We start from the raw sequence: 57,671 nt of genomic DNA, 5'->3' as shown, positions 1-57,671 counted from the left end.
GCCCGGGCGCTTACGAACGGCCTCGAGACCTTCCAGGACTGTAATGTTCCCGGCGTCGTAGCCGCCGTCGATTCGCTCTGTCACGGGCGGGAGTGCTCCTCTTGTCTTTCAGGCGCACGACGGGCAGGACCCATGAAGCAGTGGACCGTGCCGGGCCCGGGTGAATTTTGCGGGCGGCGGCCCAGGTCTTGGGCGGCTCGTCGGTGCTCAGCGTCCCGGGTGGAACCCGGCGCGGTTGACCTGCTCAGTCTACCTTCTGAACGCCGAAAACTCGCGATCCTACGGCACCTGTGGATACTTCTCCACAAGCTTCCTCCACAGGCACACCCGCCCTGCTCCACCGTGCTGTCCAACGCGCGTCCACTGGAGCGTTACGCCCCGTTCACGGCGCTTTGTCGGACCCGGGTGGTTCAATGTCGATGACGGACCACCCGCCGTTCCGCGGGCGGTCTCATCCGACGAAGGCCAGTCATGAGGACGTTTGTCTCGACCCGGAAGTTCGCCCCGACCGCACTCGCCACGGCTGTCGCAGCACTCACCCTGGCGGCAGCGGGCGCGGCCCCTGCCTCGGCCACCTCGATCGTCACCCCGCTGGTTCCGGCCCAGCTCACGTCGTGCACGGCGACCGTGGCCGACGTCGTGCCGCCCGCCGACACCGACGCGATCGACTACGAGCTCACGCCCGAGGGGATCGTCGCCACCGTGCTGCCGGGGTACGCGTTCCCCGAGTCCTTGTACGACCCCGACGGCCACTGGTACAACCGGACGGGCGACACCACGGCGGTCCTGCCGCTCTTCGCCGTTCTCCGGCCCATCTGCTCGCTCGACACCATCTCCCTGAGCCCGGTCTGTGAAGCGGGGGTTCCGTACCTCGACTACGCGGTCGCCCGCCCGGAGGGCCTCACCGACGCTGCACCCCTCCTCATGGAGTGGACCGGCGACGACCACCTGTACGACGTGGTCTACGGGAGCAGCGGTGAGGGAGCACCGCTCGAGGGCCGGACGTGGTGGCGTTCGATCATCACGAACAACGACGGCACGTTCTCGCCGGCATACGACCCGTCGTGGAAGCTGTCCGACATCGACATCCACTTCACCGCGACGCAGTGGAACGCTGACCACACCTATTTCACGTCGTTCTTCGGTGTGGTCGAGGACGCTCCGCTCGGCGACCCGTGCGTGACCTCCGGCCCGACACACCCGGAGCACCCGGAGCACCCGGGCCACCCCGGTCACCCGGGCCACCCGCGCAAGGCGTGACCGCCTGACCTGTTCCGCGGAGGCGGGCATCCCCCAGGGGGATGCCCGCCTTCTTGCTGAGCGGACGAGAGTGCTGTCCGAATGGTCGCCGCCCTCTGGTGAGATGCGCGCTCCTCCGCGCAACGGTGTGCCCACGCGAACTGCCGTTTGCACCATGAGCATCGGCCACCGGCTCAAAGGGACAGTCCGCTGCAATCCCGGCCATTTCGGCCATCAGTTGATTTCTGGTCTAATACAGGCGCCACCCGACTGTGCATCTCGAAAGTTGCGCACTCTCGCACTCGCGAAGGAATCCGATGATGAAGAAGGTCCTGGCGGGCGGTGCCCTCACGGCGCTCGCTCTCGGAGGGCTGGTCGCCACGGCCACGCCAGCCTCCGCCCACACTCCCAAGGCCACGGCCGACTGCACCAGCGTCACGGTCGACCTCCGGGCCTACGCACACAGCGGCAACGAGTTCTCGATCATCGTGAACGACGACGAGGTCAAGACCGTGACGTTCGGCAACAGCTTCAAGAAGACCTACACCTGGGCGGAGCTCGACCCAGCCCCACGCCTTCCCCGACCCCGTCCCCGAGCACCACGCCGTCGGCCGCGCCCGTCTCCCCGGCCGTGCCCACCGTCGACTGCACCGTCGACTCGGTCGACGCCATCGCGAAGCCCGCGGACACCGAGTCGATCACCTACACCAAGGACGCCGCCGGCATCACGGCGACGCTGAACGACGGCTTCTCCTGGGGCGACCTCGGCGCGTACGACGAGCTCTCGACGACCACGGCGATCCTCCCGGCCGCAGACCTCGCAGCGCTCCTCCAGTCGCTGACCTGCGAGACCGAGCCGACGCCGAGCCCCAGCCCCAGCCCCACGGAGTCGGTGCCCGCCCCGGTCGCTTCCCCCTCCCCGAGCGCCTCGCCGACCCCGTCCTCGACCTCGACGCCGTCCGCATCGCCCTCGGCCCCGGCCGCCGCACAGCCGCCGACCCTGGCCCAGACCGGCGCCACCGTGGGCGGCGCCGTGCTCCTCGCGCTGCTTCTCGCGGGCGGCGGTTTCGCGCTCGTGTGGGCACGCCGTCGGATCCGGAACGTCTGACCAACCCGCCTGACGCAAGCGCCTGACTGAACACGAAGGGCTCCCCGGTTCGCCGGGGAGCCCTTCGTCGTCCACAGGATTATCCCCAGGTGTCCCGTGGTCCCGGACCGCGCACAGCGCGGGGACCGCGCCGGAACCCGGGGCCCGCCGGGCCGAGCACCGTCACCTCTTCGACCACGCCCTCGCCGATCTCCTCAGCCATCCGGCGGAGCAGCGTCGGCACGAGCAGCCGCAGCTGAGTGGCCCAGGCCGTCGAGTCGGCCCGGACGACGAGCACCTTGTCCTCGAAGGTCTCGGGCGTGCAGTGCTCTGCCACGTCGGGTCCCACGACCTCACGCCAGCGACCCACGACGCCACCGACCGACACCTCGGCCGACCAGCCCTTCTCTCGCAGCAGCCGCCCGACCACCTCGGACAAGAGCTGCGGGTCCCGCGCGTTCGGGCCCTTCCGTTCGCGGTGCGGCTCGGCCAGCGGCGATCGCCGGGCCGGAGCGCCCGGGCGCAGGCCCCTGGCCCGCGCAGCGGCCTTGGCGCGGTTCAGCGCGGCTCGCGCCACCTCTGACGGGGGAGTGAGCGGCACGGCCGCACCCTCACCCACACCGTCCTGTCCGACGCCGGAGCTCGCCTCAGGCGTCCGGCCCGCCTGCCGCTCGTCACCGCTCACGAGTCACCGTCCCTGGTTCCACGTGAAACCGTACGCCGCGGAGGGCGCCCGGGACATCGTCCGGGACGGCCGCCGTCACCAGGACCTGCCGGGCCGGTGCGACGAGCTCCGCGAGGCGTTCGCGCCTGCGCGTGTCGAGCTCGGCGAAGACGTCGTCCAGCACCAGAACGGGTTCCGCGTCGGTACCGAGGTCGGGGTTCCAGAAGGCCGGTGCCTGAACCTCGCCGCCGAGCAGCCGATACGAGGCGAGCCGCAGGGCGAGGGCGAACGACCATGACTCACCGTGGCTCGCGTAGCCCTTGGCCGGCAAACCCGCGAGAGTCAGGACGAGGTCGTCGCGGTGCGGGCCCACGAGGCTCAGCCCACGGTCCAGCTCCTGCTGGCGCACGTCTCGCATGGCGTCGAGCAGCGCGTCCCGCACCGCACCCACCGAAGGGAGCGCCGCGCCGTCGGGCACCTCGCTCGGGAGCGACCACTTGTAGGAGATCTCCGCGGCGCCCGCACCGGAGCTCACCTGTTCGTAGGATGCCGCCACGGCCGGACGCAGAGCCTCCACCAGTCCGAGGCGAAGCACCAGGATCTCCGCGCCGAGCTCGGCAAGCCGCGCGTCCCAGACGTCGAGGGTGGCGAGTTCCGAGCCCGTCTGGTCCCCTGCGGCACCTGCGCTGCTATCCGCTGAACCTGTGGACAACCCTGGGGATAGTGATGTGGATGAAGTTGTGGACAACCGCGGCCGAGAAGGCCTCCCACCTGCGCTCCGACGTACGCCCCGAGCCGACTTCAGGAGCGCCGACCGCTGCCGGAGCACGCGGTCGTAGTCGGCCAGCACGCCGGACACCCGGGGGATCATCAGGACGAGCAGCTGGTCCAGGAAGCGGCGCCGTCCGTCAGGATCACCCTTGACGAGTGCCAGGTCCTCCGGAGCAAAGAGCACGGTCCGCAGGATGCCTAGAACGTCCCGCGCGCGTACCGGCTGACCTCGGTTGATGCGCCCGCGATTGGCTTTCCCTGGCGCAATCTCGAGCTCGATCGTGCTCGCACGGTCCCCTCGGACGACCCTGGTCCGGACGACGGCCCGGGAGGCTCCGGCCCTGATCAGGGGGGCGTCCGTCGACACCCGGTGAGACCCCAGTGTCGCGACGTAGCCGATCGCCTCGACCAGGTTTGTCTTGCCCTGACCGTTGGGTCCCAGGAAGGCGTTGACCCCTGGCTCGAGCTCGACGTCGACGGCCGTGTACGACCGGAAGTCGAGCAGCGAGAGGTGCGAGACATACATCGAAAGTCCTGTGGAAGAAGGTGTGGACAACCGGCCCGTCCGGGCTGTGCGGTCAGTCCGCCTTCTTGACGGAGTGTCCGCCGAACTGCTGCCGGAGAGCGGCCACGGCCTTGAGTGCGGGCGACTTCTCCTGACGCGATGCGAAGCGCGCGAACAGCGACGCGGAGATGACCGGGAGGGGCACGGCGAGGTCGATCGCCTCGTCGACGGTCCAGCGGCCCTCGCCCGAGTCGTCCACCCAGTCGTCGAGCAGCGCGAGCTCGGGGTCCTCCTCGAGCGCCTTGACCATCAGGTCGAGGAGCCAGGATCGGACGACGGTGCCGCGCGTCCAGGCCTTCATCGTGCCGCGGACGTCGGTGATCACGTCGTCCTTGGCGGCCAGCAGCTCATAGCCCTCGGCGTAGGCCTGCATCAGGCCGTACTCGATGCCGTTGTGGACCATCTTGGCGAAGTGGCCGGCGCCGACCGTGCCGGCGTGCACGTAGCCCTCCTCGCGGGGGCCCTCGGGGCGCAGGGCATCGAACACGGGCAGGAGCGCCTCCACATGAGCCGACTCGCCACCCACCATCAGGCCGTAGCCGTTCTCCAGCCCCCATACGCCTCCGGAGACTCCCACGTCGACGTAGCCGACGCCCTTGGCCGCGAGTGCCGTCGCTCGCTCACGGTCCTCGGCGTAGTGGGAGTTGCCTCCCTCGATGATGATGTCGCCCTCGTCGAGGAGCTGGCCCAGCTCCTCGACCACGGTCCGCGTGGGCTCGCCGGCCGGAACCATGACCCACACGACCCGCCGCTCGGACGGCAGCGCGGCCGCGAGGTCAGCCAGCGTCGGTACGTCCGACACCTCAGGCCGGGGGTCGTACCCGGTGACCTCGATGCCGCCCTTGCGCAGGCGGGCACGCATGTTGTTGCCCATCTTGCCGAGCCCGACCAGGCCGATGTGGCTGACCATCGTGTGTCTCCTTCAGAGCCGGACGTCAGCCGGCGAAACGGATCGGGACCAGGAGGTAGCGGTACGAGGAATCGTCCTCACCGTCCAACGACTCCTGGCCGGTGAACTCCACAGGCTTGTTCGGGTGCGTGAAGGACAGTCGAGTGAAGTCCGTCCCCAGGGCACCGAGCCCGTCCAGCAGGAACTGGGGGTTGAACGCCACGGCGATGTCCTCGCCCACCAGCACGGCCTCGAGCGCCTCGGAAGCCTGCGCGTCGTCACCCTGGCCCGCCTCGAGCACCACCTGTCCGTCGGTGAAGGACAGGCGGATCGGCGTGTTGCGCTCGGCAACGAGGCTGACGCGCTTCGCCGCTTCGATGAGGGGGGCGGTGGCCACCACAGCATGGATGGGGGTCGCGTCCGGGAACAGGCGCCGAACGGCGGGGTAGTCGCCGTCGACCAGCTGCGACGTGGTGTGTCGGCCGCCTGCCTCGAACCCGACGAGGTCAAGGCCTGCGCCTGTGGACAGGCCCACGTTCACCAGGCCGCCGCCGGCACCCAGCGACCGCGCGACGTCGTTGAGCGTGCGAGCCCGGATCAGCGCGACCGCTGAATATCCCGGCGTGGCGGGCGTCCAGGTCAGCTCACGCAGGGCCAGCCGGTAGCGGTCGGTAGCCAGGAGGGTGATGCGCTCGCCCTCGATCTCGACGCGGACACCGGTCAGCAGCGGGAGCGTGTCGTCCTTGCTCGCGGCCACGGTGACCTGATTGACGGCGAGCGTCAGCGCGTCGCCCGAGACGGTGCCCGTGAGCTCCGGCATCGTCGGGAGCGCCGGGTAGTCCTCGACGGGCATCGTGAGGAGCGTGAACCGGCTGGCTCCGCACGTGAGCATCACCTTCGTGCCCTCGAGCGTGACGTCGACCGGCTTGTTGGGCAGCGCACGGGAGATCTCCGCGAGAAGGCGACCGGAGACCAGGACGGTACCCGGCTCCGCGACATCTGCAGGGATCTCCGACCGCGCCGACGTCTCGTAGTCGAAGCTCGCAAGATTGATGATCCCCTGGGCGTCCGCCTCGATGCGGACACCGGCGAGGACCGGCGCAGGCGGCCTCGTCGGAAGCGTGCGGGCGGTCCAGGTCACAGCGTCAGCAAGGACATCGCGCTCGACCCTGAACTTCATGCCGTTGCATCTCCCTGTATGGCTCTGACTGTCCTGCCAAACCCTACGCGAGGTCTTGGCTCTCCGGCACTCCGACGCGAGGGCGAGGTGGATGACATCCGAGCCTCTTAGTACTAGTGTTCGACACGATGCGAGCGGTCGGCCCCACCGCCCTGATGAAGGCGTGTGGATCCTCTCTACTAAGAATCAGTAGTCGTCGTAGTAGGGGTTGTGGAAGATGGGGATAAGCGCTCTCTCTGCAGGTCAGGGACGTAGTTGGCCTGTGGAGGGTCTGTGGGTGGACCTGTGTGTGAACTAGGGGTCCCTGTGGGCAGAGATTTTGTGCACACACCCCGTCCACCGATGAGGGCCCCTTCGCCCACAGATTTTGGGGGTTCGTCCACACCCGTCCACAGCTTTCTACACAGGTGTGTATCGGTGCCCGACGGCAGAACCTGTAGTTCTGCACAGAAAGCGTCCACAGCGTTGGGGACGACCGATCCGGTCTGGCGGGATCCTGCGGAAACTTCTGTGGAGGAGCCTGGGGACGTGCGGATCCGCAACGGCGCGGAGTTATCCCCAGGCTTTGTCCACAATGGGTGTGCAGAACGGCCCAGCAGGGCGTCGTCGCAGGTCAGCCGCGGTGCTGCTGCTTGATCCGGCTCGTCAGCTCGGTCACCTGGTTATAGGTGGACCGGCGCTCCGCCATCTGCCCGGCGATCTTCTTGTTGGCGTGCATCACAGTGGTGTGATCTCGCCCACCGAACTGCTGACCGATCTTCGGGAGCGAGAGATCCGTGAGCTCGCGGCACAGATACATGGCGATCTGGCGGGCGGTGACGAGGACGCGTGACCGGGAGGAGCCACAGAGGTCCTCGATCGTGAGACCGAAGTAGGCAGCGGTCTGCGCGATGACGACGGCCGGCGTGATCTCGGCCGAGTCGTCGTCGGTGATGAGGTCCTTGAGGACGATCTCCGCGAGGGCGAGGTCGACCTGCTGGCGGTTGAGGTTCGCGAAGGCGGTGACGCGGATGAGCGCGCCCTCGAGCTCCCGGATGTTCGTGGAGATGCGCGAGCCGATGTAGGAGAGCACCTCGTCAGGCACGTCCAGGTGTTCGCTGGCGGCCTTCTTGCGCATGATCGCGATGCGCGTCTCGAGGTCGGGGGGCTGGACGTCCGTGATGAGGCCCCACTCGAACCGGGAGCGCAGCCGGTCCTCGAACCCGTGCAGCTGCTTGGGCGGTACGTCGGACGTGAGGACGACCTGCTTGTTCGCGTTGTGCAGCGCGTTGAAGGTGTGGAAGAACTCCTCCATCGTCTGTTCCTTGCCCTGCAGGAACTGGATGTCGTCGATGAGGAGGACGTCCACGTCCCGGTAGCGGCGCTGGAAGGCGCCTGCCTTGCCCTCACCGATCGAGTTGATGAAGTCGTTCGTGAACTCCTCCGAGTTCACGTACCGGACGCGTACGTGCGGGTACAGGTTGTGCGCGTAGTGCCCGATCGCGTGGAGCAGGTGCGTCTTGCCCAGCCCGGAGTCGCCGTAGATGAAGAGGGGGTTGTACGCCTTGGCCGGCGCCTCGGCCACCGCCACCGCCGCGGCGTGCGCGAAGCGGTTGGAAGACCCGATGACGAACGTCTCGAAGATGTACTTCGGGTTGAGCCGGGTGGGCTCGCCGGACGGTTTCGGTGCCGGCTGCGGCACCATGGGGATCTGGGCTTCCTGCGGCTCCGGCTCGTCGGGCAGCGACATCTGCGACGGACCGGCGAGCGAGTCGTGGCTCAGCTCGGGATCGACGGTGATCCCGAAGCGGATGTCCCGGCCGAGCACCGACGAGATCGCGGACACCAGGTCGTCACGGACGGCCGTCTCCAGGTACGTGCGCGTCTGCTCGTGGGGAACCGCGATGAACACCATGTCGTCGAGGATGGCCATCGGCTTCGCGAGCCGGATGAAGGCCAGCTGCCGCGGGCTCATGTCCGGCCGGCTCTCGAGCGTGGCCAGGGTCTGTGCCCAGACATCCGTGATGTTCTCGTCCGGGTTGGCCACTGGTTTTCCTTCTGCTGGGTGCTGATCGGGTAGGCGTGTCCGGCGGTGGTCCTGGGTGCTGGATCTCCTGAAGTCTGCCATCATGAGGCATCGTCCACACAGTTGTCCACAGCCTGTGGATCTGTGGACAGGCCTGTGGACAGCCGGTTGTCCGACGACGGAACGGCACGGTCTCCCCGAATCTGCGGGCTCCGTGGTGCCCGGGTGTGTCGCTCGTGACAGGCATCCCAGTTTGACCCCCGGGCCCTCCGCGGCGTAACGTCAGACAGCCGTTCCAGGTACTTTCAGCGCGCCCAGACGTGGCTTCGGCCGCGGGCCCAGGGCCTTGGGTCGGCCCCGGCCGACTGCGTACCTCGCTCGGCCTGTAACGAACCCTGCATCGTCGAGGACTGACGGTGTGCCTCCCCGACGTTCTTGGAGTACCTCGTGAGCAAGCGGACTTTCCAGCCGAACAACCGCCGCCGTTCGAAGACCCACGGTTTCCGGCTGCGCATGCGCACCCGTGCCGGCCGCGCCATCCTGGCTGCTCGCCGTCGCAAGGGTCGCGTCGAGCTCTCTGCCTGAGCCGTGCTGCCAGCGGCGCACCGACTGCGCCGTTCCGTGGACTTCGAACGGGCGGTGCGCCGCGGCACGCGTGCAGGACGATCGACCTTGGTGGTTCACCTCGTCGTCAACGACGAAGGGGATGAACCACCACAGGTCGGTTTTGTCGTATCTAAGGCCGTCGGTAACGCCGTCCAGCGCAACCTTGTGAAGCGCCGGCTCCGGCATGCGGCCCTCACCCATGTCGACGAGCTGCCACCGGGTACTCGCGCCGTGGTGCGGGCCTTGGCGCCCGCCTCACGAGCGACCTACTCAGAGCTGTCCCGTGACCTGGCCTCGAGCCTGACCCGGGCCCTCGCCCGGGTGACGGGTGATGCTCAAGGTGCGCGACCGGCGTCGGGCGCCCCTGCCCAGCCGAGCCCTTCCGGAGCCAGGCCATGACCTCCCACTTCCGGGTGCCCACCTTCGCCCTCGGCGACCTGCCCGCGGCAGTGCTGGTGGGGATGATCCGGGTCTACCAGACGTTCATCTCTCCGATGACCGGTCCCACGTGCAAGTACTACCCGTCGTGCTCGCAGTACGCCGTGATCGCCCTGAAGCGCCACGGGGCTCTGCGCGGGCTGGGGCTCGCACTGTGGCGACTGCTTCGGTGCAACCCGTGGAGTCTGGGCGGGGTGGACGATGTACCGCCGGCGCGCGGGGCACGTGGTCACGACGACACGCACGCACCGCACACGCACGGAGCCTGACCGCTCACCCGGGACAGGGTCCCGGACCCCCGGACTTCGCGACACCGACTCAGGAGCACTTCACCGATGGACTTCTTCGCCTTCCTCTACCCGATCGAGTGGGTGGTGGCCTGGATCATGTACGGGTCACATGCCCTGTTCACGACCCTCGGGATGCAGTCCGGTCCGGGCTTCGCCTGGGTGCTGTCGATCGTGGCCCTCGTGATCGTCATCCGCGTGCTGCTGATCCCCCTCTTCTTCAAGCAGATCAAGGCGTCCCGCGGGATGCAGATGGTGCAGCCGGAGCTGCAGGCGATCCAGAAGAAGTACAAGGGGAAGACGGACCCCGCGTCCCGCGAGGCGATGACCCGCGAGACGATGGAGCTGTACCGCAAGCACGGGACCAACCCGTTCGCGTCGTGCATGCCGCTGCTGCTGCAGTCGCCGATCTTCTTCGCGCTGTTCAACGTGCTGAACAACCTGACGAGGATCGCGGAGGGCACCTACAAGCGGGACGCGATCGGCCCCATCACCCAGGACGTGGCAGGGGACATCGAGCAGTCGACCCTGTTCGGCGCGGCGCTCTCCGACGTGTTCATGTCGACGGACAACTGGACCTCGCGCACTGTGGTCATCGTGCTGATCGTGGCCATGAGCGCCACGACGTTCCTCACGCAGCGTCAGCTGACGATGAAGAACATGCCGCCGGCTGCGCTCGAGGGCCCCATGGCGCAGACGCAGAAGATGATGCTGTACATGCTGCCGCTGGTCTTCGCGATCTCCGGCGTGAACTTCCCGGTGGGTGTCCTCATCTACTGGACGGTCACCAACGTCTGGTCGATGGGGCAGCAGTTCTACACGATCAAGCGCATGCCGACGCCGGGATCCGTCGCGGAGAAGCAGCTCAAGGAGCGCCAGGCGCGGAAGGCCGCTGCCAAGGCCGCCAAGAACGGCGAGGTCGTGCCCGTCGAGGACGCACCCGTGGTGGAGGCCCCGCGGGCCGGACAGCGAGTCCAGCCGAAGCGGAAGAACCGCCAGAAGACGACGGGCGCGCAGCCGACCAAGCCGGTGACGGCCCAGTCGGCGCCGACCGACGCGGCGGGGGATGATGCCCCTGGTGGCGACGCCGGCACCAGGCCGAAGAAGAAGTAGGAGAGCGCACATGAGCCCGACGGACACGCCCGCACCCGAGGCGAAGGACCTGACGACGCGCCTTGAGGAAGAGGGCGAGATCGCCGCCGACTACCTCGAGGAGCTCCTTGACATCGCCGACCTCGACGGTGACATCGATATCGACATCACCTTCGACCGGGCGGCGGTCGAGATCATCGCCGACGACGCTGCGTCGCTGAAGCACCTCGTGGGGCGGGACGGCGAGGTGCTCGACGCGCTCCAGGAGCTGACTCGCCTTGCCGTGCAGGCCAAGACGGGCGAGCGGAGCCGGTTGATGCTCGACATCGGCGGGCATCGCGCTGCGCGGCGGGCCGAGCTGACGAAGATCGCCGAGGAGGCGATCGAGACGGTGCGCGCCACCGGTGCGGAGCTCTCCCTGGAGCCGCTCAACGCGTTCGAGCGCAAGGTGGTGCATGACGTCGTCGCTGCAGCCGGGCTGGTGAGCGACTCCCGCGGGGTCGAGCCCGGCCGGTACGTGGTGGTCCAGCCGGCAGGGTCGGCGCCCGCCGAGACGGAAGCCGTGGCCGACGTCGGTTGACAGAGCACGAGACCGGGCCGGTGCGCGTCTGAGGACGGGCGCCGGCCTTCGGTCTGCCGGGGCGGACGAGGAGACAGACAGGTGGACATGGACGAGCAGGATGCGGCAAGGAACGACCCGTCGATGGAGGTCGACGTCGACGAGGAGCGTGACTCGGAGACGCTCGGGGTGAGCCCCGTCGTGCGGGAGTACTTCGGCGACAGCTATGACGCGATCTCGCGGTTCGCCGCGATGCTCCTGGACCAGGGAGAGCTCCGTGGGCTGATCGGGCCCCGCGAGGTCCCGCGCATCTGGGAGCGGCACATCCTGAACTCCGCCGCGGTGGTCCAGTACCTCCCGAGGGAAGGTGTCGTTGCCGACGTCGGCTCGGGGGCCGGACTGCCGGGCATCGTGATCGCCGCGATGCTTCCGGACGTCGAGGTTCTTCTGATCGAACCGATGGAGCGCCGCACTGCGTGGCTCGCGGAGGTGGCGCAGGAGCTGGCCCTGCCGAACATCCAGGTGAAGCGTGGTCGGGCCGAGGAGTTCCATGGCGCCTTCGAGGCGGACGCCGTCACGTCTCGCGCGGTGGCAGGACTGTCGAAGCTCGTGCGGATGAGCATGCCGCTCGTGCGCGTGGGTGGCGAGATGGTGATCCTCAAGGGACGCAGCGTGGAGCAGGAGGTCGAGCCGGCTCGGAAGGTACTGCGGTCCTTCAAGTCGGGGGAGCCGGAGATCCTCTCCGGGGAGACGATCCCTGGCGTCGAGGCCACGACGATCCTGCGAGTGGCCCGCGGCAAGTAGCGTTCGTTTCACGTGAAACATGATTGGCTCGCCATCCTCAGGGTGGCGAGCCGATCGCGTTTCACGAGGCGTGGCTTGTCGGATGATTCATGCCGAGGGTGGCACGCCCGAGCACTGGCGCTGTTTCACGTGAAACCGTCGAAGTACGGCGTTTCGGGAGGCCATGTCGGTCCGCCGTCCGTAGCGTTACACGCGTGTTCTTCTTCAAGCGGAAGTCCAGACGAACCGAGGTCCCCGCCGTCGGGCCGGAGGCAGTGCTGCGGTCCGGGCGGCTCACCAACCAGGCGGCAGCGGAGGAACCGGCGAGCGAGGCGGCGGTGATCGGTGCTGAGGCCGACGCGGAGGTGGACGAGCCAACGGTGACGGCCGAGCCGGCCGAGCCGTCGGTGGCGACCCAGCCGGCCGAGCCGGCCGAGCCGTCGGTGGCGACCGGCCCAGCCGAAGCGGCCGACGCGACGGAGACGAGCGGCGGCGTTGTGACCGGAGTGCTGGTTGACAATGGTCCAGCCCTCGACGCTCCGTCAGAAGGGAACGTCGAGCCCGAGGTTGGCGAGTCGTCCCGCAAGTCGGACGGCGCCGATGAATCTCCGGCGAACACCGAGCGGCCTGCGGACGAAGACAGCCCCAACGCGGACGCCAACGACTACAGTGTCCGCGTGACGGAACCGATCCCTGTGCAAGGGCTCTCCGCGCCGAATCCCGCTGTTTCACGTGAAACAGCGGACGCGCGTCAGTGGCCCTCGAATCTGCCCCAGCCCACCGCGGGTGCCGCCGAGGACGGCTTCGTGAGCGAGGAGGAACGCCGCGCAGCGCTCATGGCGAGCGTCCCGGTCGTCGACGACACCACACCTCTCGCGGCGGAGCTCGCGATTGATGCCCGCCGTCGCATCGACCTCCACGGTCGCAAGTTCCCGCGACCGGCACGCACCCGCATCATCACCGTGGCCAACCAGAAGGGTGGCGTCGGCAAGACGACGACCACCGTCAACCTGGCCGCCGGTCTCGCGCAGTCGGGGCTGAACGTTCTGGTCATCGACAACGATCCGCAGGGAAACGCCTCCACGGCTCTCGGCATCGAGCATCGGGCGGGAACGCCGTCGGTCTACGAGATCCTCATCGAGGACCTGCCTCTGAAGGAGGCGGTCCAGGAATGCCCCGACGTCCCGAACCTCTGGGCCGTCCCGGCGACGATTGACCTCTCGGGATCCGAGATCGAGCTGGTCTCGCTTGTTTCACGTGAAACACGCCTTCGCAGGGCGGTCGACGCCTACCTCGAAGACCGAGTCGCCGCCGGCGAGGACCGCATCGACTACGTGCTCGTGGACTGCCCGCCCAGCCTGGGCCTGTTGACGGTCAACGCCTTCGTTACCGGCCGTGAGGTCTTCATCCCGATCCAGTGCGAGTACTACGCGTTGGAGGGCTTGAGCCAGCTGCTGAAGACGATCGACCTGATCAGGGCGCACCTCAACCCGGAGCTCCGGGTGTCGTCGATCCTCCTGACGATGTACGACGGTCGCACGAACCTGGCGCAGCAGGTTGCGTCGGAGGTGCGGACGCACTTCCCGAACGAGACGTTCAAGACGACGATCCCGCGTTCCGTGCGGATCTCCGAGGCTCCCAGCTACGGCCAGACGGTCATGACCTACGATCCGACGTCGACCGGAGCGCTCGCCTATCTCGAGGCGTCCCGGGAGCTCGCGGAGCGCGGCCAGGGATTCTCGAGCCCGCGCAGGCCCTCGCCCCTCGACACCATCGTGAGCGGAGGGGCTCAGGCATGACGCAGCGGAGCGAGTGGGACCACGGGACGAGCTGGGCAAACACGGAGGAAGCACGATGAGCCAGAAGCGGAGAGGCCTCGGCCGGGGACTTGGCGCGCTGATCCCCACGTCGGCAGAAGACGCCGACCGTCTGTCCGGAGGGGAGCCCTCGGCTTCGGCGACCGCCGTCGCCCTGGAGGAGCGCCCGGCTCCTGACGTTCTTGAGGCGGCGGCCTCCGAGCCGGTCGCCGCGGAGCCAACAGCGCTGGAGCCGGTGGCGGTCGTGGAGCCGGCCACGGCGGCGGAGGCGCCGACCTCAGCGGAGGCCTCGTCATCCGCGGCCGACGGCGGATCGAGCGCTCTGCTCGACGCCGTTCCCGGTGCGCGCCCTGACGGCGGCCCTGATGCCGGCCCCGCCGCCCCCGAGGCGTCGACCGAAGCCGTGACGGCTCCGAGCGACGACTCGACGGCACCGGTCGCCGACAACGGGAGCGACGCGGGGAGCCCGGAACGCGAGCCGTCGGCGGAGGAGGCGACCTCGTCCACGGTGACCGCAGCGGAGACCGTAGACGTGGCCGGCGCGACGATCGCAGTGGGCACGGTGTCGATCTCCGACGACACCAAGCGTCAGCCGTCGGCGTACCGCCCTGGCCCGACCTCCCGCCCGACCTGGGACGCCGCGATCGAGAGCGGTCGCCTCTCGGTGTCGAACGGCGAGGGCGTCTCTGCTGGAGACGCTGCCACGTCCGCGCTGGACACCGCCTTCTTCGGCCGCTCCTCTGGGGGCGGCGATGTTTCACGTGAAACGGGACTCGATCTCCTGCCGGTGCCCGGCGCCCGTTTTGCCGAAGTCCCGGTCACGTCGATCCGACCGAACCCTCGCCAGCCGCGATCCGTCTTCGACGAGGGCCAGCTGGACGAGCTGGTTGCCTCGATCCGCGAGATCGGCGTGCTCCAGCCCATCGTGGTGCGTCCGGACAAGGAGCTCCCGGGAACCTACGAGCTCATCATGGGCGAGCGGCGGTGGCGGGCCACTCAGGCCGCCGGCCTCGATCTCGTTCCGGCGATCATCCGGGACACGGATGACACGCACATGCTGCGGGACGCCCTTCTGGAGAACCTCCACCGCGCGGCCCTGAACCCCTTGGAAGAGGCGGCGGCGTACCGCCAGCTCCTGGACGACTTCGGGTGCACCCACGAGGAGCTGGCCACCCGCATCGCGCGGAGCCGTCCGCAGATCTCGAACACGCTGCGACTCCTGCGTCTGCCGCCGCTGGTCCAACGGCGCGTCGCTGCAGGGGTTCTCTCCGCAGGTCACGCCCGTGCCCTGCTCGGTCTGAGCGACGCGGCGGAGATCGAGCGACTTGCTCAGCGGATCGTGTCGGAAGGTCTCTCGGTGCGGGCTACCGAGGAGATCGTGATGCTCACGGAGACAGGCGGCGGCGCGACGAAGGCCCGCAAGGCGCCTCGCGCCGGGGGTCGGCTGGAGGCCGTCGACGATCTGGCGACCCGCCTGTCCGACCGCTTCGAGACGCGCGTCAAGGTCAGTGTCGGCAAGAGCAAGGGCCGCCTGACCGTCGAGTTCGCCTCGGTCGACGACCTGAACCGGATCCTTGCCGTGATGGCACCCGAGGACCCGGGCCTCCTGCGGGCGCTCTCCGGCGACCGGGCGGACGGCACCGACGGCGGCGACGCCGAGGAGTGACCGGCGGACACTGACCGAGACGGAACGGGCCGGGCGGGACCATGTGGTCCCGCCCGGCCCGTTCCGTCTCTGCCAGTGCCTACGCAGGCGCCGAGGCTGTCCGCAGTGCCGTCTCGACGATCCGCCGGTACAGGGCAGGCAGGTCCTCGCCTGCGGCAGCCGCCGCCTGGGGGAGGAGAGACGTCTCCGTCATCCCGGGCGCCACGTTCACCTCGAGAACCTGGGCGGTTCCGTCGCGGTCGAGGATCAGGTCGGTCCGGGACAGGTGGCGCAGGCCGAGGGCACGGTGTGCGCGCACAGCCACATCGGCCACCGCCGCTGCCTGGGGGTCCGTCAGCCGTGCCGGCGCGAAGAACTCCGTCTCCCCGGCCACGTAGCGGGCGGCATAGTCGTAACCGCCGTCGGCGACGATCTCCACCGCGGGGAGCGCGGCAGGACCACCCGGACCGTCGACCACGCTCACCGCCAGCTCGACGCCGTCGACCGCCCTCTCGACGAGGGCCGTCGCACCGTAGGCGAAGCACTCCACCATCGCGCGGGGCAGATCCTCCACCCGCTCGACGCGCGTCACCCCCAACGCCGAGCCACCCTGCGTCGGCTTGACCACGAGCGGCAGGCCGAGCCGGCGCACGATCGCGTTCAGCACGGGCTGTGCGCCGAGGTCGCGGAACAGCGACTGAGGCAGCGTCACGTAGTCCGGCGTCGCCAGGCCCGCGGTCAGCAGCGCAGCCTTGGCGATGGGCTTGTTCCAGGCCGTCCGGCTGGCCCGCGGTCCCGTCCCGACGTAGGGGGTCCCGGCCAGCTCGAGGACATCGCGGAGGGAGCCGTCCTCACCGACGGCGCCGTGCAGCACCGGCCAGACCAGGTCGGGCGCGGTGGTCCGCAGAAAGGCGAGGAGGTCGGCGTCGACGTCGTGCACCAGTACCTCGAGGCCCGTGGACCGGAGCGACTCTGCGACGCGGCGGCCCGAGCGCAGGGAGACATCGCGCTCGTGGGACAGCCCGCCGGCGAGGATCACGACCCGCGGTCGGCCGTGCGAGGCGCCGGACATGTCCGGCAGATCGGGGCGGTCGGTCGGAACGGTGCTGGTCATCTGAGGTCTCATTCGCTGTCGGAGCGGCACGGGCGGAGGGCGTCAGGCCAGGTCGGGTGCGGGTCCTTCGACGTCCTCCGCGTCCGGGTCCGGCTGGGCCGACGTGCCGAACAGCTCCACCAGCTCGGCCTCGGCGTTGACCACGGTCGCGAGCCGGCGCACCCCCTCGCGGATGCGATCGGGCGTGGGGAAGCAGAACGACAGGCGCATGTGGTCCGAGCCGGACCCGTCGTAGTAGAAGGCAGTGCCCGGCACGTAGGCCACCCGGGCGGTGACCGCGCGGGGGAGCATCGAGCGGGCGTCGAGGCCCTCGGGTAGCCGGACCCACACGAAGAAGCCGCCGGCGGGCACGTTCCAGGACGTGGTGGGCAGGTGCTCCGCGAGCGCGCCGACGAGCGCGTCGCGACGTTCGCGGTACAGCTCCTGGTAGTCCTTGATCTGCGCCTTCCAGTCGCAGGTCTCCAGGTAGGTCGCGACCGCGAGCTGCGACGCGTTCGACGGCGAGAGGATCGATGCCTCCGACGCGAGCACGAGCTTCTCCCGTACGGCGTGCGGCGCGATCACGAAGCCGACGCGGTACCCCGGGGCGAACGTCTTGGAGAACGACCCGAGGTACAGGACGCCCTCCTCGTCGTACGACCGCAGTGCCGGCAGCGGTTCGCCCTCGTACCGGAGGAGGCCGTAGGGGTTGTCCTCCACGACGAGGACCCCGTGGCGCCGGCAGACCTCCAGGACCTGGGGGCGGCGCTCGAGAGAGAGCGTCACTCCGGCGGGGTTCTGGAAGTTGGGGACGGTGTACAGGAGCTTGACCCGGCGCCCCTCGGCCTTCAGCCGCACCAGCGTGGTGTCCAGCTCCCCGGGGACGAGGCCATCGGCATCCATGGGCACGTGCACCACGTCGGCCTGGTAGGACCGGAACACCCCGAGGGCGCCCACGTACGAGGGAGCCTCGGCGAGGACCACGTCACCCGGGTCCACGAAGATGCGGGTGACCAGGTCGAGGGCCTGCTGGGAACCGGTGGTGACCACCACGTCGTCGGCGTGAGCCTCGACGCCTTCGAGCGCCACCACCCGGGTGATGTGCTCCCGGAGCACCTCCTCGCCCTGGCCGGAGCCGTACTGCAGGGCGGTGGTCCCCTTGGTGGTGATCAGCCGCTGCATGGTCTCGGCGATCACGTCGAGGGGAAGGCCCTCGAGGAACGGCATGCCACCCGCCAGCGAGACGACCTCCGGGCGGTTCGCCACGGCGAACAGCGCCCGGATCTCCGACGCCCGCATCCCGTGCGCACGCGCTGCGTAGGCGCCGAACCACGGGTCGAGGCGGGAGCCGGCAGTCTCGAGCGGGGAGGGGGCGGTCACGCATCCCAGTCTGGCACGGGGCTCACGCAGGATTCGTGAGCACTTCCGGGACGAGACGGCGGGAAACAAAGGTGCCCGACGGCGGAGCTCACCTCGCGTACGCAAGGTGAGCTCCGCCGTCGGGCACCGGGGATGCTCGAGGCGGCCGGCTACTCAGCCGGGCTGAGGACCTGCTCGATCTCCTCGACGAGCGCCCGCTTGGGGCGGGCGCCGACGATCGACTTCACGACCTCGCCGTTCTGGTACACGTTCAGGGTCGGGATGGAGAAGATCCCGTACGCCATGGCCGTGGCCTGGTTCTCGTCGGTGTCGAGCTTGACGATCTTGATCTTGCCCTCGTACTCGTCGGACAGCTCCTCGAGGATCGGGGCGACCATGCGGCACGGGCCGCACCAGGTTGCCCAGAAGTCGACGAGGACGGGAACGTCGGAGTCGAGGACCTCGGCCTTGAAGGTGTCGTCGGTGACCTTGACGGTGCTCATACGGGTGTCTCCTCTGTCTCGGTCGGTCGGTGCGGTCTCAGTGGGCGATCTCGTCGAGGTACGCCTGGGCGTCCAGGGCGGCGGCGCAGCCGGAGCCGGCGGCGGTGATCGCCTGACGGTAGGTGTGGTCCACGGCGTCGCCGCAGGCGAAGACGCCGGGAAGGTTCGTCCGCGTGGTGCGGCCCTCGACGAGGACGTAGCCGTTCGGGTCCAGGTCGATCTGACCCTTGACCAGGTCGGTGCGGGGCTCGTGGCCGATCGCGACGAAGACACCGGTGACCGGCAGCTCGCGCGTCTCGCCCGTGGCGGTGTCGCGGAGCGTCACGGCCTCGACCTTGTTCTCGCCGCTCACTCCCGCGACCTCGCTGTTCCAGGCGAACTCGATCTTCGGGTCGTTGGTGGCGCGGTCGGCCATGATCTTGGAGGCGCGGAGCGTGTCGCGGCGGTGGACGATCGTCACCTTCGACGCGAAGCGCGTCAGGAAGGTGGCCTCCTCCATCGCGGAGTCGCCGCCGCCGACGACGGCGATGTGCTGGTCGCGGAAGAAGAAGCCGTCGCAGGTGGCGCACCAGGAGATGCCCCGGCCGGACAGCCGCTTCTCCTCGGGGAGGCCCAGCTCGCGGTACGCGGAACCGGTCGCGAGGATCACCGAGCGGGCGTGGAACGTCTCGCCGCCGCCCGTGACGACCGTCTTGACGTCGCCGCCGAGGTCGACCTGCTCGGCGTCGTCCCAGACGACGCGGGCGCCGAACTTCTCGGCCTGCTCCCGCATGGCGTCCATGAGGTCAGGGCCCTGGATGCCCGCGGGAAAGCCCGGGAAGTTCTCCACCTCGGTGGTGTTCATCAGGGCGCCGCCGGCGGTCACCGAACCGGCGACCACGACAGGCTCGAGGCCCGCGCGAGCCGCGTAGATCGCCGCCGTGTAGCCGGCTGGGCCGGAGCCCACGATCACCACGTCGTGAACGGTCGTGGCGGTCTGCTGTTCGGTCAACGTCGTCTCCTCGTCCTGCGTCTGCCACCCCTGGCGCGAGGCAGCACCCGCGTCAACACCCGGGCGGTTCCCAGTGTTCCAGGCGGCAGCCCGTGATGGCCTGCCGTCCACGTGACGGTAGGCACAGCCCGACCCTAACACTCTATATAGAAGGACGTCGATACAGTGGTCACAGGCTGATCCGACGCGGCAGGACGCCGCGCTCCGCGTAGCATGGCGAGGCGGAACCCGCCCCGACACCTCTGGTACTGTCCCGATCCGAGCGAGGAGGTCCCTGTGAGCACCGTCGAGCCCGGCGCAGTGCTGGTCGAGCGCTACAGGCTGATCCGGCCCGCCCCCACCGACCTTGCCGCAGCGGCGGTCTGGGAGGCCGAGGACCAGGTCCTCGGCCGAGCGGTACGCATCACCTTCGTCAGCGGGCCCTATGCCGCAGACGCCCTCGACTCCGCCCGCCGGGCGGCGCTCGTCTCCGACCCGCGGCTGGCCCGCGTGCTGGACGTCAGCACGATGGACGCGGCACGTCCCTACGTCATCACCGAACCCTTCAGCGGGCTGTCCCTCACGGAGATCGTCGGGGGAGGGCTCGTCGACGCGCAGCAGGCCCGTGCGCTGGTCGGAGAGGCCGCCACGGCTCTGGCGGCCGCTCACCAGCGCGGGGTGCACCACCTGGCGCTGCGGCCCGAGAGCGTGCGGGTGGACGGGCACCGTGTGATCGTGACGGGTCTGGGGCTCGACGGCGGTCTGGCGAGCGGCGACACGCTCAACGCCTACCCCGACGCGCACGGGCTCGTCGCACTCCTCTACTACGCTATGACAGCCCGCTGGCCGGGCATCGACCTCGAAGCCTCGTGGCTCACCCGCACCACCGCACCACCGCTGCCCGCGCAGCGAGACGAGCACGGCGCCGTCGTGCCGCTGTCCTCGCTCGTGCCACATGCTGACACCGCGCTCGACGCGCTGGTGGCCCGCACGTTCGATGCGTCGGGCGGCGCGTCCGGACCCAAGACACCCGACGACGTGATCACGGCCCTCGCGCCGTGGGGGGAGGTATCCGTAGTGGCCTCGCTGCCTGGATTCGTGCAGCCCAACCCGGAGGAGCCGCAGCGACATTCCATCGCCGGGGCCTTCGGAGCAGAGGGCACCCCGCCGGTGCGGCGTCCCTCCACGGGGCGCATCGCTCGTAACACCGGGACAGGTGCGGTTCCCGCCGCCGGATGGGCCGCTCAGGCGCCCCAGGCCCAGGGTTATCCACAGGACGACTACCAGTACCAGCCGGAGCAGAACACCGGTGCCGGTTACGGGGGTCACACGCCCGTGCCGCCCCCGCCGGGCCCGCAGTATGCGGCCCCCGGCTACGACCAGCAGTATGCCCAGCAGGGCTACGGCCAGCAGGGTTACGCTCCGCCGACCCCTGAGCAGCAGGGTTATCCACAGCAATATCCCCAGGGCTACGACCCCGCTGCCTACGCGGCGGCAGGCCAGGCCGGGTACGGCGGGTACCAGGACCCGAACGGGGGGTTCGAGACGCAGCCGGCGCCCCGGCGCGGCGGCGTCAACCCCACGCCGATCGTCCTGAGCATCGTGGGCGTCGGCGTGGTCGCCGGTCTCATCTGGGCGATCAGCAACGCCATGGACGACACCACGCCGCCCATCACGGAGGCTCAGCCGACCGTCTCGTCGAGCGCTGCCCCCGGCGAGTCCGGGGCGTCTGCCCCGGCCGGCGGTGGTGACGCCCCGGTCGCGGACGCGCGCCCGGTCATCGAGAGCAGCGAGGCCGTCGACCCGCTCGGCGGCGAGGGCACCGGTGGGGTGTACCCGGAGAAGGCCGAGCTGGCTACCGACAGCGACCCCTCGACCTTCTGGCACACCACGTCGTACAAGCGACCCGAGTTCGGTGGCTTCAAGGCCGGCGTCGGCTATGTGGTGCACCTTCAGGAACCCGCTCCGATGAGCAAGGTCCAGCTGCTCACGAACAGCAACGGTGGCGCCTTCGAGGTGCGTAACACCACGGCCGACGACCCGGCCGGCGGGACCGTCCTGGCCTCGGGCACCTTCTCGCCCGACACGCAGGTCGCGTTCTCCGGCGAGGTCGTCACCGACACGATCGTCATCTGGATCACTCAGCTGCCCGAGTCGCCGTCCCAGGACGACCTGAAGTTCCGGCTCGAGCTCAACGAGGTCGTCCTGAGCTGACGTCCGCTCTCCAGCGAAGCGCGGCACACAGAAGCGCCGAGGTCGTCAACGACCTCGGCGCTTCGTGCTGAGACGGATCAGCGACCGAGCTTGCGCAGCAGCGGGCGGGCGAGGGTGTCGAGCTCGCGCACCCGGAACAGCTTGAGCAGCGCCAGGTAGAGAAGCAGCATGACGCCGCCGCAGAGCGCCGTCACCCACAGCGCGTTGAGCACGGTGAGGATCCTGGGGCCGTCCCATGCCAGGACGTCGTTCCCGCCGACGAGCCGGTACACGCCCCAGGCCGCCGCGCCGGAGATCGCCGCGGCGACGCCGGCCCGCACGTGGAGGGTGAGGATGCGGACGGAGTCCAGGCCGCCGAGCTTCTTGCGCAGCCCGCTGGTCCGGAGCAGCACCGTCACCCAGTTGGACAGCGCGTACGACCCACCGGCCGCGATGACCCAGGTCGACGGCGGGAGCCACTGCACCGCGGCGAAGAGGCCGACCACGAGCGCGACCGTCGACGGCACGGTGATGAGGAAGACGGACCGGCCGTCCTCGTACGCGAAGTAGACCCACTTCATCAGGACCATCGCGCCCAGCGGCACCAGGCCGAGCGACAACGCGATGAGCACCGGCGCGATCGCGGCGACGCCCAGCTCACCGGTCGAGGGCACGAGGAGCGCGGTCACCGGCGTGGCGAGCACGGTCAGCGCCACGGTGGCGAAGACCGTGAAGACGCCGACGGTCCGCACGCCGAGCGAGAGGTCCCCCCGCACCCGCTCCGTCTCGCCGGCCGCGGCTGCCCTGCTGAGCCCGGTGAACAGGGCCGTGGCGATGGAGACGGTCACCAGGGAGTGGGGCAGCAGGTAGATCATCAGGGCCTGCGTGTAGGCGGCGGGACCGGCCACCGTGAGGTCTTCCGCGAGCTTCGGCGCGCTCGAGGCGACCTGGGTGAGGTAGAGGATGCCCACCTGCTCGAGCAGGACTGCAGCGAAGGTCCACGCCGCCACGGTGCCTGCCGAGCGCAGGCCGATGCCGCGGACGCCCAGGCGGAAGTGCCACCGGAAGCCGGACCGCCAGAGCGGGATGATCAGCACGAGGGCCTGGGCGGCGATCCCGAGGGTCGCGGTCCCCGCCAGGAGCAGCGTCCGAGGCATGTCCCAGCCCTGGAGACCGAGGCCCTGGGTCGGGGCGGAGCCGAACGCGACCAGGAAGATGCCGAACCCGATGATCGACACGATGTTGTTCATCACGGGCGCCCACATGTACGGGCCGAACTGCCCGCGCGCGTTGAGGACCTGGCCCAGCAGGGCGTAGAGCCCGTAGAAGAACAGCTGGGGGATGCACCAGAAGGCGAAGAGCGTGCCGAGGGCGAGCTGGTCGGCGGTCCAGTCCTTCGTGTAGAGGAGGATCACCAGAGAAGACCCGGCGGTGAGCAGCGTGGTGAGGGCGAGGATCCCGACCCCGGCCACGGTCAGCAGCTTGTCGAGCCGCTCCTGGGTGTTGTGCTCCCGGTACGCCTTGACGATCTGCGGCACGAGCACGGCGTTGAGCGCGCCGCCGGCGAGGATCGCGAACATCACGTTGGGGATCTTGTTCGCGACGTCGAAGGAGTCGGCGACCACACCGATCGAGCCCACCGCCGCGACGAGCATGACGTTCCGGACCAGGCCGGCCACCCGCGACGCGGCGGTCCCGGCCGCCATGATGATCGAGCTTCGCCCGAGCCCCGACCCTCCGGCGCCGCCCGGGGCACCTTGGCCCCCGCCCCCCGAAGAGCCTCCGGGGTCGCCGGATGCTCCGGCGTTCGTGGCGGTCTGGTGAGACATGGTCCTCCCGTCCCCGGGGCGGTGCCCCGGGACTACCTCGGCTGACGTGCGTGCGCGGGCTGCGCGTGCTCGGCGTCGTGCATCCCGGTGCTCCCGGCTGCCGCCGCGGCCGCCCGCGCGATCTCGCCGGTCGCAGCCTCCACGTCCTCACGGGTGGCACGGTTCGGCGAGCGTCCGCGCCGTACGGTACGCCAGATCCCGGCGACGAACAGCACACCGATCCCCGCGGCCGCGATCCACGTCCCGATCTCTTCCCACTCGGCCTGGACGCGGACCTCGAAGCTCGTGTCGGGGCCGATCTGGGTCTGGGCGGGAGACAGGAGCTGTACCGCGACGTCGACGGCGCCGGAGCCGGCGGCCGCGCTCACCGGGACGGGCACGTCTGCTGTGCTCTTGGCAGGGATGGTCTGCGAGGGCCGGTCGATGACCTGCAGACCGAGGGAGTCCGGGCGCAGCACCACGATGACCGTGACGGGTATGGAGAGGTCGTTGCGCACCCGGACCGGGATGCTGGCGTCCTCGGTGAGCAGGTTGATGCCCGACCGCGGCGGGACCACGGCGACGGAGCCGGTCGTGGCCTCGACGAAGGCGAGCCCGCTCTGGACCATCGCGTCCCGGTTCTGACCGAGGGAGCTGTAGGAGACGGCCAGGGGCGCGGTGAGGTGCGGCATGGCTGACGACGCGAGGGCCGGCCCGGAGTCACCTGCGACCGTTGCGAACGAGGCGATCGAGGAGCGCGCGCGCTCCAGCGCGGCCACGGTGGACGGGTCGAGCTCCGTCTCTTGCGGCTCGTGGTCGGCGAGCGGCTCGCGGTCCACCGCTGGGGCGGGCTGGGCGAGGAGGTCGGCGAGCGGTGCCATGCGGACCATCCCGGAGGCGGTCAGCCCCTCGGTGATGGCCTGGAAGGACGCGAGGTCGGGCGCCCACGTGCGCGGGAGGGCGACCACGACGTGGGGCGCTGCCGTGGGTCGCGACGCGATGATCGCGGCGACCTCGGCCAGCAGCCACTGCCGTCCCTGTGCGGTCGGGACCCGGGGCGCGGCCGGGACGGGGGCTGCCGCGGCGGCCTCCGCACCCGCCGCGGACGTCCAGGCGGTGTCCGTCGCGCTGACGAACGCCTCGGTCAGGGCGGCATCGCTCACGACGACGGAGGCGGTACCGGCGTCGACCGGGACGTCGGCCAGCCCTGAGGGGGTGATCCTGCTCGACGTGGGTGCGAGGGTGCCCCCGCCGACGACCACGCGGTCGCGGCCGGTGGCGACGGCCGTGCGGAGGGTGGCCAGGTCCGTCGTCGTGCCGCCGGCGGGCCAGGTCAGGTTCTGCGCCCACTCGGCGGGGACCTGCCAGTCCCCGGGCAGAGGCGCGGACTGGAACGAGCGCACCGGCTCGGCGCCGATCCCGGAGTGGGCCAGGGCGGCGGGATCGGGGTCGTAGGCGGGGAGCGTGAACGTGGTGGTCGCGGCAGCGGCGGTGACGAGGCCTTCGGCCCAGGCGGAGAGCGCGGGGTCGCCCGAAGCGGTGGCCGCGGCCACCACCTGGGGATCGACCGCCAGCGAGACGCTCCCGGTGCGAGCCACCTCGAGGAGGCTGTCGAGCCGGTTCCCCTTGGCGGCGAGCCGCGCCAGCTCCACGTCCTGCCCCTCGGGGTCGCCCGGGTTGACGGCCGGACCTGTGACGGGGAGCGCGACGCTGAGGCTGACGGGGGAGACGGATTCCGGGCTGTCCGCGTCCTGCGCGTCGTACACGAGGAAGGACCGGAGGACACCGAGCGACACGGATCCCTCGGTGACGCTGACGGCGAGGCGCCGGGCTCCCCAGCCCTCGAAGTTGCCTGCCGGGGTGTAGGTGAAGGTCACGTCCGCTGCCTGGCCGGGGGCCAGCTCCGGGACCGGGAGCGGGCCCGTGGCGCGCTGGAGGCTCCGGTCGCTCGGGTTGAGGAGCGGCGCGTGGACCCACTCGTCCAGGACCTCGCGGTCGGTGAGCGCGGCCCAGTGCACGCGGAGCGTGGCACGGGCCCCGGACAGCGTCTCCTCGGTGTTGTTCGTGACCCGTGCGGTGATCGTGACGGTCTCGCCCGCCTTGGCGGTCGCCGGGCTCATCTCGGCGAGCTCCACCGTGACGGGGTCCTTCGCCAGCGGAGCGGTCTCCGAGACCGTGCCCCCCTGGGTGGTGAGGGCCTGGGTGGTGAGGGTCGCGCCTGCCCCGCTCTCCGGCGTCGGGCCGACCGCCGTGGCCGGGGCCGCGAACGGGCCCAGGACGACGAGGGCCGCGGCGAGCGCGGCGAGCCTGGGGAGGAGGCGGACCGGGCGGCGGAGGCCTGTGGCCCCGACGCGGGACGGGTCGGAAGGCTGCTGCGTCATGGCAGGTCTGTGGGCTCCGTGGGGGGCTCGCCGGTCCGCATGGCCTCTCGGAGGCCCGGGTCGCTGTCCAGCAGCTCCCGTGCGGCGGCCGCGAGCCGCTGCTCGTTGGGGTACGACAGGCGGTCGGGGAGCTCGTCCATAGCGACCCAGAGGGCGTCCTCGGCCTCGCCGTCAGGATCGTCCTCCACGGTCAGGCGACCGCTCTCCGCACGCAGGAGGAAGTGGTGCACCACCTTGTGCACCCGCCGGTCCTCGCCGGTGAACCAGTAGTCGATCACGCCGAGGTCCGCCTGGATGCGGCCTCTGATCCCCGTCTCCTCGTGGATCTCGCGGACCGCGGCCTCCTCGGGGGTCTCCACCCCTTCGAGGTGCCCCTTGGGCAGGCACCACTCGAGCCGGCCCGTGCGGTTGCGGCGCAGGAGGACGGCGGCCTCGTAGGTGCCGGACGCGGCACGGAGGACCAGGCCGCCGGCCGACGTCTCGTCGACGACGGGCAGGTGCGGCGGCGGGGGGACCGGCGGCACCGTCCGGAGCGTGCTCGGATCCACCCGGAGAGGAGCGCCGCCCGGCGGCGCAGGCACGTCGGGGCGACCGTCGGGACGGTCGCTCGCCGGCGCTGGGGTGGACATGCCCCAACCCTACCGAGTATGCACAGGCGTCCTGGTCAGCCCTCGCCCGCCCACCGCGAAGCAGTGCGCCCGTCCGGGACGCGCGACAGGAGTCGCCACGGCCCCGGACGGGCGCACTACTTCGCGGAGCGGGACGAGCGGCGCGCTCACGGGAACGTCTGGGAGAATCGGTTGCCGTGCCTACCCCTGAGCAGGATCTCCTGCGCCGAGCCCTCGCCGTGCTGACCCGGATGGCGCCCGCCGCTCTCGAGCTGGGCGAGCTCTTCCGCGCCGAGGGCCACGAGCTCGCGCTCGTCGGCGGCCCGGTCCGGGACGCGTTCCTGGGTCGTGCGAGCAACGACCTCGACTTCGCCACGTCCGCCACCCCGGACGAGACCGAGGCGATCCTCGCCCGCTGGGGCGACGCGCACTGGGACATCGGCAAGGAGTTCGGCACGATCGGGGCGCGCCGGTTCGCGCGGGACGGTGCCGACGACGTCGTCGTGGAGGTCACCACCTACCGCACCGACGAGTACGACCCGGCGTCGCGCAAGCCGCTCGTGGCGTTCGGGGACACGCTGGAGGGCGACCTCTCCCGCAGGGACCTCACGGTCAACGCGATGGCGGTCCGCCTGCCGGAGCTCACCTTCGTGGACCCGTTCGAGGGCCTCGGGGACCTGGCTCGCCAGGTGCTGCGGACCCCGATCGCGCCGGAGCGGTCGTTCGACGACGACCCCCTGCGCATGATGCGGGTGGCTCGCTTCGCCGGCCAGCTCTCGTTTCACGTGGAACCAGGCACCCTCGCGGCGGTGGTCGCGATGGCCTCGCGCATCGAGATCGTGTCAGCCGAGCGGGTCCAGGCGGAGCTGTCGAAGCTCCTCCTCTCGGCCAACCCGCGCGCGGGCCTCGAGGTGCTCGTGGACACGGGCCTCGCGGACCACGTGCTGCCGGAGCTGCCCGCCCTCCAGCTCGAGATCGACGAGCACCACCGCCACAAGGACGTCTACCAGCACTCGCTGACCGTGCTGGAGCAGGCCATCGCGCAGGAGACGAGCCCGGACGGCCCGGTGCCCGCGCCCGACCTGGTGCTCCGGCTCGCCTCCCTCCTCCACGACGTGGGCAAGCCGGCCACCCGCCGCTTCGAGCCGGGCGGTGGTGTGAGCTTCCACCACCACGAGGTGGTGGGCGCCAAGCTCGTCGCGAAGCGCCTGCGGGAGCTGAAGTACGAGAAGCAGGTGGTCAAGGACGTGGCCCGCCTGGTCGAGCTCCACCTACGGTTCCACGGGTACGGCGAGGGCACGTGGACCGACTCCGCGGTCCGTCGCTACGTGACCGACGCCGGCCCGCTGCTCGAGCGCCTGCACCGGCTCACCCGGGCCGACTCGACCACCCGCAACAAGCGCAAGGCGCAGCGGCTCTCCGACGCCTACACCGACCTGGAGAAGAGGATCGACGCCCTGCGCGAGAGGGAGGAGATCGACTCCATCCGTCCCGACCTCGACGGCACCCAGATCATGGCGATCCTCGGGATCCCGCCGAGCCGCGAGGTGGGCGAGGCGTACAAGCACCTGCTGAACCTGCGCATGGAGCGCGGTCCGCTCGGCGAGGACACGGCGCGCGAGGAGCTTCTCTCGTGGTGGGCGGCGCGCCAGGCCTGAGGCGGGCGCGCCAGGCCTGAGGCGCGCCAGGCCTGAGGCTGCCGCCCGACGGAGGAACCCCGGGCCGGGTGCACCGCGCCGGCTACTCCTCCCGGAGCCCCAGGAGACGGGACAGCAGGCCGCGCCGGGGCGGCCGCCGGAGCTCGGTCACGGAGACCGGCTCGCGGCCGAACCTCGCGAGGATCAGGTTGGCCGCCTCGACCGACTCGTCGAGCTCGGCGGCGTGCAGGCCGAACCCCGCCGCGCGGAGCGTGTCCGGCACAGCGCCCGTCGCCAGCAGCGCGCGCCAGTCGGCGGGGGAGAGGGCGAGGAACTCGAGCGCGGGGAACGACGCCACCTGCGTCCGGTCGGCGAGCGAACCGGTGGTGGCTGCGTCCAGGACCCGGACCCGCGGGTGGCCGAGCACCGGCTCGAGGTCGACGGGGGCGTCCACCGCACCCACGACGATCACCTCGGTACCGGCGTCCACGCGGGCGGCGACGTCGGTCCCGTCCCGCGGGTTCAGCCGTGCCACCCGGGTCTCGCTCGCGAGCGGTGGGGAGGCCGTGGTTCCCTCGACGAGGAGCTGCGCCAGGGAGTCCGCGACGAGGCGTGCCCCGGCGGTCTGCTCGTGGTCGAGGTACACGACCTGGCCCACGTAGCCGCGCGGGCCCGGCGCCAGGTCGACGGCGTACACGTTGCCGCCCCAGTCGTGGCCCACCGGGAGCCAGAGCGGCGAGCCGATCGCCGCCTGGACCCGGTCGTCAGGGTCGACCGGCGGCAGCGCGTCGGCGTCGAGCGTCCAGCCCATGAACCGGCGGTCGGGCAGGTACGCCGCTCTCGTCTCGCAGTCGGCCAGGGGGATGAGCCCGAAGCCGTAGAACCCGCCCTCGTCCCCCAGCACGAGGTCACCCTCCGCCGCCGCGCGGTACAGGGCGCGCACCTCCTCCGGCAGGGCCACCCCCAGCAGCGCCTCCGCCGCGGCGAGCTGGTCGTCGTCGGCCCCCGAGGCGTCGGGAAGGCGTTCGCGCACGACCCGCTCCACGCCCGCCGGGTCGGCCGAGGGTGCCACTGTGGTCCCCGGGGCCGCGGAGATGGTCGCGGTGTGCGGCGCCGGGAGGGCACCCTCCACGAGGACGACCTCCTCCACGGCGCCCGACAGCCCTCGCCGCACGTACGGCGGCAGCGTGAGCAGGCGGACCAGGTCCTCGTCGCGGTCGGCGCAGGCGTGCACCACCACGGAGATGCCCTCGGGCGGCACGGCCGCCCGGACCGTCTCGAACGCCGCATCGAGCCCGGCGCGAGGACCGGGCACCGGGCGCCCCGCGCGGGCCGCGGCGGCGGCCTCGCGGGCGCGCTCCCGTTCGAGGGCACGACGACGGTCGTGGTCGCCGTCGTCGCTGAAGCCGCCTCCCCACGCCTGCGGCGAGACCGCCCCCTCGAACACGCTCCTGCGGGTGCCCGGGGGAGCGGACGCGCGCAGCGCGTCGACCAAGGGCTCCCAGATCTGCCAGTCGTGGAGGGAAGTCACCGAGACATCATGGCGGCTCAGCGCTGACGTCTCGCGCTGGGGAACCGATGTGCCCGGATCGTGACCAGAGTCGATGCCCCGGTCACAAATCACCCATATACCGAGCGGTTCATCCTGTACCCCCGATCTCGCGTCACTGCACGATCGCCCAGGACCCGCCATGGGGCGGGTCCGGAAGGGATCACCGACCATGCGTTCTTCCCCGCGCGCCCTCGTGGCGGGCGCGGTAGTCACCGCGCTCACCACGGGCCTGCTGACGGGCACCGCCGCCCCAGCAGCGGCCGACGCCCGCTCGTTCCAGCTCGACCAGTACCTCTACGGCGCCAACTCGAACGTCTACATCGCGTTCGGCTCGCTCAGCCGCGACTGCGACTTCATCGAGACCGCTTCCGACGTCTACGTCGTGCCGACCGGCTCGGTGGGCCCCGGCTCCTCGCTCTCGGACGTGTCCGGCCAGCCCAACACCATCCAGAGCTGGTCCCTCGGCTCCGCCATCATCGACGAGCTGGTGGCCGTCACGGCGCCGGGCGGCACCACCCCCGCGGGGACCTATGACCTCGTCGAGGACACCTGCCAGAACGGCGTCTTCGACGGCTCGGACACGATCCTGACGAACGCCTTCCGCGTCGAGATCCCGAACGGCGTGCCCCCGCTGCCGAACGGCGCGATCCAGCAGATGAAGGCCGGCGCCACGGCGCAGGCCGAGCACTGGAACGACGCAGCGCTCTCGTACGCCGTCCTTTTCACCGCCTACAGCACCTACGAGCTGGTCAGCGCGGCGATGGTCAAGGACATGAAGAGCTTCATGCAGTTCTATCTGACGTACATCTGCAGCACCCCGCTGCTGCCGTCCGACCCCAACGGTGGTCCCGTCACCCCGTGGTGCCCCACGGTGAGCATCCAGGACTCGCTGCGCCTCCAGCTGGAGGTGGTCCGGTCCATCGTCAACAAGGCCAACCACTACGAGGGCATCGCGGCCGACCCGCCCGACCCCGCCTACACGGAACCCATGGCCGCCGGCCCGGTCGCGAGCTTCGGGAGCGGTTCCGCCGCCCCGGTCCAGGCAGCGCTCGACGACTGGTCCGACACCGTCGGCCAGGGCGAGGCGCTGACCGGCGCCTTCCTCGGCTCCCTCGAGAAGTACCAGGGCGCCGCCGAGGCCGGCGACGTGGCCGCCGCGCTCATGCACGCGCGGGACGTCCAGGCGCGCAGCCTCGAGCTCAACGCCGTCCTCCACGACCAGAGCATCGCCGTGAACGAGGTCGCGGGCGCCCTGAACGCCGCCGGCGTCGATCTCGACACCGCGGCGGCCGACCTCCGCGCCTTCCAGGCCCGCGTCGCCGCCGACGGACTCACCGCCGCGGAGGAGCAGGCCCTGCGCAACGCCGGGCTCAGCACCGAGGCCATCGAGGTGCTCACCCAGACCTTCACCGACGAGGTCAGCCTGGAGCACCCGGCCGCGTCGTTCTACGACGTGTTCTCGGACCAGGTGGACGTCAACAACCAGATGGCGTCGGCGTTCGTCGGCATCGCCAACGCGATGAACCCCGTCGTCGCGGACCTGGAGACGGCGCTCGCGGTCTCCGGTGCCACGCCCTACCCCGTCGTCGACGCGGCGGGCCCGTACCCGGCGGCGGTCGGCGCCGCGGCGACCGTGACGTCGTCGTGCACCGGCTGCGTGCAGACCACCTGGGACCTTGACGCCGACGGCGTGTTCGACGACGCCACCGGCGCGAGCACCCCTGTCACCTTCGACGTGGCGGGCCACCGGACCGTCGGCGTGCGGGTGACGGACGCGGCCGGCCGGGCCGGCGTCGACTACGCGACCGTGGTCGTCACCGCGCCCGGCTCGGGCCCGGACCTGACCGCCGACCCCGTCACCACAGAGCCTGCCGAGGTGGTCGCCGGGGCCACCCGGACCTTCACGGCGACCGCGTCCGACGCCGACGGCGACCCCGTCACCGTCAGCTGGACGCTCGACGGTGCCCCGGCGGGGACCGGTCCGACGTACACGTTCACGGCGTCGGCCGCCGGCGGCCTGGTGCACGAGCTCCGGGCGACGGCCACCGACGGCACGACCTCCCGCAGCGCGGTGTGGCTCGTCTCGGTCGTGACGCCGGACGCCGACGGTGACGGGTGGCGCACCGTCGCAGACTGCGACGACACCGCCTCCACCGTGCACCCGCACGCCACCGAGGTGCCGGGCAACGGCGCCGACGACGACTGCGACCCCGCCACCCGCGACTCCGGACCGCCGGACGCGTCCTTCACGAGCGACCCCGACCCGGGCATCGTGGGGGAGCCCGTCACGTTGACGGACACGTCGACCGACCCTGACGGGTCCGTCACGGCACGGGCGTGGGACCTCGACGGTGACGGCTCCGCCGACGCCACGAGCGCGTCCGTCACGTTCACCTGGCAGGCGGCCGGCACCTACCCGGTCACGCTGACGGTGACGGACGACGACGGCGAGCACTCCGTCCTGACGGAGGACGTCACGGTCACGGACCGCCCCGTCGCGGCGTTCACGCACGACCCGGCGGCACCCGAGATCGGCAACGCCGTCACGTTCACCGACGCCTCCACGGACGCCGACGGCGTCACCGCGTGGGAGTGGGACTTCGCCTACGACGGCTCGTTCACGGTGGACAGCACGGAGCAGCACCCGCAGCGCGTCTTCGGCGCGGACGCCGTCGTGGCGCTCCGCGTGACCGACGCCCTCGGCGCCGTCTCGGCGGTCACCACCGCGACGCTCGACGTGTCGGGCCCGCCGGTCGCGGCGTTCGTGCCGCGGCCGGCCGGCGGCGGCACCGACGTGGCGCTGGTCAACCACGGCTCGACGGTGCTCTCGTCGACCAGCCAGAACTCGGCAACGTACCCGGCGCGCGAGATGGTCGACGTCGACTACCCGGCGGGCTCCACGCCGTGGCTGACCGGCAACGGCATGGTCACCGCGCAGAGCGCGACGCTCGGCCTCGCCGACACGTACCTCGTCACCGAGGTGCGGCTGCGCGGCTACGGGTCCACGCAGAAGCCGAAGGACTTCTCCATCGGCGTCTCCACCGCGGGCAGCGCCGACGGCGACTTCACCACCGTGCTGTCGGCCGAGCTGGCGAACAACGCGAACCTCCAGTCGTTCCCGCTGGCGCAGCCCGTGCCGGCGAAGTTCGCCCGGTACACCGCGCACAACAACCGCGGCTCCGCCTCGTACATCGGCACGGAGGAGCTGAAGCTCATCACCGGCCAGGTGGGTGGCGCCACCGTCACCTTCCAGGACCGCTCGCAGGACCCGGACGCCGACCTCGTGTCGTACGCCTGGGACTTCGGCGACGGTGGCACGTCCACGGAGGCGTCGCCGACCCACACCTACGCCGGGCCGGGCACCTACCCGGTCACGCTGACCGTGACGGACGCGGTGGGCCGCACCGCCACGACGACCCTCACCCAGAAGGTCGTCGGCCCGGTGAGCCCCGCGTTCGCCGCGCCGGCCACGCTCGGCGAGGGCAGCAACGGCACGTTCTCCGACACCACCTCGACGCCTGACCGGGCGATCGTGTCCCGCACGATCAACTGGGGCGACGGGACGTCGTCGACCAGCGGCGCCACGGCGCAGAGCCACGCGTACCCCGACCAGGGCACCTACGAGGTTCGCCTCACCCTGGTGGACTCGCTCGGTCAGACGGCGACCGCCACCCGCCAGGTGACCGTCACCAACGGCGCCCCCACGGTCAGTGCGGGCCCCGACGCTCAGCTCCTCGTCGACGGGACGTGGAGCCCGGGCGTCACCGTGAACGACCCCGGCACCGCAGACAGGGCATCGCTCGTGTGCCAGTGGGACTTCGGCGACGGCACCGTCGTCGACGTGACCGCCTGCACCAGCTCGCGGGCGCGCGTGCCGCACACCTACACGGTCGACGGCACGTACACGGCCCGGATCACCGTCACCGACAAGGACGGTGCCAGCGCCGGCGACACGGCGACCGTCACGGTGCGCAAGAGCCGCACCTACCTGTCCGTGTACGCGATCCCCGGCACGGCCGGCGGCGGCGACGTCGACGTGCAGGCCAAGGTCTGGGACCGCGAGGCCTGGGCGCTCCTGCCCGGCGTCCCCGTGACCCTGGACCTCGACGGGCACGCCGTCACCCTGACGACCGACGCGCTCGGCACCGTCTCCGCGACCCTGCCGCTCGCGGCAGCGACCGGGACGCTGACCGCCACGCACGCCGGTGACCGCCTCCGCGCCGCGGCGACGGACACCGACCAGGTGACCACGCTGCTGCGCCCGCCGGGCGACGTGATGTTCCTCGTCGACGAGTCCGGCTCCATGGGCTCGTACCAGACGGCCGTGCGGAACAACATCAACTCGATGTCCGCCCAGCTTGCCGCGAGCATCGACCACCAGATCGGGCTCATCGGGTTCGGCGCGGGTAGCAACCACGACCTGCCCGGCGACCCGGGCTGGATGCCGCACCTGCACATGCCCGTCACCGACAACCTGGCGGACGTGAGTGCGGCCGCGTCCGAGCTCACGCTGACAGGCGGGACCGAGCCCGGACTCAACGCGATCGTCGAGGCGCTCGCCGACAACACGGGCCTGCGTCCCGGCGCCGGCACCTGCGTCGTCCTCGTGGCCGACGAGCCGGTGCAGTCGGCGAACGGGGTGACCCAGGCGCACGTCGCGGCGGCGCTCGCCGCCCGCGGCGCGGTGCTGTACTCGATCATCACGCCGGGCAGCGCGTCCCAGGGCTATCAGGACCTGGCGACGGGCAGCGGCGGCCAGTGGTTCGACATCCGGACCTTCGGCGCCAACCCCGGACCGGTGCTGCAGGCGCTGCTGGAGGGCTGCGTCGCGCAGATCACCCAGCGCCCCGACCTGGTCACGACCGTCGACGACGGTGTGACCGAGGTGGGCGCCGGCACCGAGACCACGTACACCGTGACCACAGACAATTCGGGCGAGGCGGACGCCACCGGCGTCGTCGTGACCGCCGACCTCCCGGCCGGGGCGACGTTCGTCTCCGCCTCGGACGGCGGCGTGCTCGACGGCGCTCGGGTCACGTGGCCGACGTCGGACCTTGTGGCGGGTGGGTCGCTGACCCGCACGGTCAGGGTCAGGGTCGATGCCGGGCACGGCTCCGAGCTCACCGTCACGGCCACCTCGGCCGACGACGGCACGCACGGCGCCGACCTCACCCCCGCCAACAACACCGACTCGGACACCGACACGGTCGTGGCGCCGCCGCGGCTCGTCGTGGTGACCGAGGTGGTGAACGACGCCGGCGGGTCGGCCTCTGCCGATGACGTGGCGGTCCGCGTCAGTGACGCGGGCGGCGTGGTCGCCGGAGGATCGGGCACGACGACGGGCACCACGTTCGTGCTGACTCCCGGCACGTACGGCGTCGGGTCCACGGGCCCGGCGGGCTACACGGCCACGGTGGGCGGCGCGTGCGCGCCGTCGGGCGAGGTCACGCTGACCTGGGGCGACCAGGTCACCTGCCTGATCACGTACGACGACGTCGCGCCCACCCTGACCGTCCAGGTCACGGTGGACAACGCCGAGGGCGGCACGGCCACGGCCGCAGACGTCCTGCTCACGCTCGACGGCGCCGCGGTGCCGGCGGGCGAGGCGGTCACCACCACAGCGGGGTCGCACGCGGTGGCGGCGACCGCCCCGGTCGACTACGTGCTGACGATCGGCGGCGACTGCGCGACGTCGGGCGCGGTGGCGCTCACGCTCGCTCAGGTTGCGGGCTGCACGGTGGTCGCCACGTACGTGGACCCGGACACCGACGGCGACGGCGTGGACGACGGCGAGGACAACTGCCCCGCCGTCGGCAACCCTGGTCAGGGCGACCACGACGGCGACGGCGACGGCGACGCCTGCGAGGAGTGGTCGTACCCGGTGGGCGGCCTGTTCACCGTGGGCGCCGCCGCACCGCACGGCGTGGGCGACACGGTCTACTACTGGGGCTCGCAGTGGGCCCAGTGGGCCGGCTACAACCGCGCGACAGTGAACGGGTTCAAGGGCTACGTGTCGACGTCGCCCACGGCCGCGGCGCCGACGTGCGGTGAGACCTGGACGTCGGGCCCGGGCAACAGCACGGAGCCGCCGGCCGAGGTCCCCGAGTACATGGCCGTGGTGGTCACGTCACCGCTGGCGCACGACAGCAACACCTACTCGGGCGTGGTGGAGAAGATCGTGATCGTCCGGACTGACGGTGCCTACGGCGACTCGCCGGGGCACCCGGGCCGGGGCGAGGTGGTCGCGACGATCTGCGGCTGACCCCCTCCGCCGAGATAGTCACCTCGTCCGACGAGGTGACTATCTCGGCGAGGTCTTCTCGCCGAGATAGTTGCTCCGTCCGACGGAGTGACTATCTCGGCAGCCCGCCGCGCGTCCTGGCCGGGCGCGCCGCCGCTAGGACCCGTAGAATCCGGGCATGGCGGAGGTCCGCGTCTTTGCTGGAACCGGCGGTCAGCGATTCGCACAGGAGATGTGTGCGGATCTCGGCGTGCCCCTGAGCCCCATCAAGATCCAACGCTTCGCGAACGACTGTCTCCAGGTCCAGCTCCTGGAGAACTGCCGGGAGCGGGACGTCTATCTGGTGCAGCCCATCGTGACGCCTACGCAGGAGAACCTCATGGAGCTCCTGCTGATGATCGACGCGGCCAAGGGCGCGTCGGCCGCTCGGATCACGGCTGTCATGCCGCACTTCGCCTACGCGAGGTCCGACAAGAAGGACGCCGCGCGCATCTCCGTGGGCGGGCGCCTGGTCGCCGACCTGCTCGAGACGGCGGGTGTGAACCGCGTGCTCACCATGACCCTGCACGCGCCGCAGGTGCACGCGTTCTTCCGCGTCCCGACGGACCAGCTCAACGCGCTCCGCGAGATCGCGAACTACTTCGCTCCGAGCGACCTGTCGAAGACCACCGTGGTGAGCCCGGATCTCGGTAATGCCAAGAGCGCGAGCGCGTTCGCGAAGATGCTCGGTGTGCCGGTCGCGGCGGCGGCCAAGGAGCGCTTCGACGGGAACCGCGTGGAGATCACGTCCCTGATCGGCGACGTGGGCGGCCGCGACATCATCGTGCTCGACGACGAGATCGCGAACGGCTCCACGATCATCGCCATCCTGGACCTGCTCCGGGAGCACGGCGCCCGCTCGATCCGCATCGCCTGCACGCACGGCATCTTCGCGAACGAGGCGGTGCGCCGCATCGCCGCCGACCCCGACGTGGTCGAGATCGTCACGACGAACACCGTGCCGTCGACGCAGCTCATGGCCCACGACAAGCTCGTGGTCCTGAGCGTTGCGCCCGCGTTCGCCGAGGCGGTGCGCCGTATCCACAGCGGCGAGTCGGTCAGCGCGCTGTTCGACCCGGCGCACGTCTGACCCGTAAACGCCGAACGCCGAGGTAGTGAGTCCGGACGGACTCAGCCACCTCGGCGTTCGTGTCTGCGCTCAGTGACCGGCGCCCGCCGGACGCTCGCCGGCGACGGCCACGGGCCGCCTCAGCTGGAACGCGAGGTACACCGCGCCGATCATGACGACGGCGCCGACGGCGAACGCCAGCCGGGTGCCGCCGGTCATGGCCACGGCGTGCGACGCCCCACCGTCGGTCAGGGACGCCGACCGGAGGGTCATCAGTGCGACGAAGAGCGCCGTGCCCGCCGCGCCGAAGACCTGCTGGGCGGTGGTGATCGTCGCGGACCCGTGCGAGTACAGGTGCGGCTCGAGGGAGTCGAGCGACGTGGTGAACAGCGGCGTGAACACCGCCGACAGGCCGAGGCTGAGCAGCACGTGCGCGCCCAGCACGAAGAACGGCGACGTGCCCGGACCCACCAGGGCGAGCAGGCCGACCGCCACGCCGACCGCCGCGACCCCCGGGACCACGAGCGGCCGGGGACCGACGCGGTCGTAGAGCCGGCCGACGACCGGGCCGAGGAGACCCATCGCCAGACCGCCCGGCAGCAGGATCAGGCCGGACCAGAGCGGGTCGAGACCGAGCGCGTCCTGCAGCAGCAGCGGCAGCAGGATCAACGTGCCGAACATCGCGATCATCGAGACGGACATGATGGACACGCCCGTGCGGAACCCGTGGGCGCGGAACACCCGCAGGTCGAGCAGCGCGTCGTCGGTGCGCTGGAGCACCAGCTGACGCCACACGAACAGGCCGAGGAACGCCACGCCGAGCACGAGCGGGATCACCGGGTGCACCGGCTGCTCGCCGTTCGCCGCCTCGCCCAGACCGGAGAGGCCCCAGACGAGCCCGCCGAACGCGATGAGCGCAAGGAACGGCGACACGGGGTCGAGGCGGTGGTTCTCGCGGTCCACGACGTCGCGCACCCACAGGGCGCCGGCGCCCAGGGCGAGCAGGGAGATGGGCAGCACCACGGCGAAGACGCCTCGCCAGCCCAGCGGGCCGACGACGGCGCCCGACAGCGTGGGACCGAGCGCGGGCGCCGCGGCGATCACGAGGGTGATGTTGCCCATCACCCGGCCGCGCATGTGCTGCGGCACGATCGTCATGATCGTGGTCATGAGCAGCGGCATCATGATCGCGGTGCCGGTGGCCTGGACCACGCGGCCGGTCACGAGGACGGCGAAGCCGGGCGCGAGGAAGGCGAGCGCCGTGCCCGCGCTGAAGAGCGTCATCGCGATCAGGTAGGCGTTGCGTGTGCCGACGCGGTTGATGAGCCAGCCCGTCGCCGGGATGATCACGGCCATCGTCAGCATGAACGCGGTGGTGAGCCACTGGCCTGTGGGCGCCGTAATACCGAGGTCGGCCATGATCGGCGGGAGCGCGACGCCCATGGTGGTCTCGTTGAGGATCACCACGAAGGCGGACGCGAGCAGGAGCGCGATGACCTTGAAGTGCTCCCGCGGGAGGCGGTCGGGGACGGGGGCCTCGGCCGCAGGCGGATGTGTGGCCTCGATCTGTACGGTCATGGTGGTACTCGGTCCCCTCAGCTCTGACGATGGTGCGACGCGAGCGACACTGCACACGACCTACGTCAACAAGACGCAGAACCAGCGTGCGTTATTCCAGGGTGCCGTCGCGACCTGATTTCGTAGACGTCTGCCGACGGCAGAAATCATCGGTCAGGGCCCCGCGGCCTCCGCGGGCTCGGGCGTCCCGTCCACCGGCTCGGTCGCCGCCACGGCGCTCCCGAGCGAGACCCCCTGCTGGAGCATGAAGGGCTCGGGGTCCATCGCGGCGCCGTTCATCCGCACCTCGTAGTGCAGGTGGCAGCCCGACGACGTTCCCGCGCCCGCCGGGTCGATGCGCCGGTCGCCGCCCATGGACGCGATCTGCTGGCCCGCCCGGACGATCTCACCGGTCCGGACGGTCAGCGTGCCGGTCAGCAGGTGACCGTACGTGGTGTCGAGGCCGAGACCGTGCTCGATCCGGATCGTGTTGCCCGTGCCCCACCCGGTGCCCCCCGAGAGCACCACGCGCCCGGCCGCCGCGGCGTAGACCGGGGTGCCGCAGCTCGCAGCGATGTCCTGCCCCAGGTGGTACGTCGAGGCGCCGGCGATCCCCGTGTGCCGGGGACCGTAGCCGCTCGCCTTCCGCCCCACGGCAGGATTGGCCCAGCCGCCCGCGCTGATGGCGGCGTTGCCGACGGAACCGGTGAGGCACGGGGCGGCCGCGGAGGCGGCCAGCGCCTGGAGCTCCTCGGCCGGCGCACCGCTCAGCGTCGACACGAGCGTGACGGCCTGGTCCCAGTACTTGGCGTAGTGGTACGGGTCCGCGTTCCGCTGGGCCTTGTGCGCCGCGACCGTGGGCTCGAGGGCCTGCCACCCGGCCACCGCCAGCAGCCGGTCGTAGAACCGGCCGGACGACTGCACCGGGTCGAGCCGCGACTCGACGGACCCGAACCACTTCTGCTCCTGGAACATGCCGATCGAGCTGGTCAGCGAACCGTCCGGGTTCCGCACCCCGTGGACGTCGTCGCCGTAGGTGAGGTTGCGCAGCCCCGACTCGCCGATCGCCGTCATCACCGCGATGGCTTGCGCCCGGGCAGGGACGCCGCGCTCCTGACCCACCCGGAGGATCACGGCCGCGTTCTGCAGCTGCTCACCCGAGAACCCCGCAGCCGACTCCGGCAGGTTGCCGGCCGGCACCACCGACGTGCCGCCCTGGCACATCGCACCGCCGCTGCTCTGGCTCGACACCACGGCGCCGCCCACCAGCACCACCACACCCACGATCATGGCCGGGATGCCGATCAGCACCGCGCCGATCAGCGCCAGGAGGATCGTCAGCCCGCGCCGCGACGGCTTCTCCGGCGGGCGGGCGGGCCTCACGGACCCTCCGCGCCTGCGCTCGCCGCGCCCGCTGCCCCTGACTCCGGCGGCCGGATCTGCTCGGCCAGCCAGGGCGAGGCGCCGTCGGCGCGCGCGAGGAGCACCGTGTACTCGCCCACGTCGGTGGGCACCGTCACCTCGGTGAGGAGCGTCGACGACTCGTCCACCACCGTGGGCTCGCCGGTCACGGCTCGCACCGGCACGAGGCGCGGGTCCACGTCCTGGTAGACGGGCCGGGCCTGCGGGGTGAGCAGAGGTGACAGGCCCGCCCACCACTCCTCGGGCGGCTGCTCCGCGTCCGCGAAAGCGGCCACCGCGGACCGGGCCGACTCCCGGGCGGCGGCGCGGACGGCGTCGTCCCACCCGGCAGGGGCGGCCGCGGCCGGCGCCGTCGCGTCGAAGTCCGGCTCGGACGTGACGGTCGGTGCGGGGTCGCCCGCGCCGATCCCGGCATCCCCGTCCGGGTCGACGTCGTCGTCGGTCGGCTCGCCGACCTGCGGCTGGACGAGCGGACCGCCGACGCTCGCCTGACCGGTCGGCTCCACCGCGGCAGGGGCGGCGTCCCGTGGCCAGCCGATCCAGGCGAAGACAGCGAGCGCGACGACGCCGAGCGTCACCAGGACCGCCCGCCTCACCGCCGGTACTCCCGTGCCTGCTGGCGCCGGAGCTGACGCTCCGCGTCGGCGCCGTGGACCACGGCGCCGCCCTCGCGCAGCGCGGCGTCGAGCTCGGCCCGCACCCTCGAGCCTGTGCGGGTCTGGCGGTCCATGCCGGCGATGCGGCCGGCGTCACGCACGGTCTTCGCTGCGCGCGCCACCCGGCGCGTGTTCGCCAGCGCCCGCGAGCCCGTCACCGCGGCCGACGTGCCACCGGTGGCGGTGCCGGCGGCCACGTCGATCGCGACGTTGCCCGCGGTGCGCGCCGCGCGGCCCAGCCGCTGCGAGATGCGGTCGCTCGCACGGGGCGACGGTGGCGCTGCGATGGTGGGACCGGACGCGAACGCTGCACCGGCCGTGAGAGACGCCGGCGTGCCGTCGAGGGCGCCGACCCGGGGCAGCTCCGCCGTCGGCCCGGCTGAGCCGAGCGCTCCTGAGCCGGACCCGGCTGAGCCGGACCCAACCCCGCGAGCGGCCGCACCCACCGCCCGGCCCGCGGCGTCCTGCATGGTCCGGGGCGCGGCGTCGATCGCCTCCATGGCGTTGGAGGCTGCGGCGCCACCGGCGGCGGACGTGGCCGCCTCCGCGACCGGCTTGGGGCCGAGGCCGACGCCCAGGTAGCCCTTCACCTTGTCGTAGTTCTTGCCCCACTTCTCCGGGGCCTCCCAGTTGATCTTCGCGGGCGGCGGGACCTTGGACGGGTTGGGTCCCATGGCGGCGAGGCGCTCGGCGATGGTCTTCAGACCCTTGCGGACGCTCGCGCCTGCCACGACGTAGCCCACGGCCCCGGCGATGACCACCGTGTTGAAGAGGTAGAGGCGCACCAGGAACGGGAGGCCGTTGGTGGCTCCGTAGAAGCCGAGCAGCATCTTCATCCACGCGACGAGGAACACCGTCGCGATCGCGACGAGGAAGCAGCCGAGGCCCACGCTCGCGAAGGTCTTGAACAGCGACCCACGGGTGTCGCTGGAGACCACGCCGACGGGGAGCTGCCACAGCAGCTTGATGGCGGACCAGCCGAGCAGCAGCACCGCGAAGATGGTGCCGCCCACGATCACGACGGAGAGCAGCAGGAACACGAAGGCGCTGCTGAGCAGGCTGATCGAGGCGATGACTGTGCCCTCGGTGATCGCCGACGCGGCCTCCGCGTACTGCGGGTTGCACCCGCCGATCGTCTCGGCGGCGTTGTCCTTGCCCACGTTCTGCGTGTAGACGCCCTCGCAGGAGGTGCCGTCGATGACCGCGCCGTAGTTGAGGATCTGGTGCGGTGTGCGCACCAGCGTGTCGACGAGCTGCCCCTTGAGGCCGGAGCGGATCGCGTCGGCGTTCTCCCGGAACGACGCGCCATCCGTCGCGAAGCCCGTCGCGATGTCCATGCCCGCGTCGCGGGACTGCATGATCACGCCGTTGGGACCGGCGATGGTCGCCATGGGGTTGGCGAGGAAGCCCGTCGCGAGAGCGGCGATGACGCAGCCGATCAGGAGCTCCATGAAGCCCCCGGCGTACCTGCCTTTCAGCAGCCAGTAGCCCACCACGAACGCCAGGATGATCAGCGTGAGGCTGAGGATGCCGATCTGGGCCACCATCGACTGGACGATCATCGAGATGCCGGCGAGCGGCGCCAGGATGAAGTTGAGCCAGTCCATGCCGAGCACCCAGTCGAGCACCCACACCTGGACCGAGACGATGTTCTGGTACCAGCCCCAGAAGAGCCGGGTGAGGGTGCCGTAGATCTCGGCGGTCACGTCGGGCAGGGCGAAGAACCCGCTGCCCGTGTCGAACTGGAGGGTGAAGTCCCAGACGGACACCCCGTGGGTGTCGGTGAGATCGATGCCCGAGGTGCCCGCGTCCTCGAGGCGCACGCCGCCCTGGTTCATGATGCGATCACCGTCCCTGCCGAGTTGGTCGGGGTGGTCTTCACGGTGTCGGCGCGCGTCAGTACGAGCGGCGCCATGATCTTGGCCCGGCCGTAGCGGGCCTGGAAGTCGCGGAGCAGGCACTCGCCGCGACGCTCGTCCGGCACGCCGACGATCGAGTCGATGACGGGGGCCGTGTTGTCCGTGATGAGCTTGACGAGGCTCTCGTCCACCGGGGCGTCCGGGGGCAGGCCGTGCAGCCAGCGCAGGCCACGGCGCGCCAGGTTGGCGTCGCGGTGGCGGAGGAGGACTCGGAAGGGGATGAGCCCGCGCACCACCTCGTTGCCGAAGTCCTCCTCGGCGTCGTGGCTACCCATGAGGATCGCCGCCTTGTGCTTGCGGCCGTCCCGGATGAAGGTCGCGATCTCCTCCGCCGCCTCGGGTGACGACATCGACTTCGAGGCCTCGTCGGAGGCGAAGATGTCGAGCCTGGTCCGGTCGGCGAAGCAGCGGTAGCGAGCGATCGAGGCGATGAGCGCGAACATGGCTCGGCCGAACACCTTCTCGGCCTTGAGCTCCGCGAACAGGTGCCCATGCTCCATGTCGGCCTTGGACGGAAGCTGGACCCGGTGGGTGTGCAGCACGATCGCTGGCGCATCGAGGTCGAGCGGAGGCAGGGAGTCGTCGAAGATGGCGCGCCCGAAGTCAAGCTCGGAGAAGATCCGCATCTCGTCGACGAGCTGCTGGGCGCCCGGGAACTCGCAGTCGGTGCTCAGGTGTCGGCCCAGCGCACCGAAACTCGTGATGTCGTGCCGCCACATGTACTCCGGGTGGAGCACCTTGGACAGCAGCACGTTCTGCTCGGACTTGGTGGGGATGGACAACAGCACGGAGAGGAACGAGCGCGCCACACGTGGGGCTTGGGCGAGCGGCAGGATCCGCAGCGGGTCCATCGAGACCGTGGCCTCCTCGGAGATCTCCACCACCTGCGACCCGGGGATCTCGGACACGGCGATGCCCCACTCGCCCATCTCGGTGTGGTCCACCGCGATGAGGGTGGCGCCTCGGTCCACGTTGTCCATGGCGACGGTCTTCATCGAGACCGATTTGCCCGATCCGAGTTCCCCGACAAATCCCATCGCCAGCGCGACGTCCAGCTTGTCCGAGGCCCCCGCAAGGTCCACGAACACGGGGTTGGGACGCGAGGCACCGTTGGAGATCTCCAGCGCGAACAGGGAGCCGGTCCGGTCGCCCAGCTCGGTGGTCGCGAACGGCACGGCGGCGGCGAAGGACCGCGCGGTGGTGATCTGCGAGTACTCGCGCACGACCCGCGGTGTGGGGGTGCCCGGCATCGTGGCCTCGAACAGGGTGGCCTGGATGGTGGGATCGGTGCGGAGCGCGAACTGCATGGACGCGAAGTACTTGGTGAGCGAGCGCGCGTCGTCCACGACGGACTCCGGCGTCGGCCCGGCCACCACGAACATGGTGGTGGCGTCGACCTCGACCTCGAGCTCGTCGGCGTCCATGACCGCCTGGTACTCGCCGAGCGCGCGTGCCGTCGCGTCGAGCGACGAGCCGGCCCGCTCCTCCTCCTCGCGCTGGTCGAACTGGTCGTTCAGGGTGCGCACGGCCCGCCGGTTGCGGCTGGTGACCTCCTCGCGGGAGCGCACGGTCATGCGGATGGCCCAGTCGCAGACCACGCCGCTCTCGTCGAGCCGCCCGATCCACTCGCAGTCGGGGAAGGTGATCCCGCCCGAGGGGGTGTCGGCCAGCACGAGCGTGGTCTGGTACGAGGGTCGTTCCGGGTCCGTCGGGTCCAGCACCTTGACGAACGGGCGCTTGAGGATGGCGACGGGCCCCATCTTGCGCTCGGAGTCGGTCTGGCCTGCCGGGTCCACCAAGGCGGACGGCAGCAGCGACGGCCCGGACAGGTGCAGCTCGGCGTCCAGCGACCCGTCGACAGGCACGGCGGTGTCGAGGCCGAGGCCCCGCTTCATCGAGTGCCCGAAGACCCAGGCCATCTCGGCGACTGACGCCGGCCGCGGATCGAACGCCGACGGCATCTCCTTGCGGAGCGCCTCCGCCTGCGCCGCCCGCACGCCGATGGCGTGCTTCGAGGGAGTGGCCCGCGGCATCATCAGGGCGTCCTTGAGCGTGGCCCAGCTCGCCTGCAGCGGCTCCATGACCGCCGACGCGCCCGGGTTGGCGAGCGGCACGGCGATCCAGTTCACCCGCCGCCCGATCTCGATCTGCTCCAGGAAGTCGAGGGTGGCCTCGCACTCCTCGGCCCACGCTTGGTGCTGCTCCAGGTCGACGCCCGCGATCATCGCCTCCACCACCGACGCCGGGTCGGTGGCAGCGGTGAGCCCCAGGTGCAAGGACTCCCCGCGCAGCGCGCGGTAGAGCGCCGTGTGGTGGCGTCGCGCCGCGTGCTTCTTGTCCTCCGGCTGGAAGGCGTACGGGACGGGGGACACACGCCAGACGGCCCACACGGTCCCGGACCGGGTCCACATGAGGCCGTCCGTCAGGGACGAGATCTGGCTAAGCATCAGGTTCCTCCCGAGGTGCGGCCGGGGCCGCGTCGGTCGTCCGGCGTTGCAGGGCACCGGCGAGCAGCTGCCCGACGCCGGTCAGCTCGGCGGTCTTCCGCCTCGCCTCGGCCTCGGCCGCCTCGAGCGAGACGTCCGGCGGGCTGTCGAGCGACTTCCACGGCGACTCCGCCACCGGCTCCGCCACGAGCCGCGGCAGCATGTCCGCCGGGGTGACCACGGCTACTGGTGACGGGACGGCACGGGCCGGCCGAACGGCGCCCCCACCCCACGAAGCTCCTTGCTGCGCTGCGGACCTTCGCGAGGACCCCGGGGCGTCGGGCACACCCGGCCTGGGGACCGGGGTGACCCGCGCCGCGAAGGCGACACGGTGCGTGAGGAGACGAGCCTTGGGCAGGGTGACCTGCCGGCCGGCGAGCCGGCCCGGGTTGGCCGTGAGGTTGAAAGCGTCCATGACCCAGCCCAGCGGGTTGCGGCCGGTGCTCGGCAGCTTGCCCGCGGCCCAGATGACGCCCACGACGATGCCCACGGCGACGACGACGTTCATGAAGCCGCCCAGGTGCGCCCACAGGGACGTGGTCTTCCAGAGGACGAACGCGGTCAGCGCGCCCGCCCCCACCTGGGTGAAGGTGTACGGCCCGCCCCAGATGCGCGCGCCGCTCGGCATCTTCCCCACCAGCAGGGGGATCCGCCGTGCCTTCGTGTAGAACTTCGCCGTCTCCACCCGGCTACCTCCTCAAGTCAGGTGCGTCGGCGTCAGACGATCGACTGCGAGGTCACGACCGGCGGCGCGGAGCTGCCGAACTCGTCGTCCGTGAGGTCCTTCGTCACGTTGATGCCGCCGTTGACGAGCCACAGCACCACGCCGCCCACGATCGCGGACATGATGATGGCGGCGATCGACATCTTCGACTTCACGGCCGTGATCACGACCATGAGGATCACGACGACGAAGGTCACGGACTCGATCGCGCCCTTGACCTCCTCCGACTTGACGGTGATGAGGTCGAGGAACCCGTCGGCGCGGACAGGGCCCGCCGCGAGCGCCACATCGGCCGCAGAGGCCAGCAGGTCAACCATCATGAGCTCTCTCCTTCGGTCTCCTGGCCGGCGGTGCCGGTCCCGGGGTTCTCCTTGATACGCACGGCGCTGTCGACGCCGGCAACCTCCCAGCGACCGTCACGCGCGACGAGCGTGAGGGTGTACTGCGAGGTGGTCTTCTGCCCGTCGGGGCGGGTCAGCTCGGCGGTCGCGAGCACGTAGGTGCCGTCACCCTCGCCGGGCTCGTCGGGCGCCTCGTGCGACCCGGACAGGTTCCGCACGGTCACCGCGCTGTAGGGGGCGGGCTGCACCGCCGAGATCGCGGCACCCGGCCGGGTGTAGCGGGTGATGTCCCCGTCGGCGGCGAGCATGGCCGCGAGGAAGCTCGCGACCGACTGGCCGGCCTCGCCCGTGGGCGAGATCGTCTCCGGGTAGTCCAGCTCGGGGGCGGTCGCCGCGGCGGGTCCGGGCACGGGCGCGGGCAGCGCGAGCGCGTCCACGGCCACGGACTCGTCCGTGACGGCCACGTGCACCGGCACCTGGAAGTAGCGGCGCACCCACACGAGCGACGGCTCGGCCGGGGGGGTGGCCCCCGCCGCGACCGGCGCCGGCTCCGCGACGTCCACGCCCACGGTCACCGACCAGGTGCCGCCGCCCTGCGGCGCCACCTGCGCCACGGACGAGTCGCGGATCGTCAGGCCAGTCTCGGGCAGCGTCGCCACCGTGACGGCCACGAGCGACTCCACGAGCTGCTGGTCGTCGCGGTCGGCCCGCAGCCACGTCTCCACCAGCTCCACGGCGCGCTCGCCCGCGGCGGAGCTCGCCGCGTACTGCGTGCCGCCGCTCGCCACGGACGTGGCAGCGGGCGCAGGGCGCAGCGCCACCCAGGCGAGCGCGAGCGGCCCGCAGGCGATCGCCACGCCCAGCGCGACCGCCCACGCCTTGGTGACCATCGCCGGGCCCTGGGTCCATTCGACGACCTGGGGCAGCTCGCCGTCCACGCCGTCCTGGTCGTCGCCCGACGGCGGGTCGCCCGCCCCGGGCGCACGGCTCGCCTCCTGCCCGGCGCTCGCGGGCAGGGTGGCCGGCGCTCCGCGCCGGTCGCGCCGTCGGACCAGGAGGGAGGTCATCGTGCGCGCACCTTCTTCTCCAGGTCGGCGTCGATCCGGTCGCGGGCGGCGCGGGCAGCCCGGGCGCGCGCGCTGTCCAGCACGGCGCTGAGACGGGTGGTGGTGTCGTCCTCGCCGAGCGGGTCGACGTCGAGGGCGGCGACGAGGGCGCGCACGACCGGCGCCACCTCGTCTCGCGCGGTGTGCACCTCGGCGGTGTCGCGCAGCAGGCCCCATGTGCGGTCGAACGCCTCGTCCTCGAGCTCGTCGGTGGCCGTCTCGAGGGCCGGGTCGAACTTGTCCTCGCTCATCTCGCCTCTCCTCGCTCCCTCTCCTGAAGCACGTCGTCTACACCCGCTGACAAATGGCGTGGGAGCCGCTCGTGTGACCGCACACGCCGACGACACGCAGGCGTTGTGACCCAGATCACAGACCAAATCTTGGCCAGCGGGTGAACGGGCAACAGTCGCGGGCAACACCTCCCCGAAAAGGTCGGGAGGACACGAGAGGAGATCGCCATGCCCACACGCATGCCTTCGCCCCGCACCACCAGCCGGGTCACCACCCGGACCGGAGCCTCTGCCGGCACCCTGATGGCCGAGCTCGACCACGACTGGGCCGACCTGTGCGGCACGCGGTCGTTCGCCGTCGAGCTCGACCGTCTCGTCGCGCGGTACCCCCAGCTGGCGTCGCTCCGCGACGGCCGGTCGGTAAGGCTCGCTGCCGGTGAGGCGGACGAGATCCTCTACGCGCTCATCACCGAGCACGCGGGCGGCAGCTTCGCCGCCGGCCGCGCGGTGCTCCAGTGCATGCTCCCCGCGGTGCGCACCATCGTGCGGCGCTCGCGGCGCCACTACCCCGACGTGCAGGACCTCGAGCAGGAGACGGCCGCGGCGATGTGGGACGCGATCACCTCCTACGACCTCGCACGGGAGGACCGCGTCGCGATGCGGCTGCAGGGCCACACGCTGACCCGCGTGGTGGGCGACCGTGCGCCGTGGGCCCAGGGCTCGCGCGCAAGCCGCGGCCCCCAGGTCGAGGAGATCCCCACAGACACCGAGGTGCTGACCTACCTCGAGCGCCCCGCGCTGGGTGACGACGTGCCGGCCGCCGTCTACTCGCTCGCGAGCGCGTCGCTCGGCCCCACGGGCGAGGTGCTCGACGTCATCGCCTGGGGCCTGGACCACGACGTCCTGTCCCGCGACGAGGCGGCCCTCCTGGCGCGGCTCTACGCGCCGGACCCCGATCTGCCGGAGTACGCCGAGCTGGCGACCGGGCGGGGCAACTATCAGAAGCGGGTGGCTGAGGAGCTCGGGATCTCGCACGCGGCGCTGCGCCAGCGGGCGAGCCGGGCGGTTCGCCGCCTCGCTGAGGCTGTTCAGTCGGGCGGTTCGTCTGGGGGGTCGCCCGGCTGACAGGCGGGCAACGAACGCCGGCGGGCGACCCCGCCGGAACGTCCCGCAGTGAAGGGGTCCCCTGGGGAAGGGGGGACCCCTTCGCTCTGCGCGAGGAAGGACACGCCACCGCCCACCAATCTCCACACTCTTTGACCCGCTCTTGACCTGTTGGGCACCGCCCGCAGTGACTACCGTTCAACCTGCCGGGTTCGCCCGCGTGCGTGAAGATTGCCTGCGGTGGGTGATGATGCCCATTCACCGGGGCAGTACGACCTGCGCCGCGGACGGCACACGGGTACAGGGGACGAACAGTGACAGAGATCGAGGGGGACGCAGTGACAAGCGTGGGCGAGAGACATGGCCGGCAACCGGCCTCCGGGCAGTGGCCGGCGGTGAGCGGTCCTCAGCGGACCGTCTCCGCCGCCGCCCGGCCGGCGCCGCCCGCGCCCGCCAAGCCCACGCGAGCCCGCCGCCGGCCCGCGCTCGTCGCACTGGGTCTCGCTCTCGTCGCGGTCAGCGTGCTCGCGAGCGTCTTCCTCACGGAGAGCCTGGGGCAGACCCGCAAGGTGCTGGCGGTCAACGCGCCCGTCGCCCGCGGCGAGGTGATCACCGAGGGTGACCTGGTCATCGTGGACCTGCCGCTCGGGCCCACCACGTTGCTGCCGATCTCCGAGGGCCAGGAACCCGACGTCGTGGGCCAGGTGGCGACGACCGACCTCCTCAAGGGCCAGCTCCTGACCGAGGGCGCCTTCGACACGAAGGTGGGCGCGTCGAGCGGGATGTCCGTCGTCGGCGTCGCGCTGGCACCCCACCAGATGCCCACCACAGAGCTGCGCCCCGGCGACCTGGTCCGCATCGTCGAGACGCCCGTGACCGGAGGCGAGCCGCCCATCGAGACGCCGCTCGCGATCTGCGCCACGGTGGTCGGCACCAAGCCCGTCGGTCTTGTGGAGCAGACGGTCGTGGACGTCGAGGTGGCGGAGGCGGACGCGCCACCGCTCGCCGCCCGGGCCGCCACCGGGCGGGTCGCCCTCCTGCTCGACGCGGCGGGCAGCGATGCCTGCACCACTGTCGGGACCAGGTGACCCGTGGCCCTCATCGCACTCGCGAACGCGAAGGGCTCACCCGGCACCACCACGACAGCCCTTCTGCTGGCCCTCCAGTGGCCGCGGCCGGTGCTGCTGGTGGAGGCCGACGTGGCAGGCTCCTCGGTGCTCGCCGGGTACTTCCGCGGTCAGCTCGCCCACGACCGCGGAGTGGGACCGCTCGCGATCGCGCACAGCCACGGTGACCTCGAGCCGTCGCTCTGGGCGCAGACCATCCCCCTGATCGGTGGTTCTGCAGACAAGAAGCTCCTCCCGGGGCTCGTCGGCCCGCACCTCGCCCCGGCCGTCTCCAACCTCTGGGGCGCGCTCGCGAACCAGCTGGTGGCGCTCGAGCGGGGCGGCATGGACGTTCTCGTGGACCTCGGTCGAATCGGTGCGGGACGCGACGACCGGGAGCCCTTGCTGCGTCTCGCCGACCAGCTGATCGTCACCACAGGCTCCCGGCTTCCCGACATCGCGATCACCCGCGAGCTCGTCCGCGCCCGCACCTCCGTGGTCGACGCCGCGGCGAAGGAGCTCACCAACCTGTCGGTCCTCACCATCGGCCCGGGCCGGCCGTACGACGCCGGCGAGATCCGCTCCACCCTGGGCCTCGCCGACGCCGGGACCATCGCCTGGGACCCGGTCAACGCCGAGGTGCTCGCCGTGGGCGCCCCACCCGGGCGCCGCTGGTCAGCCTCCGCCCTGGTCAAGTCCGCGGGCCCTGTCATCAGCCGCATCACGGAGCGCGTCGAGCAGCGCCGGGCCCGCTTCTCCACGGGAACCCTCGGAGAGGAGCAGCGATGAGCAAGCAGCCACCCGACGGCAACGGCACGCCCGAGCTGTCCGGCCTCCCGCTCTTCCAGGAGCCCACCAACGGCCACACCACGATGCCCGACGGCGCCGCGGCCGGGTCGGCCTCGCCGACCGACCTTCCCGCAGGGATCGGCGGGCGCGACCTCACGCCGGGCGGCGGGAACCCGCTGCCCTGGCCGCCCGCAGGAGGAACCCGACCAGACCCGTCGCCCTGGGTGGGTGCCCAGACCAGGGTGAGCTCCGGCGTCGGGCAGAGCAGGGGGACCCGCGACCGCGAGTTCTGGGCCCAGGTCACCTCCCTGCGCGGCGAGGTGTCGCAGCGGCTCACCACGGCGCTCGCCGCCCGCGAGCTGGACGAGGACGCGCGCGAGGCGCTCGGACAGGAGCTCATCCAGCAGGTGGTGCGCGACCACAACGACGCGCTCCTCAACGCGGGGCAGCGCCCGTGGACGCCCGAGTTCCAGGTCGAGATCACGCGCGCGCTGTTCGACGCGCTGTTCCGGCTGGGCCGCCTGCAGCCGCTCATCGACACGCCCGACGTGGAGAACATCGAGATCACGGGCACCCAGCCCGTGCTGCTCCTCATGGGCGACGGGTCGCGCCGCTACGCCGACCCGATCGCGGACTCGGACGCCGAGCTCATCGACTTCCTGCAGTTTCTCGCGTCGCGCGACCCGGCGAACGAGCGGTCGTTCACGCGGGCCAACCCCTTCCTCAACCTGGACCTGCCCGGCCGCGTGCGCCTCGCCGCCGTCGGCTGGGTGGTGCCGTGGCCGCGCGTCACGATCCGGCTCCAGCGGCTGCAGGCCGTGGACCTCGGGGTGCTGCGGACCACCGGCACCGTGGACACGGTGCTCGAGGAGTTCCTCGGGGCGGCGGTCCGGGCGCGGAAGTCGATCGTGGTGTCGGGACAGGGCCAGGGATCAGGAAAAACGACCCTTTTGCGCGCTTTGTGCGCTGCACTGGATCCCTGGGAGTCTGTCGCCACCATCGAGACCGACTACGAGCTCTACCTGCACCTCGAGCCTGAGAAGCACCGGCGCGTGGTCGCGCTCCGGACTCGTGAGGGGTCGGGCGAGATGTCCGTGACCGGGCGGCGCGTGGGCGAGATCGACACCAACATCAACGTGTACGAGTCGCTGCGCCACAACATCTCCCGCGTCATCGTGGGAGAGGTGCGCGGGCCCGAGATCGTCTCCATGTTCCAGGCGATGCAGATGGGTAACGGGTCCCTCTCGACGGTGCACGCCGACGGCGCGCGCGACGTGGTGGAGCGTCTGGTCGGTATGGCCGTCCAGGACTCGACGCTGTCGGAGACGTACGCATACCGGCAGGTGGCGCAGTCCGTGGACCTGATCGTGTTCCTGCGGGTCGAGATCGACCCGACCACCGGCCGCCGCGTGCGCTACGTGTCCGAGGTGATCGAGGTGAACCGCGGCGAGCAGGGCAACCCCGTCTCGGTGACGGACGTGTTCGCGCCCGGGGAGGACGGCCGGGCAGTGCCGGGCCACACCCCGACGTTCGTCGGCGACCTCGAGCGTGTGGGCTTCGACGCCACGCTGCTCAACTATCGCGCGGGGCTGTGGGGGGCTGCGCTGTGACGACCTTGATGGCGGTCCTCGCGGGGCTCGGGGTGGGCCTCGGCATCTGGTTCGTGCTGGTCGGGGTCCAGAAGCGGGAGGAGGTGCCCAGGCCCAAGCGGAGCGGGCCGCCGTTCGCCGGGCTGATCCGGCTGGTCGGCCTCGACAAGGACGGTCCCCTCTACCCGCAGCGCCGGCTGCTCCTGATCGGCGCGGGCGGTGGCCTGGTCGTGGCACTGGTGACCGGCTGGTGGTCCCTGGTGATCATCGTCCCCGTGCTGCTCGTGGGGTTGCCCTCGCTGTTCCGGACCACGACGTCGTCGGCCGACGTGGAGAAGATGACCGACCTGACTGCCTGGGTGCGCTCCCTGATCGGGGTGCTGTCCGGCGGCGCGGTGGGGCTCGAGCAGGGCATCGCCGCCACGCTCGCGTCGGCCTCGCCGTCGATCCGCCCGGCGCTCGCGCGGCTGGTAGCGCGGCTCGAGGCCCGCCAGCCGATCAAGCCGGCGCTGCACCGCTGGGCCGACGAGATGGACGACTACTCCGCAGACCTCATCGCCTCCGCCCTCATCCTGGAGTCGGACAACCGGACGGGGGCTGTGGCGCCCGCGCTGCGGCAGCTCGCGGAGTCGCTCTCCGCGCACGCGCGGGCGCGCCGCGAGATCGAGACGGAGCGGGCCTCGGGCCGCGCGACGGTGCGGTGGGTGACGATCGTGACGCTCCTCGTGCTGGCGGGCACCTCCACCACGGGGTACCTCGACGGCTACGACACCCCGATCGGCCAGGTGATCGCGGTGGTCCTGTTCGCGCTGTACTGCGGCTGCCTGATGTGGATGCGCCAGATCTCCCTCGGGCGGCCGATCCCGCGGTTCCTGCCGGCGTCGGAACAGGGGGCCTGAGATGTGGATGATCGCTGTGGCGGCCGGGGTCGTCGGCGGGCTGGGCCTGCTGCTCGTCATCCGCGAGCTCACCCCGAGCCTGCCGCGCCTCCAGTCGGCGCTGGACCGCCTGAGCGGGGCCGACCAGGTGGCCCCCATCACGATGTCCGACGACGGCGACGCCACCCGGGTGCAGCACCTCACCCAGGTCTTCGGAGCCTGGGCGCAGCGGAAGCTGCCGTACTCGGTGCTGGGGCGCCTGGGGCCCACCGCGTCCGACCTGGACCTCATCGGCAAGACCGCGACCGACCACTACGGCGAGAAGGCGCTCGGCGCGACGATCACGCTGGTCGCCGTGCCGTTCTTCGGTCTGTGTGCCGGGCTGCTCAACCTGGGGCTGCCGATCTCCGTGCCGTTCGGCGCGTCGCTCGTGCTCTCGCTCGCGGCCTGGTTCCTGCCGGACTTCGACGCGCGGTCCAAGGCGCGTCGCGCGCGGCAGGAGTTCACGCGGGCCGTCTCCACGTACCTGGAGCTCATCGCCATCGAGCGGATCTCGGGTGCCGGCGCCACGCAGTCCACGTTCGCCGCTGCCGAGGTGGCCCGGAGCTGGCCGTTCCGCCGGATCGCCGCCGCGCTGGAGCGCGGCAGGTGGGAGGGGCAGCCGCCCTGGACCTCGCTGCGCGAGCTGGGGGCCGAGACCGGGGTGGACGCACTCGGCGAGGTCGCGTCGATCGTGGAGCTGGCCGGCACGCAGGGCTCGGCGATCCACGACCAGCTCCAGTCGAAGGCGTCGGCCATGCGGGACGCGCAGCTCGACGTGGAGCAGCAGCTCGCCCACGACGCCACGGTACGAATGACCGTTCCAGGGACCTTGACCGTTTTCGTGTACTTCTTGATGCTGATCTTCCCTATCGGCGTGACGATGTTTGACCAAGCCCCTTGACCAGACCGGTCTCATCGGTTCTGGTACTCGTGTCACACGAACGTGTGACTGTCCATTTGTAGAACCTGACAGCACAACGGGGAGTCGCGATGTCTCGAACCACCTTGCACCCTGCCTCCCGGGCCGCGGCCCGGGCACACCTGCGCGCCGCGGGAGCCGGCTCGGCCGTGGCCGAGCGGATCGCCGCTCGCAGCGCCGAGCTGCGCCGGCGACTGGCCGCGCGCCGCGCAGGCACGCGAGAGGACGAAGGGCTCGAGTCGATCGAGGTCGTCGTGCTGTCGGTGGTGGGGCTGGGGATCGTGACAGCCCTGGGCATCGCCATCAAGGCGCTGGTCGACCGTTACATGGCGCAGCTCTGACGCGGCGCCGCGCCACCCCGAGCACGTGAGCGAGTCCCGACGATCGAGAAGCCACCCCAGCAGCAGGAGGTCACAGGATGAACGAGCGCGTTCGCCCTGGGACGACCCCTGCGCGGGGTGCGGATAGCGAGGCAGGGGCGGCCTCCCTGCAGACCGTCATCACCTACCCCATCGTGCTGCTGCTGGTCTTCGGGATGGTGCAGGGAGTCATCTACTACCACGCGCAGAACACGGCCCAGTCGGTCGCGAACGGCGCGGTGCAGGCCGCGCGGGTCGAGGGCGGGAGCGCCGAGGCCGGCCACCGGGAGGCGGCCGCGCGGATCGCTCGCGCCGGGGACGGCGTGTTCGCGAGCGTCCAGGTCGCGGTGGACCGGGGCGCAACCCAGGCGACGGCGACCGTCTCGGGCCTGGCGCCGTCGATCGTCCCCGGGCTCCGGGGCCTGCGGATCGTGCAGACCGCGACCGGCCCGGTGGAGCGGTTCACCTCGGCGGGTGCGCCGTGAGCGTGCGGGCGGTGAGCGTGCGGGCGGGGCGCCGCGACGAGACCGGGAACGTCGCGGTGAACACGGCGGTGATCTTCCCCGTGCTGCTCCTCGTGGGGCTGATGCTGATCATGGCCGGGCGGCTGATCCTGGCCGAGGGAGTGGTGCAGTCGGCGGCGAACGAGGCCGCGCGGTCGGCGTCGATCAGCCGGACGGCGGCCGTGGCCGCCGCGCAGGCGCAGACCACCGCCACCACCACGCTGGCGAACTCGAACGTCCGCTGCGCCCGGACGACGGTGCAGCCCAACACGCAAGCGTTCCAGCTCCCGCTGGGAGAGACGGGAACGGTCCAGGTCACGGTGGCGTGCGTGGTGCCGCTCGCAGACCTGGGCCTGCCCGGGGTGCCGGGCAGCCGGACCATCACGGCGACAGGTACGTCGGTGCTCGACGCATACAGGGGGCGGTCATGAAGCGGTGGTCGAGCGAGTTCCGAAGGCCCGGCGTCCGGAAGCCCGATCCGGGAAGTCCCCGGGACGAGCGTGGCGAGGTCTCGATCCTCGCTGCCGGCCTGATCCCCGCGCTGATCATCGCGATCGGCCTCGTCGTGGACGGTGGCGGCAAGCTGCACGCCAACGACGAGGCGCAGTACGCGGCGGAGCAGGCGGCCCGCGCCGCCGCGCAGCAGATCGGCATCGCCGCCGCGATGAACGGTGACGCCCCGAGGATCGATCCCGCGGCGGCCATCAACGCCGCCAACGCAAACCTCGCGGCCGCGGGCGTGCAGGGCAACGTCGTCACGGTGGACGGCGCCACGGTCACAGTGCGTGCCCAGGTCACCTACCAGACCAGGTTCCTGCCGATGATCGGCATCAACCAGCTGACCGCCGAGGCGACCGCCGAGGCCCGAGCAGTCCGCGGTATCGGGGAGGAGGCCCCATGATGAGCACCTCGACCCACAACACCACGCCTCAGGTCCCGCCCTCCCTGGGCGCGCGACTGGCGCGCGGCCTCGCCGCAGCACTGGTCCTGCTCGTGCTCGTGGCCGGGATCCCGGCTGCGTTGTGGTTCTTCGGCGGCCCCATCCTGACCGGACCGGTCACGTGGGACAGCGTCGTCGCCACCCTGAGCACGCCCGACGTGACCGGCGCCGTGCTGCTCGGCCTCGTCAAGGTGGTGGGCTGGCTCGCGTGGCTGACCTTCACGGTCGCCGTCCTGATCGAGGTCGTCGCCGCGGCGCGCGGCGTGCGCTCGCCCCGCCTCGCGGGCCTGGGGATGCAGCAGCGTGCTGCCGCCGTCCTCGTCGGTGCCGTGGTGCTCATGCTCGTCTCCGCACCCGGAGCGGGTCCGGCCTTCGCCGCTCCGGCCGCCACAGGCGGCCCGACGGCAGAGCTCACCTCAGTTTCTTCCCTCGCCGAGGCGGGGGGAGACATGACCGCCGAGGTAGGGAGAGCGACCGCGACGACGGGGGGCGACGTCGCGAGCCGGGGGGCAGTTGCCGCCCCTACCTCGGCACCTGCCACGTACACCGTGAAGCCGGGCGACTCGCTGTGGCGCATCGCCGCGCAGACCCTGGGCGACGGGACGCGCTTCAAGGAGATCGCGAACCTCAACTACGGGGTGGCGCAGGCCGACGGCGCGTCGCTCGACGGGTCCCACTGGATCGAGCCGGGCTGGGTGCTGACGCTTCCCACGGACGCCGTCGGCGCTGCTCCGGCCGCTGAGGTCGTTCCCGCGTCCGGCGCCGTGTCGGAGGGGGGCACCCACACCGTCGAGTCCGGCGACACCCTCTGGGAGATCGCGGAGGAGGAGCTCGGCGACGGTGCCAAGTACCCCGAGCTCTACGAGGCGTCGCGTGGCACCGTCCAGCCGGACGGCTCGCAGCTGACCGATCCCGACCTGATCCGGCCGGGCTGGAACATCACCGTGCCGGGTGCTGCGGCGACCGCTGCGGTTGCGGAGGGGGCGTCGGTGGTGACGCCGGCGCCTGAGTCTGCTCCCGCCGACGTGGCACCTGCTCCTGCGGACGGTGCACCGGAGGCGGAAGCCGCTCCGGAGGCGGCACCTGAAGCCGCTCCGGAGGCGGCGCCCGAGGCCGCGGGCGAGGCCGCGGGCACCGCCGCGGGCACCGGCGCCCCGGCAGCGGAGGCGCCGGGGGGTGCCACCGAGGAGCCCGTCGCAGAGGCGGACCTGTCCGCGCCGGAGATCCAGGAGTCCGCGCCGGCGGAGGCCGCGCCCGCCCAGGATCCTGCCGCCGAGCAGGTGCCGCCTGCTGAGCAGGTTGCCCCGGGGGCCGTCGTCGCGCCCGAGATCGCCGAAGCGCCCCAGCAGGCGCCGGCGGAGGCCGCGCCCGAGACGCCCAGCGTCTTCCCGACGGCCCCCTACCCGGAGGCGTCGGTGTTCGGCGCGAACGAGGCGCTCGACGTGCCCGGTCCCGTCGCGGCACAGCCGGCGCAGGAACCGCAGTACCCGGCGGTGACGCCCGAGGACCTCGCGAGCGAGCCGACCCTCCAGCCTGTGGACCCCTGGTCCGACCTTGCCCCCGAGGACACCGCAGTCCCCGAGAGCGCGACCGAGGGCGCGACCGAGACCACCACCGAGTCCGCGCCGACGGCAGAGACCACGTCCGCCGCGGGTCCCGAGGTGTCTGCCGAGGCCGAGGCCGGTGGTATCACCGAGGAGGCCCCGGTCGAGGCCGCGCCCGCTGCACCCCCGGTCGAGGAGGGTGGTGCACCTGGAGCGGGGGACGTCGTCGGGCAGCAGGAGCTGGCCGGGGTGCCCGAGGTGGCTGTGGAGTCCGCACCGCCCGTGGCGGCGCAGGACCAGACCACGCGCGGGGCTGGTGAGGCCGCGGGCGAGGCCGCCGCGGAGCCCGAGCCCACCGACCCTGCGATCGCTGCGGC

48 protein-coding genes (2 of these 48 running past the window's edge) are annotated in these 57,671 nt (G+C 71.5%); 25 read left to right on the top strand and 23 right to left on the bottom strand.

Annotation, left to right across the window (positions count from 1 at the left end; translation table 11 throughout):
• Window positions 1-84, bottom strand: the 5' portion of a protein-coding gene (gyrB, locus tag D1350_RS08980) for a DNA topoisomerase (ATP-hydrolyzing) subunit B (RefSeq protein ID WP_125775647.1). The gene continues 1,998 nt to the left of window position 1, outside the view; 84 of the gene's 2,082 nt are visible here — the first part of the coding sequence; it begins with the start codon at window positions 82-84; its stop codon lies beyond the left edge, outside the window.
• A 387-nt stretch (window positions 85-471) separates the two neighbouring features.
• Between gyrB and D1350_RS08975 the strand changes: the two genes are divergently transcribed.
• The gene (locus D1350_RS08975) at window positions 472-1,260 is read left to right on the top strand and encodes a hypothetical protein (RefSeq protein WP_125775646.1); all 789 of its coding nucleotides are present in this window, start codon (window positions 472-474) and stop codon (window positions 1,258-1,260) included.
• A 610-nt stretch (window positions 1,261-1,870) separates the two neighbouring features.
• Window positions 1,871-2,347 (top strand): hypothetical protein, encoded by a 477-nt coding sequence (locus D1350_RS08970; RefSeq protein ID WP_125775645.1) that lies wholly within the window; start codon window positions 1,871-1,873, stop codon window positions 2,345-2,347.
• 79 nt (window positions 2,348-2,426) lie between these two features.
• Here D1350_RS08970 and D1350_RS08965 read toward each other — a convergent pair whose 3' ends face one another.
• The 5 genes from D1350_RS08965 to dnaA all read right to left on the bottom strand — a co-directional run bounded on the left by D1350_RS08965 (window position 2,427) and on the right by dnaA (window position 8,421).
• The gene (locus tag D1350_RS08965; protein WP_125775644.1) at window positions 2,427-2,927 is read right to left on the bottom strand and encodes a DciA family protein; all 501 of its coding nucleotides are present in this window, start codon (window positions 2,925-2,927) and stop codon (window positions 2,427-2,429) included.
• A gap of 73 nt (window positions 2,928-3,000) precedes the next feature.
• Window positions 3,001-4,287, bottom strand: a complete 1,287-nt coding sequence (locus D1350_RS08960) for a DNA replication/repair protein RecF (protein ID WP_125775643.1) — start codon at window positions 4,285-4,287, stop codon at window positions 3,001-3,003.
• A 52-nt stretch (window positions 4,288-4,339) separates the two neighbouring features.
• The gene (gene gnd / locus D1350_RS08955; RefSeq protein ID WP_125775642.1) at window positions 4,340-5,236 is read right to left on the bottom strand and encodes a phosphogluconate dehydrogenase (NAD(+)-dependent, decarboxylating); all 897 of its coding nucleotides are present in this window, start codon (window positions 5,234-5,236) and stop codon (window positions 4,340-4,342) included.
• A gap of 25 nt (window positions 5,237-5,261) precedes the next feature.
• On the bottom strand, window positions 5,262-6,395 hold the full coding sequence (gene dnaN / locus D1350_RS08950; protein WP_125775641.1) for a DNA polymerase III subunit beta: 1,134 nt from the start codon (window positions 6,393-6,395) through the stop codon (window positions 5,262-5,264).
• A gap of 613 nt (window positions 6,396-7,008) precedes the next feature.
• Window positions 7,009-8,421 (bottom strand): chromosomal replication initiator protein DnaA, encoded by a 1,413-nt coding sequence (gene dnaA / locus D1350_RS08945; protein WP_125775640.1) that lies wholly within the window; start codon window positions 8,419-8,421, stop codon window positions 7,009-7,011.
• Window positions 8,422-8,847: 426 nt separating this feature from the next.
• Between dnaA and rpmH the strand changes: the two genes are divergently transcribed.
• The 8 genes from rpmH (at window position 8,848) to D1350_RS08900 (ending at window position 15,648) form a co-directional block, all read left to right on the top strand.
• Window positions 8,848-8,985 (top strand): 50S ribosomal protein L34, encoded by a 138-nt coding sequence (gene rpmH / locus D1350_RS08940; protein WP_125775639.1) that lies wholly within the window; start codon window positions 8,848-8,850, stop codon window positions 8,983-8,985.
• Window positions 8,986-8,988: 3 nt separating this feature from the next.
• The gene (rnpA, locus tag D1350_RS08935; protein ID WP_125775638.1) at window positions 8,989-9,405 is read left to right on the top strand and encodes a ribonuclease P protein component; all 417 of its coding nucleotides are present in this window, start codon (window positions 8,989-8,991) and stop codon (window positions 9,403-9,405) included.
• Window positions 9,402-9,713 (top strand): membrane protein insertion efficiency factor YidD, encoded by a 312-nt coding sequence (gene yidD / locus D1350_RS08930; protein ID WP_125775637.1) that lies wholly within the window; start codon window positions 9,402-9,404, stop codon window positions 9,711-9,713. Before rnpA ends, yidD begins: the two co-directional genes overlap by 4 nt.
• A 66-nt stretch (window positions 9,714-9,779) precedes the next feature.
• On the top strand, window positions 9,780-10,844 hold the full coding sequence (gene yidC, locus D1350_RS08925; protein WP_125775636.1) for a membrane protein insertase YidC: 1,065 nt from the start codon (window positions 9,780-9,782) through the stop codon (window positions 10,842-10,844).
• 10 nt (window positions 10,845-10,854) lie between these two features.
• Window positions 10,855-11,403, top strand: a complete 549-nt coding sequence (locus tag D1350_RS08920) for a Jag family protein (RefSeq protein WP_125775635.1) — start codon at window positions 10,855-10,857, stop codon at window positions 11,401-11,403.
• A gap of 87 nt (window positions 11,404-11,490) precedes the next feature.
• Window positions 11,491-12,186: a 16S rRNA (guanine(527)-N(7))-methyltransferase RsmG gene (rsmG, locus tag D1350_RS08915; protein WP_338068152.1), complete on the top strand. Its 696-nt coding sequence runs from the start codon at window positions 11,491-11,493 to the stop codon at window positions 12,184-12,186.
• A 656-nt stretch (window positions 12,187-12,842) separates the two neighbouring features.
• Window positions 12,843-13,964 (top strand): ParA family protein, encoded by a 1,122-nt coding sequence (locus D1350_RS08905; protein ID WP_420807807.1) that lies wholly within the window; start codon window positions 12,843-12,845, stop codon window positions 13,962-13,964.
• 565 nt (window positions 13,965-14,529) lie between these two features.
• Complete coding sequence (locus D1350_RS08900) at window positions 14,530-15,648, top strand: ParB/RepB/Spo0J family partition protein (RefSeq protein WP_420807806.1); 1,119 nt, start codon at window positions 14,530-14,532, stop codon at window positions 15,646-15,648.
• 79 nt (window positions 15,649-15,727) lie between these two features.
• Here the strand turns inward: D1350_RS08900 and D1350_RS08895 are convergent, their stop codons facing one another.
• From D1350_RS08895 to trxB, 4 genes are all read right to left on the bottom strand, one after another.
• Entirely contained in the window at window positions 15,728-16,699 is a 972-nt protein-coding gene (locus D1350_RS08895) for a D-alanine--D-alanine ligase family protein (RefSeq protein ID WP_240644006.1), read from the bottom strand.
• A gap of 84 nt (window positions 16,700-16,783) precedes the next feature.
• Complete coding sequence (locus D1350_RS08890) at window positions 16,784-18,100, bottom strand: aminotransferase-like domain-containing protein (protein ID WP_240643974.1); 1,317 nt, start codon at window positions 18,098-18,100, stop codon at window positions 16,784-16,786.
• Window positions 18,101-18,249: 149 nt separating this feature from the next.
• The gene (gene trxA / locus D1350_RS08885) at window positions 18,250-18,582 is read right to left on the bottom strand and encodes a thioredoxin (protein ID WP_125775632.1); all 333 of its coding nucleotides are present in this window, start codon (window positions 18,580-18,582) and stop codon (window positions 18,250-18,252) included.
• Window positions 18,583-18,619: 37 nt separating this feature from the next.
• The gene (trxB, locus tag D1350_RS08880; RefSeq protein WP_125775631.1) at window positions 18,620-19,573 is read right to left on the bottom strand and encodes a thioredoxin-disulfide reductase; all 954 of its coding nucleotides are present in this window, start codon (window positions 19,571-19,573) and stop codon (window positions 18,620-18,622) included.
• 276 nt (window positions 19,574-19,849) lie between these two features.
• On the opposite strand from trxB, the gene D1350_RS08875 reads away from it, so the two are divergent.
• Complete coding sequence (locus tag D1350_RS08875) at window positions 19,850-21,766, top strand: protein kinase family protein (RefSeq protein WP_125775630.1); 1,917 nt, start codon at window positions 19,850-19,852, stop codon at window positions 21,764-21,766.
• Window positions 21,767-21,843: 77 nt separating this feature from the next.
• Here D1350_RS08875 and murJ read toward each other — a convergent pair whose 3' ends face one another.
• The 3 genes from murJ to D1350_RS08860 all read right to left on the bottom strand — a co-directional run bounded on the left by murJ (window position 21,844) and on the right by D1350_RS08860 (window position 26,563).
• On the bottom strand, window positions 21,844-23,451 hold the full coding sequence (gene murJ / locus D1350_RS08870; protein ID WP_240643973.1) for a murein biosynthesis integral membrane protein MurJ: 1,608 nt from the start codon (window positions 23,449-23,451) through the stop codon (window positions 21,844-21,846).
• 155 nt (window positions 23,452-23,606) lie between these two features.
• Window positions 23,607-25,934 (bottom strand): DUF6049 family protein, encoded by a 2,328-nt coding sequence (locus D1350_RS08865; protein ID WP_125775628.1) that lies wholly within the window; start codon window positions 25,932-25,934, stop codon window positions 23,607-23,609.
• Entirely contained in the window at window positions 25,931-26,563 is a 633-nt protein-coding gene (locus tag D1350_RS08860) for an NUDIX hydrolase (RefSeq protein ID WP_125775627.1), read from the bottom strand. The genes D1350_RS08865 and D1350_RS08860 overlap by 4 nt, the downstream gene beginning before the upstream one ends.
• Before the next feature lie 176 nt (window positions 26,564-26,739).
• On the opposite strand from D1350_RS08860, the gene D1350_RS08855 reads away from it, so the two are divergent.
• A complete protein-coding gene (locus D1350_RS08855) occupies window positions 26,740-28,200 on the top strand; it encodes a CCA tRNA nucleotidyltransferase (protein ID WP_125775626.1) in 1,461 nt (486 codons plus the stop codon).
• Window positions 28,201-28,282: 82 nt separating this feature from the next.
• Here the strand turns inward: D1350_RS08855 and D1350_RS08850 are convergent, their stop codons facing one another.
• A complete protein-coding gene (locus D1350_RS08850; protein WP_164545088.1) occupies window positions 28,283-29,710 on the bottom strand; it encodes an SMI1/KNR4 family protein in 1,428 nt (475 codons plus the stop codon).
• 190 nt (window positions 29,711-29,900) lie between these two features.
• On the opposite strand from D1350_RS08850, the gene D1350_RS08845 reads away from it, so the two are divergent.
• Window positions 29,901-35,993, top strand: a complete 6,093-nt coding sequence (locus D1350_RS08845; RefSeq protein ID WP_125775624.1) for a PKD domain-containing protein — start codon at window positions 29,901-29,903, stop codon at window positions 35,991-35,993.
• Between the two features lie 157 nt (window positions 35,994-36,150).
• Window positions 36,151-37,101 carry a ribose-phosphate diphosphokinase gene (locus tag D1350_RS08840; RefSeq protein ID WP_125775623.1) on the top strand — a complete coding sequence of 317 codons (951 nt, stop codon included), beginning with the start codon at window positions 36,151-36,153 and terminating at the stop codon, window positions 37,099-37,101.
• A 69-nt stretch (window positions 37,102-37,170) separates the two neighbouring features.
• Here the strand turns inward: D1350_RS08840 and D1350_RS08835 are convergent, their stop codons facing one another.
• From D1350_RS08835 to D1350_RS23645, 9 genes are all read right to left on the bottom strand, one after another.
• Window positions 37,171-38,658 carry a DHA2 family efflux MFS transporter permease subunit gene (locus D1350_RS08835; RefSeq protein ID WP_125775622.1) on the bottom strand — a complete coding sequence of 496 codons (1,488 nt, stop codon included), beginning with the start codon at window positions 38,656-38,658 and terminating at the stop codon, window positions 37,171-37,173.
• Between the two features lie 153 nt (window positions 38,659-38,811).
• Complete coding sequence (locus tag D1350_RS08830) at window positions 38,812-40,020, bottom strand: M23 family metallopeptidase (RefSeq protein WP_125775621.1); 1,209 nt, start codon at window positions 40,018-40,020, stop codon at window positions 38,812-38,814.
• Window positions 40,017-40,655, bottom strand: a complete 639-nt coding sequence (locus D1350_RS08825; RefSeq protein WP_125775620.1) for a hypothetical protein — start codon at window positions 40,653-40,655, stop codon at window positions 40,017-40,019. The genes D1350_RS08830 and D1350_RS08825 overlap by 4 nt, the downstream gene beginning before the upstream one ends.
• Entirely contained in the window at window positions 40,652-42,553 is a 1,902-nt protein-coding gene (locus D1350_RS08820; RefSeq protein ID WP_125775619.1) for a DUF1700 domain-containing protein, read from the bottom strand. The genes D1350_RS08825 and D1350_RS08820 overlap by 4 nt, the downstream gene beginning before the upstream one ends.
• Window positions 42,550-45,081, bottom strand: coding sequence for an ATP-binding protein (locus D1350_RS08815; RefSeq protein WP_125775618.1), 2,532 nt, complete (start codon window positions 45,079-45,081; stop codon window positions 42,550-42,552). The genes D1350_RS08820 and D1350_RS08815 overlap by 4 nt, the downstream gene beginning before the upstream one ends.
• Window positions 45,074-45,805: a hypothetical protein gene (locus D1350_RS08810; protein ID WP_125775617.1), complete on the bottom strand. Its 732-nt coding sequence runs from the start codon at window positions 45,803-45,805 to the stop codon at window positions 45,074-45,076. The genes D1350_RS08815 and D1350_RS08810 overlap by 8 nt, the downstream gene beginning before the upstream one ends.
• Window positions 45,806-45,837: 32 nt before the next feature.
• Window positions 45,838-46,164, bottom strand: a complete 327-nt coding sequence (locus D1350_RS08805; protein ID WP_125775616.1) for a hypothetical protein — start codon at window positions 46,162-46,164, stop codon at window positions 45,838-45,840.
• Entirely contained in the window at window positions 46,161-47,252 is a 1,092-nt protein-coding gene (locus tag D1350_RS08800) for a conjugal transfer protein (protein WP_164545087.1), read from the bottom strand. The genes D1350_RS08805 and D1350_RS08800 overlap by 4 nt, the downstream gene beginning before the upstream one ends.
• A complete protein-coding gene (locus tag D1350_RS23645; RefSeq protein WP_164545086.1) occupies window positions 47,249-47,542 on the bottom strand; it encodes a hypothetical protein in 294 nt (97 codons plus the stop codon). Before D1350_RS23645 ends, D1350_RS08800 begins: the two co-directional genes overlap by 4 nt.
• Window positions 47,543-47,749: 207 nt before the next feature.
• Between D1350_RS23645 and D1350_RS08795 the strand changes: the two genes are divergently transcribed.
• From D1350_RS08795 to D1350_RS08745, 11 genes are all read left to right on the top strand, one after another.
• Window positions 47,750-48,646: a sigma-70 family RNA polymerase sigma factor gene (locus D1350_RS08795; protein ID WP_125775614.1), complete on the top strand. Its 897-nt coding sequence runs from the start codon at window positions 47,750-47,752 to the stop codon at window positions 48,644-48,646.
• Between the two features lie 374 nt (window positions 48,647-49,020).
• Window positions 49,021-49,713: an SAF domain-containing protein gene (locus tag D1350_RS08790; protein WP_164545085.1), complete on the top strand. Its 693-nt coding sequence runs from the start codon at window positions 49,021-49,023 to the stop codon at window positions 49,711-49,713.
• A 3-nt stretch (window positions 49,714-49,716) separates the two neighbouring features.
• Window positions 49,717-50,520, top strand: a complete 804-nt coding sequence (locus tag D1350_RS08785) for a hypothetical protein (RefSeq protein WP_125775612.1) — start codon at window positions 49,717-49,719, stop codon at window positions 50,518-50,520.
• Window positions 50,517-52,130: a TadA family conjugal transfer-associated ATPase gene (locus D1350_RS08780; protein ID WP_125775611.1), complete on the top strand. Its 1,614-nt coding sequence runs from the start codon at window positions 50,517-50,519 to the stop codon at window positions 52,128-52,130. Before D1350_RS08785 ends, D1350_RS08780 begins: the two co-directional genes overlap by 4 nt.
• Window positions 52,127-53,008 (top strand): type II secretion system F family protein, encoded by an 882-nt coding sequence (locus D1350_RS08775; RefSeq protein WP_125775610.1) that lies wholly within the window; start codon window positions 52,127-52,129, stop codon window positions 53,006-53,008. Before D1350_RS08780 ends, D1350_RS08775 begins: the two co-directional genes overlap by 4 nt.
• A 1-nt stretch (window position 53,009) precedes the next feature.
• On the top strand, window positions 53,010-53,930 hold the full coding sequence (locus D1350_RS08770) for a hypothetical protein (protein WP_125775609.1): 921 nt from the start codon (window positions 53,010-53,012) through the stop codon (window positions 53,928-53,930).
• Window positions 53,931-54,019: 89 nt separating this feature from the next.
• Window positions 54,020-54,289: a hypothetical protein gene (locus tag D1350_RS08765; protein WP_125775608.1), complete on the top strand. Its 270-nt coding sequence runs from the start codon at window positions 54,020-54,022 to the stop codon at window positions 54,287-54,289.
• A gap of 77 nt (window positions 54,290-54,366) precedes the next feature.
• Window positions 54,367-54,792 carry a TadE/TadG family type IV pilus assembly protein gene (locus D1350_RS08760; RefSeq protein WP_125775607.1) on the top strand — a complete coding sequence of 142 codons (426 nt, stop codon included), beginning with the start codon at window positions 54,367-54,369 and terminating at the stop codon, window positions 54,790-54,792.
• Window positions 54,789-55,241, top strand: coding sequence for a TadE/TadG family type IV pilus assembly protein (locus D1350_RS08755; RefSeq protein ID WP_240643972.1), 453 nt, complete (start codon window positions 54,789-54,791; stop codon window positions 55,239-55,241). Before D1350_RS08760 ends, D1350_RS08755 begins: the two co-directional genes overlap by 4 nt.
• On the top strand, window positions 55,238-55,711 hold the full coding sequence (locus D1350_RS08750) for a pilus assembly protein TadG-related protein (protein ID WP_125775606.1): 474 nt from the start codon (window positions 55,238-55,240) through the stop codon (window positions 55,709-55,711). The genes D1350_RS08755 and D1350_RS08750 overlap by 4 nt, the downstream gene beginning before the upstream one ends.
• Window positions 55,708-57,671 carry the beginning of a LysM peptidoglycan-binding domain-containing protein gene (locus D1350_RS08745; protein WP_125775605.1) on the top strand. The gene runs 2,161 nt beyond the window's last position, so the window shows 1,964 of its 4,125 coding nt (coding positions 1-1,964); it begins with the start codon at window positions 55,708-55,710; its stop codon lies off the right edge, out of view. Before D1350_RS08750 ends, D1350_RS08745 begins: the two co-directional genes overlap by 4 nt.

It is taken from the genome of Antribacter gilvus (assembly GCF_003946865.1).
Lineage (GTDB): Bacteria > Actinomycetota > Actinomycetes > Actinomycetales > Cellulomonadaceae > Antribacter > Antribacter gilvus.
Note: the sequence above shows the minus strand (reverse complement) of the source record. Positions and strands in the feature narration are given on the sequence as shown.

Coding starts and splice junctions, on each gene's coding strand:
- D1350_RS08975 (WP_125775646.1), top strand. CDS start 472: ATGAGGACGTTTGTCTCGACCCGGAAGTTCGCCCCGACCGCACTCGCC.
- D1350_RS08960 (WP_125775643.1), bottom strand. CDS start 4,287: ATGTATGTCTCGCACCTCTCGCTGCTCGACTTCCGGTCGTACACGGCC.
- gnd (WP_125775642.1), bottom strand. CDS start 5,236: ATGGTCAGCCACATCGGCCTGGTCGGGCTCGGCAAGATGGGCAACAAC.
- dnaN (WP_125775641.1), bottom strand. CDS start 6,395: ATGAAGTTCAGGGTCGAGCGCGATGTCCTTGCTGACGCTGTGACCTGG.
- yidD (WP_125775637.1), top strand. CDS start 9,402: ATGACCTCCCACTTCCGGGTGCCCACCTTCGCCCTCGGCGACCTGCCC.
- yidC (WP_125775636.1), top strand. CDS start 9,780: ATGGACTTCTTCGCCTTCCTCTACCCGATCGAGTGGGTGGTGGCCTGG.
- D1350_RS08920 (WP_125775635.1), top strand. CDS start 10,855: ATGAGCCCGACGGACACGCCCGCACCCGAGGCGAAGGACCTGACGACG.
- rsmG (WP_338068152.1), top strand. CDS start 11,491: ATGGACGAGCAGGATGCGGCAAGGAACGACCCGTCGATGGAGGTCGAC.
- D1350_RS08895 (WP_240644006.1), bottom strand. CDS start 16,699: ATGTCCGGCGCCTCGCACGGCCGACCGCGGGTCGTGATCCTCGCCGGC.
- trxA (WP_125775632.1), bottom strand. CDS start 18,582: ATGAGCACCGTCAAGGTCACCGACGACACCTTCAAGGCCGAGGTCCTC.
- murJ (WP_240643973.1), bottom strand. CDS start 23,451: ATGGCGGCCGGGACCGCCGCGTCGCGGGTGGCCGGCCTGGTCCGGAAC.
- D1350_RS08865 (WP_125775628.1), bottom strand. CDS start 25,934: ATGACGCAGCAGCCTTCCGACCCGTCCCGCGTCGGGGCCACAGGCCTC.
- D1350_RS08860 (WP_125775627.1), bottom strand. CDS start 26,563: ATGTCCACCCCAGCGCCGGCGAGCGACCGTCCCGACGGTCGCCCCGAC.
- D1350_RS08845 (WP_125775624.1), top strand. CDS start 29,901: ATGCGTTCTTCCCCGCGCGCCCTCGTGGCGGGCGCGGTAGTCACCGCG.
- D1350_RS08840 (WP_125775623.1), top strand. CDS start 36,151: ATGGCGGAGGTCCGCGTCTTTGCTGGAACCGGCGGTCAGCGATTCGCA.
- D1350_RS08835 (WP_125775622.1), bottom strand. CDS start 38,658: ATGACCGTACAGATCGAGGCCACACATCCGCCTGCGGCCGAGGCCCCC.
- D1350_RS08820 (WP_125775619.1), bottom strand. CDS start 42,553: ATGAACCAGGGCGGCGTGCGCCTCGAGGACGCGGGCACCTCGGGCATC.
- D1350_RS08815 (WP_125775618.1), bottom strand. CDS start 45,081: ATGCTTAGCCAGATCTCGTCCCTGACGGACGGCCTCATGTGGACCCGG.
- D1350_RS08805 (WP_125775616.1), bottom strand. CDS start 46,164: ATGATGGTTGACCTGCTGGCCTCTGCGGCCGATGTGGCGCTCGCGGCG.
- D1350_RS08800 (WP_164545087.1), bottom strand. CDS start 47,252: ATGACCTCCCTCCTGGTCCGACGGCGCGACCGGCGCGGAGCGCCGGCC.
- D1350_RS23645 (WP_164545086.1), bottom strand. CDS start 47,542: ATGAGCGAGGACAAGTTCGACCCGGCCCTCGAGACGGCCACCGACGAG.
- D1350_RS08795 (WP_125775614.1), top strand. CDS start 47,750: ATGCCCACACGCATGCCTTCGCCCCGCACCACCAGCCGGGTCACCACC.
- D1350_RS08780 (WP_125775611.1), top strand. CDS start 50,517: ATGAGCAAGCAGCCACCCGACGGCAACGGCACGCCCGAGCTGTCCGGC.
- D1350_RS08770 (WP_125775609.1), top strand. CDS start 53,010: ATGTGGATGATCGCTGTGGCGGCCGGGGTCGTCGGCGGGCTGGGCCTG.
- D1350_RS08765 (WP_125775608.1), top strand. CDS start 54,020: ATGTCTCGAACCACCTTGCACCCTGCCTCCCGGGCCGCGGCCCGGGCA.
- D1350_RS08760 (WP_125775607.1), top strand. CDS start 54,367: ATGAACGAGCGCGTTCGCCCTGGGACGACCCCTGCGCGGGGTGCGGAT.
- D1350_RS08750 (WP_125775606.1), top strand. CDS start 55,238: ATGAAGCGGTGGTCGAGCGAGTTCCGAAGGCCCGGCGTCCGGAAGCCC.